The organism is Streptomyces sp. NPDC029292, from assembly GCF_055569295.1.
In genome coordinates this window covers 326,222-383,710 of sequence record NZ_JBVHXR010000001.1, presented here as the reverse complement: position 1 = coordinate 383,710, position 57,489 = coordinate 326,222, and the positions used below count along the sequence as shown (strand labels likewise).

Below are 57,489 nucleotides of genomic sequence, written 5' to 3'. Positions count from 1 at the left end.
GTCGAGAACTCCGTGCCGGGGCAGCTCCCCGTCCTCTCACCCACGGCCGAGAGCATCGTGGACCAGCCCTTTCTCGGCGGCCGGGTCACACCACTTCGCTCCGCCGTGACCATGCGCTGCCTCGACGGTGTCTGGGAGATCGACGCGGGGGCGTGCCACGGCATGATGGCCGGCACGCCCGAGGATCCCCCGCTCGTGGCCGTGCACCGGACCGATCCACCGCTGGAGGCACGGATCGTGAAGGTGCTCGCCGACCGGAGTCTGGTCGAGCCCGTCGGGTGGACACCCGTTCCCGGCAGTGTGTATCCCGTGGTCCTCACCAGCGTTCCGCTGCCCGTCGGCACCGTGGCGCTGGGAGGCGCACCGGAGGACGACGCGCGGACGACAGCCCTGGTCGAAGCCGCGCTGAGGGTCGCCGCACCGGGCGGTCGGCCGTCGCCGTACGTCCGCTCCGTCGATCTCCGTGATCCCGGGCAGCCGCCCGAATCCCGTCTGTCGGCACCGCGACCGGGGAGGGTGACGATCGGCGGAGCCGACCGCAGCCCGCTGGTGGCGGACCTGCCCTGCTCGTCGCCCGACGACGCCGCGCGTGTGGTGGCAACCCTGGAGCACATCGCCCGGTGGCGCCGGATCAAATCGCTCGACAATCCCCTGTCCACTCTGCCCAATGCGGTCGTCGTCGAGGTCGTGGGCGCTCATGACGGAGAACGGGTCGATCCGGGGGACCGGCCCGCATTGCGGCCCGGCCCCGATGGAGCCGTGCACCTCGACTACCGGTGGGGACCGGACGGCTGGATCCCGCCCCGGGTCTTCCTCCGCCTGCGGAACACGGCCGACCGGCCGTTGTACTGCACCCTGCTGGACATGACCGACCGATTCCGGATCAATCCCGGACTGTTCTCGGGACACTGGGTCGCCCCGGCGTACACCGCCTCGGCGGCCAGAGGACGGGCCGTCGCACTCGAACTGCCGCCGGACCGCCCGGTGGTGCCCGGGGCCCGCGGAACGGACTGGCTCAAAGTCCTGGTGGGTGAGAGCCCACTGAACTCGGAGGCGTTCCGGCTGGAGCGCCTCGGCGAGCCCCGGATCGAACCGAAGCGCGGCACCGGACGCGGCGTCACGGGTGTGCTCGAACGGCTCGCGCTCAACGCCCTGCACCGCGATTTCGTGGCCGCCGACCAGCCGGCGGCCGACTGGACGACGGCCATCCTGCCGGTCGTCGTCCATGTGCCGGACCAGGCCCGCTGACGGTGTCGTTCAGCGGCCGGCGTGCACGAACGCCGCCCACGCCGGGACGGCCGAGACGTCGTGAGCCGTCAGATACGCGCGCAGCTGCGGAGGCATCGAGGGCGGCGGTTGCCGGTCACCGACGGTCCACAACTGAGCGGCGCGCAAGGCGTCCACCGGCGCGAGGCCCTTCTCCCGTACGAAGTGGTGGAACATGAACATGAAGACGGACGTCGCGGCGTCGGGAACACTCCAGGCCGCACTGATCACGGAGCGCACCCCGCCCGCCAGGAACGTGGTCCCGAGGCTGAACGCCTCGTCGTAGCCCCGGCCGGAAGCGCTGCTGCTGCACGCCGCCAGCGCGGCCAGCCCGATCCGCCGGGTGGGCTCGGCGGCGAGGGTCCGCAGCAGTTCCTCGGCGGTCAGACGCGCGCCCCCATCGAGCAGCAGATAGGAACTCGCCTTGGTGTGGGCGGCCGCCGTGACGACGGCATGGCACGCCAGATGCATCACCGGACCGCCGTCGGGGGACGCGAGCCAGCTCAGCAGCTGGTCGCGGGTGCCGGCCCCTTGCGGACCGGGCTCTCCTCCCGGCTGCCTGCCGACGTAGTGGGCCTCGGGATAGAAACAGTCCCGCACCGCGAGCGCCTCGTCCCGTGCGGCGGGAAGTTCGCGGGCCTGCCCCCGGGAATCGGGGTCGCCGACCATCAGCCCGGCGCCGGTGAGCGGCACCGGGCTGCGCCACGCCGACTCGCAGAGCATCCGCGCCGACGCGGCGTAGGAGAACGCGGCACGCTCCATCGCGTACCGCTGCCGGCCGCCCTCCCGGTGACGCGCGGCGTGCCAGGGGACGCGCGCCAACTCCCGTACGGGAATGAGGACAAGTCGTCCGTGCCGATCGGTGGGCAGGGTGAGGTGACGCTCCAGCAGCGGGCCGATGGCCGCCTCCCAGGCCCAGTCGCAGACCTCGTCGAGTACGTTCGGTTCAGCGTCCGGCTCGTCGAGCGGGACCATGTCGCGCGGGCCGCGCTCGTCCTGGCTCCCGTCCGCCGTCATGCCGCGGGCCGACTCGGTCAGGAAGCGGTCGAACGCCGCTGTCGCGGCCCGGCTCAGCCCCGGTAGCCGGATCCAGCTGGGCGGTTCGTGCGCGGGAACCACGACGGCCGCGCCGGTGCCGTCGTCTCCCGGCATCAGATAGACGAGGGCGTCGGCCTCGAGCGATCCGAGGGCAGCCCGCACCTCGTGCAGGCTCGGCGGATCGAGCAGCCGTGCCGTCCCCTCGCCCAGACCGGCCGCCAGTGAACCGTCGGCCTGCAACGGCACGCCCGCGAGCGCGCTGACGACCCGACGCCGCAGTTCGGCGGGAATCTCGTCGGCGCTGTGGTTCTCCCGCGCACGCTGCCACTCCCGGGCGAGGTCGGGCTCGCCCTTGTCGGTGAGCCGCACCTCCAGGTCCCGGGTCTCCGTCGCGGCGTAGAGGATGAGGCCGCGGCCCGACTCCAGGGCGGTGACAGCGTCTTCGGGGGCGTTGTCCGTCAGGCACCAGCGGGCGGTGTCGAGGGCGTCCTCCGCCGCGTGTCGCGCCACCGCCTGCATGTCGTCGGGATCCGGCTGCAGCAGGACGCTCCACGCGTGCCCGCGCAGCCCGGCGAGCGCCGTCGTCCGGCTCAGTTCACTATGGCCCGCGTGCCGGTGGGCATGGGCCAGCGGCATCGCGATCAGGGTCCACATGGGGTGGGCGGTGGTCTCGGCCGCCTCCCGGGCCTCTTCGAGAAGGCGGACGGCGGCTGCCAGATCGTCGCGACGGCCCGACAGTTCTTTCCGGCGCAGGTGAGCCGTGCCGGCCAGGACGAGGTAATAGGTGCGGCGCGGATCGTGGTCGGCCGCCGCACCTAGGGCCTCTTCGCTGTGCCGAATGGCCTGCGCCACCGACTGCGGGGTGTCCGTGCCCAGTTCGGCCGTCGCCAGCTGGGAGAGGCGCAACGCCCGTTCGCTGCCGGAGAGTCCGGGCATGTCCGCCATCTGCTGGAACCGGCGCAGCTGTTCGTCCAGGGCGGGGTTGACGAACCGGGCGTCCGGACGGGGCGCGGCGGCGCCCGCCGGATCCGGCTCCAGCATGTCCAGGAATGGTTGCAGCGATTCCCACGCCTGTTCCACCACGGTCCGGAGGTGATCGCCGGGCGGCAGCCGTGTCGTCGCCTCGCGAATTCCCTTCATCTTCGCCACGGCACCGGGAATGTCGCCGCGCAGGGCGCAGGCGTTCGCCTCGGTGAGCAGAGACAGCAGTTCTCCGCGGTCCCGCAGAGGTGAATCCGGCCCCAGTCCGCGGAGGAACTCCCCTGCGTCGTAGGCGACTTGCCTGGCGGTGTGGACATCGCCCTCCGCCTGGCTGATGAGATGGCGCATGCCCATACGCGCCATGTCGATCAACGCGACGTAGGGCTTCGTGCCGTCGACGATCCGCGCGTAGCGCTCCACGTCCGCCATGGCGGCGCGGGCGCTGAAGCCCAGCCTGCCCTCCTGTCCCGCCACGAGCAGTTCGCCGGCCCGCAGGGCCGCGGAGGCCTTGGGCCAGTCCGGCAGCGGAGCCTGGTCGGAGTCGGCGATGTCGGCGAGCGCCACCGCGCGGGACAGCCGGTCGGAACCGATCAGCGCGCCCGAGGCCAGCAACGCGGTCGCCATCACGGCGGCGAGCTTGGCCCGGCCCGGCGCCTGCGTCGGGAGTGCGTCGAAGTCGGCGAGCGCGGCGTCGATGTCCGCGGATGTCCCGCCCGGCCCCTCGTAGCGTCCCACCAGTAACCAGCACCGGGCGAACAGCCACGGCGCGCGTTCGGCTTCCGGGACCAGGGCGATGGTGCGTGACGTGCGTTCCAGCGCGGCGACCAGCGCGTCCGCCGGTGCTTCCTGTGCCACATCCGCCTCCTGTGTATCTGCCGTCACGGCGGCTGTTCCGATCGACCGCCGTTGGGTCACTTATTGGACCAGAACGTCCCATGGTCACCGAGAGGTTTTGATGTATCCGGTTCTTCCGGCACCGAGCACCAAAGATGGGAACGCCAGTTCCCCCATTCGTCGTTCGGCATCCCCCTCGGAGGGGGGCCGGAAGCGGCGAAATGATCACTTCCTCATTCCCGTTCAAAAGGCACCGCGCCGCGTCGGCCTGTGTCATCATGATGCACTCGGAGGCGAGCGCTACTGGCTGGCGGTCGCGCACAACAAAGGGGATCAAAGCGGCATGCCGACGGCTGGAACCGGCAGTCCGTATCGGGGGGAGTCATCGGATGGGGGGATCCGGCGTTGATCAGGTGTGCCCGGTGTGTAGAACGCCCGAACAGGACGGCGAGTTCTGCGCGGTATGCCAATGGCGGCTGTACGACGATCCGGTCCTGGGAGAGCTGACCGAACAGGACGTCCAGCGGGCGAGATCGGCTCTGCAAGCGGCCGGTCACGCATGGGACGCAAGGGCGGTCGCGCTCTCGGCCGCAGGGCCGGAGGGCAGGGGCGGCCCCGGCGACGGACGGCTCGCGGCGGTGATTCGGGGCGGGCCCCCAAGGCCGGGGGAGAAGGTGCCGACCGGTCCGCCGGAGTTATCCGGGAATTGGTCGGACTCGGGGTCGGCGGAATACGAGAAAATACTCGAAGATCTGCTCGGTCACCGCATCGGCGAATTACTTTTCATTGAATTCACGCCCGACCGGGTGAGCGTGATCAAGGTGACCGTGGGGGGCGGCGGAATACCTCGCCAGGTCGATGCCGGAAGCACGGACTGGCGATCGATGGCGCCCGTGCTCGACAGCGTCCCGGAAATCCGTCGATTTCAGCTCGCCGGTGGCATCGGTACCCTGCCTCCCGTTTCCCGTGCGGAATTCGACACCACCGTTCTGCACTGGCTGAAGGCATACATTCCCCCCTCCTACGAGCGCTCCATAGTGCTGTTGAAGCCCCGCGACGGATGGGTCCTGCTGGAGCGCGCCGCGGCCACCGTGCGTAGCGCGTACGCCCCGCGGGCCGAGCTGGCCCGCGGCAGGGAGATCCCCGCGGAGGGCACCACCCCCGAGGCCGTGCGGGAGGTGCTGCGCACCGCGCCGCTGCTCGCCGACCACACCCTGCTGCTGGCCCAGGCCGACCCGCTGACCGGCGCCGTGCGGACCCACAGCCACGTGCTCTTTCCGTCCGGCACCCGGCTCGGACCCGGGGAGACGGCGAGTGCGCAGGTCACCGTGTACGGCGGAGTCGGCGACCCCGCCCCGCTGCTGCTGCCGGTACTCGCCGGCACGCCCGCGGCCGACGGCACCGGCACCGAGCCCCTCTCCGTGCACCGTGTCACCGTCCGTCCGCTGGAACAGGTGCGCCTGACGTTCGTCCTGTGCGGGCCAGGTGAAGTCGGCCTCGTCGCACCCGGAACCGGTTCCATGGACGAGCCGGCCGGGGCGGACGAAGGGAAGGCACCGAAAGAGCGGGGCGCCCTCGACGTGCCCGCCCTGATCACTCGCCTGCCCCGCCGGATCATCCGCCCGCCACGGCTGGAGCTCTTCGTCACCGTCGAACTCAGCGGCGCCAGCGAGGCGGAGACGCAGGAGCGGCTGACCTTCGTACGGGAACTACTGACCGCGCTGGCCCGGCACGACGGCTCCGGTTCCGTGCTCCGTACCGGCGCCGTCGGTCACTACGACCACGTGATCCACGAGAACGCCTACACCTCCCGGCGCACCCTGCTGATGCCACCGGTTCCGGCCGGTCCCGCGCCGACGGTCCTGCACGCCCTGGCGGCCTGGCGGCCCGAACGGCGCGAACAGGACCTGGCGTCCTCGCTGGAGGACGCGCTCAAGGCGGTGGTTCCGCTCGCCACCGGTGCGCGAGGCGGCGAGCCCGTACGGCGCGTCGTGCTGATCGTCGCGCGCCGACCGCCCGGCCTGCCCCAGCAGCACGGCATCGTCCCGACCTGTCCGCTCGGGGCCGACTGGCAGGCGGAGTTGAGCCGCCTGCGCTCCGCCGGGGTCAGGGTGATGACCAGGGCGGATCCCGCCGTCGGTCCCCCGGCACAGGACCAACCGGGCATCGCGGCACGCGGCTACGCCGACGCCGCGTGGGCCCTCCTGTCCGCCGACGGCTCCTTCCGTCCCGGCGACGACTCCGCCGCCGACGTGGCCGAGGCGCTCACCCCGCCCTGGCGGCTGGACGGCCCGCCCTGCCGCCTGGCCCTCGCCACCCCCCTGCTCTGACCCACCGCTCCGGTACGAGGAGATCGCATGTCCGCAGAGTTGTACGACCCCAACAAGAAGGTGCCCGGCGGTTCCGCCGCTCCCCAGTCCGGCGAACCCGCACCGTCCGCCGAACCGGAGCAGCCCGGCCCGCGCCGGTGGGGGCCCGTGGTGGTGCCCTCGGCCCCGGCCGCCCCACCCCCGGCCCCACCGTCCGCCCCGGTCCCGGCCCCCGGGCGTGTCGAGGCCGGGTACCCGCCCCAGCCGACCTTGCCTCCGGTACAGGACGGCAACCTCGCACCACTACGGATCCCGCAGCTGGCTCAAGCGGACGAGTCCGCCGCGGAGCACATCCGGATCGGACTGTGGGGCGCGCCGCGATCGGGCAAGACGACGTATCTGGCCGCACTGCCGATCGCGGCGATGCAGTACCAGCGGTACCAGCAGGGCAACTGGGTGATCAGCGGCATGACGCAGGAGGCCAACAACTTTCTCAGCGAGAGCGTGTCGCAGCTGGCGGTCCGGCGGAGCTTTCCCCAGGCCACCATGGGTATCCAGGGCATGAGCTGGTCGTTCCAGGGCGAGGAACCCGCGTCGGGGCTCATGCGGAACCGGTCCCGTGAATCGAGCTTCGTACTGGAGATCCAGGACGCGTCGGGCGAGGTGTTCGACCGAAGCCATCCCGAGCACGCGCGGATCGTCGACCAACTCGCCCGGGCCCAGGGGCTGATCTATCTCTTCGACCCGCTGGGCGACGCGATGGAACTGACCGAGAGTCTGACCTTCTTCTACTCGACGCTGACCGAGCTGAGCACCCGCATCCGAGACGTCGGCGGGCACTACCGGGGCCGGCTGCCGCACCATGTCTCCGTCTGCGTCGCCAAGTTCGACCACCCCCATGTCTTCCAGCCCGCCGTGGAGGCGGGATGGGTCACGCAGGACTCCGTGGGGTCGCAGTTGCCGCGCGTCCCCGAGCAGCACGGCGCGCGTTTCTTCCAGTGGATGTGCGACGAGTTCCGCGGATCCACCGCCCGGCTGGTGCGCGACGGACTGGCGAACTTCTTCCACCCCGACCGCATTTCCTACTACGCGACGTCCGCCATCGGGTTCCGGCTGAATCCGCAGCACATATTCGACTACCGCAACTACGCCAATGTGGAGACGGTCGACGGATCGCCCCGGATCTGCACCTCCCCCGAGCCGATCAACGTCCTGGAGCCGCTGACGGACCTGGAGCGCAGGATCCGTACCGGACACGGTGTGCGCAAGGGATGGCGGCGGTGAACGACGGCCTCGGTGCGGTGCGGTTGACCGCCGACTGGGCGGTCCTGGGCAAGCATCCGGGGCGGGTCATGGGATACGAGGTCCTCGACGGCAGCCTGCCGACGGACCGGGCCAAGCTCTACCTCTGGGGCGCCACCACCGGAGTCCCCGACAACCGCGACCCCGCGGAGAGCCTTCCCTGGCGTGTCTTCCTCGGCAGCGTGCGCAACGACCCCACCCCGGTCTGCGCGGCCGTCGAGACCACCTGGGACGGCAGCGCCGACGGGACCGGCGCCCCCAGTTACGCCTGGCGGCTGCTCCTGTTGGAGTGGCCCGAGGCCAGCGCCGCCGGGCTGACCTGGTCCGCGCTGGACCAGGTCCTGCCTCGCGAGCAACTGCCCGCCTCCGGGACGGGAGTGGGCCTCACGGTGCCGCGGACGCCGGCTGCCGATCTCGCCGCCACGGCCGACCTGCTGGGCTTCGAATGGACCGCCCGCGTCGCCGCCCTGCTGCTCGACAACCAGAAGGTGGCGATCACTGCGCCACCCGGCGCGGCCCTCCCCGACGTCGCCGAACGCGTACGCATCCTCGACGCGGTCTGCTCGCTCCTGCCGTACGGGTGCCGCGCCTGGCTGAGCGGCGCGACCTGGACCGGCCAGTCCGAACACACCCTGCGGCTGATCTTCGCACCCACCGCGCGGACCGGGCAGTTGGACGTCTGGCTGGGGACCGGCAGCCCGCCCGAACCCCAGGGCGCCATGGCCCGCAGCTACCTGAACGAACTGCTCAGGCTCCGGGCGAAGCGCCAGTCGACCACCGAGCTGATCGGCCATCTGCTGGCCGCCACCGCCGTCATCCCGGCCGAGAACCCCGCCGAGGCGCTCCGCGTGCTGCGCGAGGCCGACCTGCTGGACTCGGTGATCGAGGAGATCGGGCAGGGCCGCGGTGAACTGCGCGACGTGCAGCGGGTGCTGGAGCGGTATCCGGTGCACAGCCTGGGCGAGCCCCGGCTGCGGGTGCTCGTGCCCTTCCTGGCCCGGCGCGCGCTCGCACCCGGCGGCAGCCCGGCCGAGTCGGTGCTGCGGCAGCACTGGAGTCCGCTGACACCACAACTGCTGGCCCAGGACGTCGTCCTGACCGAATCGCGGCAGGACTCCTTCGCGCGCGCGAAGGGCTACCTGAGCCTGATGAACGCCGTGGAGGCAGACCATCCCGGCGCGTTCGAGGAACTGTTCACCGCCCTGGTGGGGGCCCCGGACCAGGATCCCGGCTGGACCGGAACCCTCATCTACATGGTGGAGAACGAGTTCGGCCGCAACACGGAGACGGCCGACAGCTTCCTCATCCGGTCCCGTGAGGCGGGGCTCGAATGGCTCCGCCTGCTGCTGCGGACCGACAGCCGTGACCTGGCGCCGATCGGCCGGCTGGCCTCGCGGGCGCTGCGCGTCGCGGCCGGCGGCATCACCGGCTGGCTGCGGTTCGCCGAGGTCCTCATCGGCAGGACCGCTCCGGAGCAGGCGACCGCCTACGATGCCGCGGAGTTCACCGGTGCCGGCGACGATGCCTGGCTGATCGCTCTGGACATCGCCGAGGACGCGGGCCGGCCGGCGGTGATCGGCTTGATGTGGTCCCTCCTGCGCGAGCGCGCACGGAGCCGGGAGGGGCAGACCCACCTGTTGCCCGCACTGGACAGGCTTGCTCCGCCCGGCGGACCGGGTCTCACACCCGGCACCGCCGCCGACGCCGATCTGCTGCGGGCGCTGATCCCGGACGCGAACGGATCCCGGATCCCGATGTCGATGCCACGGCTGCGGCAGATCACCGACGAGGGCGCACTCGACGCCTACGCGGCCGCCGTGATCCGCCGGATCGAGACCGACGACGAGCTGAAACGGCTCACGGTCGAGGCGCTGCTCGGCGAGACACCGGACGGGAACTCCTGGCAGGTCCTGTGCCTGCTGACGAAGCAACGGCCCAGCGCCGAGCCCCTCGTGCGCGAGGGTGTCGACCGGCGGCTCACCGACAACTACAGTCTCTGGCTCGGCCTCGCGCTCTCGGACGATCTGGTGGCGGACCTGAGCCGCCGGGAGCACCTCGGCTGGCTGCGCCCGGTCCGGGACTTCCGGAACGCGGCACGCGCAGGCGTGCGGTACGAGCAACTGGCCCGGATCATCGCGGACGCCTCTCACTACAGCGGATTCTCCCCGCAGTTGCTGGACGAGATCATCGAATGGCTGCTGGCGTTCGCCCCGGCGGACGGGTACTTTCTCGCCGCCGCTGTGGACGACCTGGTGCCCGGGCTGGGCGCGGACTTGTACGCGAGGCTCGGCCGCATCGAGCGGGCCAGGGGGATGTGCGCGTACCTGGCCCAGTACAGCCGCGCCGAAGCGGCCCGCCATCACCAGTTCCTGACAGCTCTGGGCGCCGCGCCCCGGACCCCCACCGCCGCGCGGCCGCAGCAGAGTGCTCCGCTACCGCAGCCGAGCGCTCCACTGCCTCAGCCGACCGGGCCGCCGCCGCAGTCCGCCTCGTTACCGCCACCGTCGGCCGCGCGACCTCAGGAGGAGCAGAAGAGGAAGCGGTTCGCATGGCACCCCCACAAGCCCGACTGGTGGCAGGGCTGGGGATGACGAAGGCCAACGTGATCGCCATCGACGTCGGCGCCCGCTTCACCCGTATCGCCCGGGTGGGCGCGGACGGAACACCGACCCTGGTCGGGCTGCCCGGCACGGTACCGGGGGAGGGCCTGCCCACACCGGGAGACGCGGGCCTCCACCGCGGTGCCGCGCTGCGGGCCGCGTACGCCGCGTACCGCGAGCACTGCGGCACGCCCGAACACGTGGTGCTGGTCGTCCCGCAGCGGGACCGGGCCGAGCACGCGCGCCGGGCGGCCGACGTACTGACCGCCCTCCACGGCACGGATCCGATGCCGCGGCTGCGTGCCCTGAGCACCCCGCACGCCGTCCTGGCGCTGCTGCGGCACGCCGGCACGGCGACGGCGGACCGCTACGCGGTGTGCGATCTCGGCGGCACGGCGGCCGAGGTGTCGGTGTGCGCCCTCGCCGCCGGTTCGGTGGCGGTGACCGGCTCCGCCGGGTACGCGCCCGCCGACGGCTACGGTGCCGGATTCGACGCGGCGCTGCTGGCCGGCGCCGGGCTGCCGGACGACGAGGCGGGGCTGCGGGCCCTGGCCGGGGCCAGGGCCCAGGAGGGTGCCGGACAGCGGCTCGACATCGCCCTCGAGGGCGCCGAACGCCGTCCGGGGCGGTACGAGGACACCGTGGTGCACCAAGTGGCCGGACGGGACGTCACGGTGGGCGTGGTGCGTCAGGCGCTCGCACGGCTCGTCGCCGGAATCGACCACGCGGTGGACGAGGCACGGGGCGACCAGCCGCTCCCTTCCGTGGTCTTGGTCGGCGGGCTGGCGCGGCTCGGCCCGCTGCTGCGTCATCTGACCGGCCGCCACGGAACGCCGGCCGTGCTGCCCGGCGGCGTGGACCCGGCTGTCGCGGCCGCGTTCGGCGCCGCGCTCGTCGCCGCCGGGCAGGTCGACCCCGCCGACCGCTATCCGTACGCCGTGTGCGTGGCCACCCACCGGACCGTGGCCGGCGAGCCCCGGGCGCAGGAGCTGCTCATCAGCCCCGCCGGAACGCTGGAACCGGGCGGCGCGACGGTCTTCGCGGAAACCGGCGGACAACGCGTCCGGGTACGGACCGGACCGGCCGGTGCGACGAGTGCGCGACCGGTCCGGATACAGGTGCGCGACGCCGGGGGCGGTGCGGCGACGCCGGCCGGCACCCCGGTGCTCCCCCCGAGTGCCGAGGGGGCGCGCTTCCACGTCGGCGTACGCATCGCCGTCGACGGGACGGCCAGTCTCGTTCTGCACCCGCTGGGCCCCGGGACGCCCAGTGAATACCCGCTCGGCGTCCTGCCGACCGACATCGAGGGAGCCCGTTCGTGATGCGATCCACTGGTGGTCCGATCCTGCCCCGACGCGAGGGCCCGGCCACCGGGCGCGCCCGACGCGCCGTCGTGCGCGGCTGGGCCGCTCTGGTGACCGCGGCCGTGCTGGCCGTCTCGCCGGTCGCCGCCACCGGGGCGTCCGCCGCCACGGACCCCTCCCGCGCCGAGATATACCGGGCGCTCGGGCTGAGCGACCAGCCTGCCGACTATGTCGTGCTGGTGGACACCTCGGGCTCGATGGCGGCGGACGGCAAGTACGACACCGTCCGCTCTACCCTGCGCCCGTTCCTCGGCGGCCTCTCACCCAAGGACCATGTCGCGCTCATCACCTTCGACTCCACTCCGGAGCCGCGCTACATCGGCTCGGCCGGGGACCCCGACGCGATCATGGCCCGGCTGCCCGACTCCCCCGACCCCGCGGGCGAGACCGACATCGGGGCGGCACTGGACAGCGCGGTGAGCGAGCTCGAACGCGACGACGCCTCCGAGGTGGCCTCGGTGGTGCTGCTCACCGACGGCGAACACCATCCGCCCGAGGGCTCCCGGTACCCGAAGTCGACCGGTGCCGCCTGGACCGCCCTGCACAAGCGGGCAAAGGCCGTCGCCGAGCGGACCGAACTGGCCGGATACGCACTGCCGTTGGGAAGCGGAGCGACGGGCGCCGAGCTGCTCGGGGACGTCGTCGACGACACCACCACGCTGCGTCCGGACAGCATCCAGGACTTGAGCTCGTACCTGGAGCGAGCCGGGGACCGCACCCGGGCCCGCAAGGCGCAGCTCCTGCTGGCCGGTGACATCGGGAAGGGGATCACCGCGTCCTGGTCCGACAGCCGTCGGCGTGATCTCACGGACGGCTCCGCCACGGCGTCCGTCACGTTCCGGTCGACGGCGCATCACATGCCGTTGAGCGTCGGCAAGTTGCGCGTCTCGGTCGGCGGCACGTCCGTGAAGGCCGCTGGGCTGCCGTCGCGGCTGACCCTGGATCCGGGCGAGTCCCGGTCGTTCACCGTACGGCTGAGCGGCAAGCTGTCGGCGGGCCCGCTGCCATACCGTCGGGTCAAGGACACCGACGCCGCGCTGCGGGTGTCCGGCCAAGTGACGTCGCCGTGGGAGCGGGCGCTCGCCCCGGACATACGGCTGAAGGTGCCGGGCGAGGTCCGGGTCACCGGGGCGGCGCTACCGCTGCGGGCCACGGTGGGCTCGGCCGTCTTCCTCCCCGCGCTGCTGGCCGGTGTGGCAGCGGTCCTGCTGGTCTGGTGGCTGTGGTGGCGGCGCACGCACCGCCCGCGGCTGCGGGGCGAACTCCTGCTCGTCCCGGCGTTCGGCGGGGAACTTCCCGACCGCATCGCCCTCACCGGGCGCCGGGTGACGCTGCGCCCGCGCACGGGCGGGCACGGCTCGGTCCGCGGCCGGCGCCGGTCGACGGACCGTGGGCCCGAGGTCGACCTGCTGATCCGCTACACGCCGGACGGCTCCGCTGCCCGGCAGAGCGACGCGACGTGCGGACCCGGCCGCCAAGTCGTCGTCAACGGCGTGTCGTTCACCTATCTGCCCGAGCAACGGGCCGTCGGCGCCGGACGGCCGGGATGAGCGCCGATCCCGTCGTGCTCAACGTCGCGGCCACCCAAGTCGGCACCGAGGCACTGGGACCCGGTGTGCGGTCCGCGCTGTGGGTGCAGGGATGTCCCTTCCGCTGCGTCGGCTGCATGGCGCCGGACTGGATCCCCGACCGCCCGGCCCGTCGGGCCGAGCCGGACGAGCTGGCGGCCGAACTGCTCGCCGATCCCCGGGTGACCGGTCTGACCCTCTCCGGCGGCGAGCCGATGCGGCAGGCGGCCGGGCTGGCCGAGGTCGTCCGGCTGGCCCGGCAGACCCGGGACGTCTCCGTGATCTGCTTCACCGGTTACCGCCTGGAACGGCTGCGCGCCAGGCCGCCGTCTCCTGGGGTACCGGCCCTGCTCGCCGCCGTCGACGTGCTGATCGACGGCCTGTACGTGGCCCCGCTGGACGACGGCCGAGGGCTGCGCGGCAGTTCCAACCAGCGGATCCACCATCTCACCCGGCGCCTCGCGGACTGCGGCTACGACTTCGGCCACCGCCCACGGACCGCCGAGATCGCCGTCAGCGGTCCGGAGGCCCTGCTCATCGGCGTACCGCCGAAGGGACTGCTTGCCGCCTTCGACGCCGCGGTGGACGCCGTGCGCGCCCGTACCTCCCCAGGAAGGAAAGAGCACCATGAGCGGTAAGAAGCGCATACAGGTCGACGAGTCGGAGTGGTACAGCATCCAGCGCAAGGCGCAGCAGCTGAAGGAGGTGCAGCGCAACCTCCCCCGGCTGATCGACGACGTACGGGCACAGACGCGCGCCGACATCGACCGCACCTTCGCCACCGTTCAGGAGCGGCAGCGGCGCCACGAGGAGGCGGTTCGCGGACTCAGCGACCGCACCCGGCAGTTGGAGGCCGACACCACCCGACGGCTCCAGGAGCAGGCCAGGGAGCTGCACCGCACCCTGGACGAGACCGCGGGCCGGATCCAGGAGGACACCCGCAGGCAACTGGCCGCGCAGCAGGAGGAGACACGGCGGGCGATCGCCGCCGAGCGGGCCGAGCGTCGCGCCGAGATGTCCCGGCTGTCCCAGGAGATCGACGTGATGAAGGCGGACCGGGCACGTGCCGAGGAGACGGTACGGACCTGGCTGTCGGATGCCCGCACGATGGCCGGGCTGATCGCCGAGACACTGCCGCACGAGCGGTACGCGCCCGGTGAACTGGCCCGGCTGACCAGTCGGTTGAGCACCGCGGAACAGAACGCGGCGGAGGGCCGCTTCGACGCCGCCCTCGCCGTGGCCCAGGAGACGTACCACTCGCTGAGCGAGCTGCGGATGGACACCGAGCAGCGCGAACTGGAGCGCTGCTCGGCCCAGACGGCGGCCGTCGAGGCCCTGGTGCGCGTCGACAACCTGATCAAGGGAAACGAGCAGCGGCCCGTCGTCGGCCCGGACGGCGAGGCCCTGGCGGGCTACAAACTCGACGTCGTGTACTGGTCCGAGGGCGAACTCGACGAGCTGCGCCGGGAGACCGGGGACGCGCTGTCCCGGGCCCGCGACGACGGGACGGGCACCGACGACCTGCGCGAGCTGCACGACCAGGAGGCACCACGGCTCGAACGGACCCTGGGCGGCACCGTGGAAAGGGCGGGCATGCGCCACCTCGCCTCGCAGATCCGGGTGAACCTGGCCGACGCCGTGGCCCACACGCTCACCGAGTACGCCTACTACGACCTCGTCGACGGCGAGTACGCGGACGCCGATCCGCGGGGCACGTACTACGCCAAGCTCCGTGACCACAGCAACGGCAACGAGATCGTGCTGGACATCTCGCAGGCCGAACGGGACTCGGAGCAGTGCGTGGTGCGCGTGCTGTCGTACGACCACGACGTCACGGCCGAGGCCGATCTGCGGCGCCGTGCCGAGGCGATCGAGCAGGCGCTGGCGGCGGACGGCCACCGGACGTCGGCACCTGTGAGCGAGCCGGGAACCCCGGACCCCGCCCTGAGGAACCTTCCGGCACACCGTGATCCGCAGTCCGCCCCTCAGGCCGGAGCGCAGTCGCAGCCGGAGGAGCGGCGGCAGCCGGGGACGGCCACGGGATGACGGAGGCGGCAGCGTCGTTCACCTCCGGTCCGACGATGGAACGGTTCGATCCGGCCGCTCTGCACAGCGGCGAACCGTTCACCGTCTTCTACGGCCCGGGTGTGGGAGACGTCTTCGTCGACAGCGCCTACCAAGTGTGTTTTGTCGAGCAGGCCCTGTGGCGGCTGCTGCGGGCCGAGGGCTTCGAGCGGATCGTCTTCAGCTCCTTGGAGCATCCGATCTATTTCCGGGACCACGCCTCCCGGGACCTGTCCCGCGCCCCCGGGGCCCGAGGCCGCGCCGCGCCGGACCCCCGGACGATGAGACACTCCCGGCTCCAGGGGCCGCTCGGCGGGCTGCTGGTACGCGACTTCGCTCCGCGCGCCGCCCCGGAGTCCTCCGGTGACCGGCCGGGCGGTGCGGCGGCGGGCGGCAGCGGGAGCGCGCCCGCGGCGCCGCCGGCCGGTGTCTCCGACCCGTTCGGGGTGGCGACGCTCACCGGCTATCTCCGGCAGTCCGAGCACCGTACCGCCGTGGTGTTCACGCATGCCGAGGAGATCCTGGAACACATGACGGCCGCGCGTCAGCTGGCCGGAGCCATGGTGCGCTGGGCCGACCAGGGCCACGACGGCAATCAGTGGATCCTGGTCTTCCGCAAGTCGACCCTGGACGCGGTGGCGCAGTTCGTCGAGGTGCGCGGGGGCTTCCCGTTGCTGGAGACCTTCCTGCAGGAGCAGCGCTCCACGCCGGGACGCGGCGGCACCTTCCGGATCGGCCATCCCCAGGCCGCCGAGCTGGAACGGCTGATCCACGCGGTACGACTGCGGAAGGGTCTGAGGATCGCCGACTGGCGAGAACTGGATCCGATCGTCAAGGCCATGGCCGCCCATCCCGGCAAGGCCGTCACCTGGCAGGCCCGGCTCGGTCAACTCGCCGGCCGCGGCGGCTCGTTGAGCCGCGAAACGGTGCGGCAATGGGTCGGCACGGTGACCGCCGACGCCCGCACCCCCTGGGAACGGCTCGACTCCATGCCCGGACTGGACATGCTCAAGCAGCACTTCGAACGGCTGCGGGCCGAGGTGGAGACCGCCGAGGAGCTGCGGGCCATCGGCCGGGGCACCGGCGCCGAACCACCCTCCGCGCACCTGGTGTTCACCGGCAACCCCGGGACGGGAAAGACGACAGTGGCCCGCCTGGTCGGCGAGATGTACCGCGACCTGGGCCTGCTGAGCCGCGGCCATGTCGAGGAGGTGAAGATCGAGGACCTCGTGGCCGGTTACATCGGTCAGACCGCAGGGCGGACCGAAGCGGCGGTGGACCGGGCCCTGGACGGCGTGCTGTTCATCGACGAGGCGTACGCACTCAGCGACCAGCGGGACGGGTTCGGCAACGAGGCGATCCAGACACTGCTGAAGCGCATGGAGGACGACCGGGGCCGACTGGTCGTGATCGCGGCCGGATACCCGGAGAAGATGAAGGAGTTCCTGGCGGCCAACCCGGGGCTCTCGAGCCGGTTCGCCCAGGACAACATCCTCGAGTTCCCCGACTATCCGCCGGACACCCTGCACGCGATCCTGCTGAGGCGCCTGGCCGAGCGCGGCCTGCTCCTGGCCGCGGGGACGGCGGACAGGCTGCGGGAGGCCGTCACGGAGATGCACCGGACCAGGGACGCGAACTTCGGCAACGCCCGGGACATGCGCACCCTCGCCGACGGCATCTACAAGCAGTGGGCCGGCCGCGTCCGGCGCAACGTGAAGGAACCGGTCACCCCCGAGGACATCCCCGAGAGCTACCGGGGCTATCTGCCCCAGCCCGCACCCGACCCCGCCACCCTGCTGGCCGAACTCGACGACTACGTCGGCCTGGGCCCCGTCCGGGAGGTGCTGGAGAACCTGGCCAACCGGCTGAAGATGCGTCAGGACCTGAACAAGGGGACGCTGGATCCGCCCCACCTGCTGTTCACCGGGCCGCCCGGGACCGGCAAGACCACCGTGGCCCGGCTGATCGGGAGGCTGTTCCGCGACCTCGGTCTGCTCCGCAAGGGACATGTGGTGGAGGTGACCCGCACCGACCTGGTGGCCTCCTACATAGGCCAGACCGCGCCCCTGGTGCGCAAGGCGGTGCAGGACGCGCTGGACGGTGTCCTGTTCATCGACGAGGCCTACAGCCTGGTCCGTGACACCTCGGGGCACGGAGGCTTCGGCGCCGAGGCCGTCGACACCCTGCTCCGGGAGATGGAACACCACCGGGACCGCCTTGTCGTGATCGCCGCCGGCTATCCGAAGGAGATGGAAGAACTGGTGTCCTTCAACTCGGGGATGCCGTCGCGGTTCACCGACCGGGTGTCTTTTCCGGGCTACTCCCTCAGGGATCTGGTCGAGATCCTGCGCCGGATGGCCGCCGCGGAGCGCTTCACCCTGGGCGAAGGAGTCGCCGAACGGGCCGCGCGCTGGCTGGAGGCGACCCGGCGGGCCGATCCGGTCGCCTTCGGCAACGCCCGGACGGTGCGCGGACTGCTGGGAAGCATGGAAGGCCGGATGGCCGCGCGGTACGTACCAGGGGTCACCCGACCGGAGTTCCTGCCCGAGGACGTGCCGGATCCGCCGGATCCGCCGGATCCGCCGGTCAGGCGCCGGTACGCAGGACCATGACCCGCCCCTCCGTGTCCTGCGCCGCACGCTCCTGAAGGACCCGGCCGAGAGTCTCGTCCGCCTCGCGCAGCCGCCGCTCGATGGCCTCGGCGGCGGCCTCCACCTGCGCCAGTGTGACGTGCTGCTCCTGGACGGCGGACGTGTCCCCGCCCATTGCGGCGGCGTCGCGCAGCGCCCGCGCCAGCTCGCGGTCGGCCTGTGCGTGCCGGCTCAGCGAAGCAAGTAGCGCGCCGCGCTCGGCCTGGATGCGCTCCAACCGGTCGTGGTACGAGGCGAGTTCCGCGGTGCTCGCCTGGTGCTCGCGTTCCGCGGCGGCCAGCGCGCTCTGCGCCGCCGCGGCCCGTTCGAGGGTCTGACCCGTCTGCGGCGCCAGGATCGAGAGCTGGTCCTCCGTGAGCCGGACCAGCGCGTCACTGCTCGTCCGGAGCGCCTCGTCGACCCCGGCGTCCCGACCGCGCAGTTCCGCCAGCCGTTCGCTGATGACCTCCTGCTGTTCCCGCAGCGCGTCGAGCGCGACGACCAGCCGCTCCAGCCGGCGCAGCTCGTCCACCTGCTTGCGCAGCTCTTCGTGCTCTGCCAGCCGCCGGTGCAGCGCCTCCTCCGTCGCCGCGAGTTTCTCCAGGGTCGCGCGGTCGGCGGCGACCTGGTCGGACACCTCCGTGAGCCGCCGCATCAGCTCGTCGGTGCCGCTGCCCACCCGGTCCCCGGGCCGGGCCGCCGCCAGCAGTCCCGGCAGCGCCTCGGCCAGGACCTGGCTGTCCTCCAGGGCGTCGTCCAGCGCGTACAGGGCCGCGAGCGCGTTGCTGCCGCTGGCCCCGCCGTCCACGCGGCCTATCGAGTCCGCGGCCCATTGGAAGGCACGGCCCAGTACGCGCAGGGCGGCCTGCTGGTCGGTGATGTCGGTGGCGGCCAGTACGTCCGCGATCTCTCGTCTGGTGTCGTCCACGCTGTCCTCCCCCTCGGACCGCGGACGCCCCCGGGCCCGCGCCGTCCGGCCGTCAGCGTATCGTCGCAATCCCACCCGCAGCCGGGGCTCCCGCCACTATCCTTCACGAACAATGTCGGCGGTGTCGGTTCGGGGGATTCATGGCCGAGTTGGTGCGTTTCACCGGCCCTGACGGGTCGTCACTGCTGGTCGAAGTGGAGGACGACGACCCGGGCCTGGAGCGCATCTCCCGGGACTCCGGCGGGGTGGTGCAGGCCGGCCGGCGACTCGGGGACGCCCTGGAGGCGATCCGCCCGGCCGTCCGGTCGGTCGTCGACTCGGTCCGGACCCTCGCCCCCGACGAGTACGAGGTCGAGTTCGGGATGAAGCTCAACGCGGAGTCGGGCGTCGTGATCGCGAAGACGGCCGTCGAGGGGCACTTCGCCGTCAAGCTCCACTGGAGCCGGACCGCTCAGGGCTCCGGGGAGTGAAGCGGTGTCCGCCGATCGGGAGCGCCCGCCCTGGCTGGTGAGCATCCGCCGGTCCCGGGGGGAGAACCCGGTCGGCGCGGGCCTGCTGGTCACTCCGCGGCACGTGCTGACCTGTGCCCATGTCGTGCGGCCGGGTACGGCGCTCGGTGTGCCCGCGGAGCCGGTGTTCGTCGAGTTCCAGTACGCGCAGGAGCACGGCGCGATACCCGCCACCGTCGTGCCCGACGGATGGCACCCGGGGACCGGCTCCGACACCGGTGACGTCGCGGTCCTCGAACTCGGCGCCCCGGCGCCCCCCGAGGCCGAGCCCGCGCCGCTGCGTACCACCGATCCCGGCACCTGGGACCACCGCTTCCGCGCGTACGGCTATCCGAAGGAGCATCCGCGCCAGGGGGTTCCGGTACGCGGCGAGATCATCGGTCACGCCGGCAGCGAATGGCTCCAGGTGGAGGCGAGCCCGCACAGCGGCTGGGCGCTCGAACAGGGCTTCTCCGGCTCTCCGGTGTGGGACATGAACAGCCAGGGCGTGGTCGGGATGCTGGTCGCCCGGGACTCGGTGACCAAGGTCGACCGGCGCACGGCCTACGCGATCAAGGTCGAGACACTGGCCCGGTACTGGCCCCCGCTCCTCCCGTACGTCCGGGACGCCACGACCGAGGAGCTGCGCAACCGGCTGGAGACCCTGCTGTGGATCCCGCTGACCGAGCAGGGGGAGATCCCCCGCGTCGACGACGTCGACCCGCACGACATCGGAGTCTCCCGCTCCAAGTACAGCGACCACCCGGACAACGCCCCCTACGTACCCCGGCATCCGCAGGACGCGCAGCTGGACGCCGCCCTGGCCGGCGCGCGGTTCGTGCTGCTGGCCGGGCGGTCCAAGGCCGGCAAGTCCCGCACGCTGTACGAGGCGCTGCGGCGCACGCTGCCCGGAGCCCGGCTGGTCGTGCCACGCCCGGACAGCCCGGACCACCGGGTGCTGGACGACCTCAGCCGGCTCAACCTGCCGACCGGGCAGGACCCGACCGTGCTCTGGCTGGACGACCTGCACCGCTACCTCCAGCCCGGCGGCCTTGACCTGCAGATCCTCGACCGACTGGCCCGCAGGCAACCGGCCGTCACCGTCGTCGCCACCATCCCGGCCAAACAACGGGCCGCGCTCACCGGCATGGAGAACGACGTCGGCCGCGTCGCCCGTACCGTCCTCGGCAAGGCGCGCACCCTCGAACTGCCGTCGCTCCTGGGCGCGGGGGACGTCGCCATCGCGCGGGATCTCTATCCCAGGGAGGACTTCGCCGCCCGCGGAATCGGCGAGCTCATGGTCGCCGCTCCGGCCCTGGAGCAGCGCTTCGACGACGCCGCGGAGAGCTGTCCGGCCGGCTGGGCGGCGGTGAAGGCGGCCACGGACTGGCACCGGATGGGCATGACGGATCCGGTGCCCGAGGCCGCGCTGCTGGATCTCTTCCGCGCCTACGTCGCCGCGCACCACCCGCAGTTCGACGCCGACGAGGAGCTGTACCGAACCGCCCTCGCCTGGGCCCGCGAGCCGGTGGCCGGGGGCATCGCGCTGCTCCACCGGGTCTCGGGTCCGTACGACCGGCCCGTGTACGCCGGGTCCCCCTACCTGTCCGAGTACCTGGACACCCGGGCCGACGACCCGTCCGCCGCGGTACCGCCCTTCGCCTGGGAGTACCTCGCCGAGCGGCAGCCGGCCGGGGAACTGCTCCGGAGCGCGTACGTGGCACTGGTCCGTGAGGAGTCCGGTATCGCCGAGCGGATGTTCCAGCAGGTCGCGCGGACGGCGGACGACCGGGACAGCTCGGCCTGGGCCTCGCTGATGCTGGGTGAGATACGGCTGTACCAGGGCGACTTCGAGCAGGCGGTGACGCTGCTGGACACCGCGGCCTCCTCGGCCGTCGAGGACGTGGTCCCGCTGGCCCAGGTCGATCTGGCCGGGGTGCTCATGGTCACCGGCGAGCGGACGCGGGCGCGCGGGCTGCTGGAAACCGCCGTCGGCTCCCGGGATCCGCAGGTGTCGCAGATGGCCCAGGTCGGCCTCGCCCGGGTGCTGGCGGCCCAGGGCAAGACGGAACAGGCCGAGCAACTCCTCGAGGCCGTCCTCGCAGCCGGTGACACCGAGGTGGCGACGCTGGCCCAGACGCAACTGGTCCGCGTGCTCACCGACAGCGACCCGCGCGGAGTGCGCACCGGGCGCACCTCGGGCCGTGACACCGGAAAACCCGGCGCCGGGCCGAACGCCGTCCGCAGCGGCTCGTCCGAGCCCGCGGAACAGCCGTGGGCGCTGTCCCGGGCGGTGGGCGAGTCGATCGCGGGTCAGATCACGGCGCTGGCCCGGGCGAACCTCGGCGGACTCTACGCGAACCAGGGCAAGCTGGACCGGGCCGAGGAGCTGCTGCGCTCGGCGGTGAACAGCGGGGGATACCACGCGGTGCCGCAGGCCCAGGCGGGCCTCGGCGAGCTGTTCATCCTGCAGGGCAGGTACGCCGAAGCCCAGGAGATGCTGGAGGCCGTGCTGCGGTCCGGGCATCCGCTGCTGCTCCCGGTCGCCCAGGTCACCCTCGCCATCGCGCTGCTGCAACAGGGCGACGACGAACGGGCCCTGCCCCTGTTGCGCGAGGTGGAGCAGTCGGGGCACCCCGACCAGGGACCGCGGGCGGCCTGCGTGCTCGGCGAGTGGTACAGCGCTCTGGAGGAGGCCGAGGCCGCCCGGGACTGGCTGGGCCGCGCGGTCGCCTCCGGCCACCCGGACTGGTCGGCGACGGCCCGCGTCGACCTCGCCTTCGTGCCGGTGGACGGCGAGGGCGGCCTGGACGTGGTGCGGGAGCTGCTGACCGGGGTGATGGGGTCAGGTCATCCCGAGCAGGCGCCGCGTGCCGCCGAAGCCCTGGGCGAACTCCTCGCGGCGGGCGGCGAATCGAGTGAGGCGGAGGAGGCCTATCGGGCCGCGATCGCCTTCGGGCACCGCGACTGGACACAGATCGCCCGGATCAACCTGGCTGCCGTGCTGGCGGCAGGGGAGGGCGGCTCGGCCGGGGCGCGGGAACTGCTCACGGAGGTGATGGGGTCGGGTCACCCCGAGCAGGCGCCGCGCGCCGCCGACATCCTGGGCGATCTCCTCGCCGGGGAGGGCCGGTTGCGGGAGGCCGAGGAGGCCTACCGTGTCGCGATCGACTCCGACCACGGCGAGTGGGCGCTGATCGCCCGGATCGACCTGGCCGTCATGCTCGCCGACTACGACGACCTCGCGCGCGCCGAGAGTCTGCTGCGGGTGGTCGCCGACTCCGACAACGCCACCGCGGTGGTCTGGGCGAACACGTTGCTCGGCATGGTCCTCGTGCACGACGGCCGGCGGGACGAAGGCCTGCGGTTCCTGCGCGAGGCGGGCGAGACCGGCGAACCGCCCGTGGCGCAGATGGCCCGGTTCCAGCTGGCGAAATTCCTGATCGAGGACGACGAGACCGAAGACGCCGGGGAGCTGCTGCGGTCCGTGGTCGAGGACGAGCCCTCGGACGTCACCGAGGTGGCCCGCGCCTATCTGTGCGTGCTGCTGCTGCGCCGGGGCGACCGCGACGCGGCGGAGGAACTCCTGCTGGGCGTGGAACGATCGGGGGACGCCGAGGCGATCGCCGTCGCCTACCTCGGCGCCGGCGAGTATCTGCTGGACGTCGGTGAACTGCAGGCCGCCGGAGAACTCCTGGAGGGTGCGCTCGGCGTGGGCGCACCGGAGACCGCGCCCCGGGCCGGCGCGCTGCTGGGTGTCGTACGGCGTTCCGCCAACGACTTCGAAGAAGCCCGGCGGTTGCTGACGGAAGCCCTGGCCACCGGGGACCCGGAGGTCGAACCGCTGGCGCGGCGATACCTCGGCAGTACGCTCTTCCGCCTCCGCCTGCTGGCGGAAGCCGAGGAGGCGCTGCTTCCGCTCGCCCGCTCGGAGGACGTCGAACACCGGCCGCAGGCATTGCTCCTCCTGGGGCAGGTGCTGGCGGCGGACGGCAGGGCGGAACAGGCGTATCCCTGGTTCGAGCAGGCCATCGAGTGCGGCGACCCCGACACCGAGTCCACGGCGCGCTACTTCTTCGCCGAGCTGCTGGTCAGCATGGGGCAGCGGGAGCGCGCCCGGGAGGTCTACGCTCCAGCGCTGGCCGAGGAAGACATGGACATGGATATGGCGGAAGCCCTGGACGGGGCCGGTCCCCTCCCGGGCCCGGCTGCCCCGCCCGCCGATCCCGAGCCAACGGCCCCTGATCCGCATCCCCTTCCGGCGGTCGTGCTCTCTCTGCTGGGAGACGTGGCATCGGCCGAGGGCGACGACGACGAGGCCCGTTACTGGTACGGCCTGGCCGAAGCCCGTCGCAGGTGATCGCTGCACGGTCGCCTCGACGAAAGGCCGGACCGGCTGTTGACGATCCGCCGGCTCCTGGTCGCGGCGACGAAGCGCCACAGGTGCCAGTACTGGTCGGCGTGCGTCGAGAGGGAGTTCTGACTGGAGTTCTGAAGGACCGTCAGTGTCACTGTTCTGCTGGGGACTTGGGCGCCGGGGACGGCTCGAAGTCGAAGTCCTCGGCGGAGCACCAGTACTGACGGTCCTTCGGATTCATGGGTGAAGGGGACGTGGTCCCTCAGGAGTCGAGGTCGTCGGCATAGTGCCGGTAGCCGTGCCGGTCCTGGTGGATGCTCCACAGGATGTCGGCGAGTGCCGCGGGGTCCTTCCTCGGGTGCCCGGGAGTGATCGCACCGGGAATGATGAGCTGCGCGACGTGGATGTTGTCGGCGGCGAGGGTGTCGTGCAGCAGATGACCGTAGGCACTTTCGGCGGCGAACGCGATGGAGGTGCCGGCGCGCTCGGGGTGGGGGACCGCCGCGGTGCCGCCGTTGACGAGGAGGATCGTCCCGCGCCCCAGGGAGCGCATGTCGGGCAGTACCTGCTGTACGGCGACGACCGGGCCGTAGACGGAGAATTCGATCGGGCCCGCGAGGTCGGCGGCGGTCGTCTCCAGTACGGGGCGCATGAAGTCCCGGTGCGGGACGGGGCTGTACTGCAGGATTTCGATCGGGCCGAGGGTGGCGGTCGCGGCGTCGAGGGCAGCCGTGAGGGCTTTCGGGTCGCGGACGTCGGAGGCGAAGCCGCGCGCGGTGATGCCCTCGTCGGCCAGTTCGGCGGCGAGGGCCTCGGTGCGGTCCTGGTTGCGGGAGATGAGGGCCACGTCGTGGCCCTCACGGCCGAAGCGCCGTGCGACGGCGGCTCCGAGACCGGGTCCTGCTCCGATGACGGCGATAGTGGTCATGACTCTTCCTTTGAAAGGCCCTGGGGCGGCCGGCGGGTGGCCTTGGGGTGGTCCGGCGGGTGGCCTTGTGGGGTGGTCCGGCGGGACTTCGTACGGGGCCCGGGGGCGCGCCCCGTACGGGGCGGTCTCAGGCGGCCCTGGCCGCGGTTCGGGCGAGCGTCGAGGTGTCGATCACGAAGCGGTAGCGGACGTCGGAGGCGAGGACGCGTTCGTACGCCTCGTTGATCTTGTCGGCCGGGATGACCTCGACCTCGGCGCCGATGCCGTGCTCCGCACAGAAGTCCAGCATCTCCTGAGTGGCGCGGATACCGCCGATCAGCGAACCGGTGAGGACAGCAGCAGCGCGGCGAACATGAGCGTGTAGCCGTCCACCACCCTCCCCCAGAGGGGGTACCCCCAGGAGGCCCGTGATGCCGCCGCCCAGGTCGTCCCTGATCGAGGGCAGCGCGACATTGACCACCAGGGCATCGAGCGTGATCACGAAGAAGCCGAGTACGGCGGCTGCCAGCGCCGCACGGGAACCGGGGGTGCGTTGCTCCGAGACCTCGCCTACGGGTTGCCGGGCCGGAGCGTGAGGGCCGGACATGGGGGCTCCTGCACAGGAAGGGGATCTTCAACGAGCCGCCAGACTGCTGCTTGGGCTCGCGTCCCGGCAGACCGTGCTGTGCCGGGGAGCCGCGTTCCGGGGTGTGACACGGCCCCCATGCTCCTTCCGTGCAGGTCACGGCCCTGCCGCCTCCTCGGAGGCCGACTCCCTGGCCCGTGCCTCAGGGCTGGACGAGGACCTTGAGGGCTTCCCGGTCGGCCATGGCGCGGTAGCCGTCGGGAACGCCGTCGAGGTCGACGGTGCGGTCGAAGACCCGGCCGGGTTCGATCTTCCCTTCCAGCACGTCGGGCAGGAGTTCCTCGATGTAGGCGCGGGCCGGGGCGACGCCGCCGGTGAGGGTGATGTTGGACATGAACTCCGCGAAGCCCAGGGGTACTTCGCCATACTGCGGGGCGCCGACCCGGCTGATCGTGCCGCCCGCGCGGACCACGCCGAGCGACATCTCCAGCGCGGGCAGCGTGCCGACGCACTCCAGCACGGTGTGCGTGCCGTCGCCCGCCGTCAGCTCGCGGACCCGTTCGATGCCTTCCTCGCCGCGTTCGGCGACGACGTCGGTGGCGCCGAAGTCGCGGCCGAGGTCGGTACGGTCCTCGTGACGACCCATGAGGATGATCCGCTCGGCACCCAACCGCTTCGCGGCCAGTACCGCAGACAACCCCACCGCTCCGTCGCCGACCACCGTCACGGTCGTACGGGGGGTGACCCCGGCCGTCACCGCGCAGTGATGCCCCGTGCAGAACACGTCGGACAGGGTCAGCAGGGAAGGCAGCAGGGCGGGGTCCTCGCCGACCGGGAGTTTCACCAGCGTGCCCTGCGCCTGCGGCACCCGCACGGCCTCGCCCTGACCGCCGTCCACACCCTCCGCGCCCCAGAAGCCGCCGTGCCGGCAGGAGGTGTGCAGGCCCTCCCGGCAGAAGTCGCAGATGTTGTCCGACCACACGAACGGCGCGACCACCAGGTCACCCGCCTTCAGCCCGGACACCTCCGAGCCGGTCTCCTCCACCACACCGAGGAACTCGTGCCCGATACGGTCGCCCTGCTCCGTGGCCGGCCTGGACCCGTACGGCCACAGATCGCTGCCGCAGATACATGACCGCGTCACGCGTACGACGGCGTCGGTGGGCTGCTGGATCTTCGGGTCCGGCACGTCCTCCACACGCACGTCACCGGCACCGTAAATCAGAGTTGCTCGCATGACATCTTTCCGATCAAGTCGTCCTGCGTTTGCTGAGAAAGGGGTCCGCGGGGAGATTTCCCGCAGATGCGCCAGATCCCGTGGCTGAGGTTTGGACGAACGAGGTCCGGCGCCGTCGATACCCCACCGTTGGGTACAGTCCGGAAATCCTGCTGATTCGGAAAGGCGCTGCCCCCTCGGCCTAAGGTGCTTTCCGGCCGACTGAGGGGACTTTCCGGCTGTCCGGCAAGTATCGGTCTCGCCGTCGACGCTCGCACCCGCACACGGGCCCGCAAAACGGCGGGCGCCCGCTGCGAGACTGGGTACCATGACCCGCGATGTGCACCTGAATGAGCTGGGAGAATTCCTGAAATCCCGGCGCGCCGAGCTGAGCCCCCGCACGGTGGGGCTGCCCGACAGCGGGGCGCCGCGGCGGGTGCCGGGTCTGCGCCGGGAGGAAGTGGCGCACCTGGCCGCGATCAGCACCGACTACTACACCCGCCTGGAGCAGGGCGGCATTCAGGCGTCCGCGCCGGTGCTGGCCGCCTTGGCCCGGGTGCTGCATTTGAACGACGACCAGCGGGACTATCTGTTCGAACTGGCCGGGAAGGACGACGCTCGGCCCCGTCGGCGAGCGAGGCAGCAGGTCCAGCCGCAATTGCAGCGACTCCTGGACGATCTCAGCGCGACCCCGGCCGTGGTTCTCGGCCGTGGCATGGACATTCTGGCGTGGAATTCCCTCGCTGCGGCCCTGGTCACCGATTTCGCGCAGGTCCCGGAGAAGGACCGTAACTACCTGAGGCTGGTCTTCGCCGATCCCGCGATGAAGACGCTGTACGCGGAGTGGGAGACGGTGGACGCGGCGCCCCGTTCGCTGCCGCAGGACAACGTCCACGTCGAACCTTTCCAGCCTCTGGAGTCGACGGCCGAAGCCGGTGACGCGTTCGACGTGGAACCGGACACCGGCGAGGTGTTCCGCGTCCCGCCCGGGCGCAGCATCGTCGACGTGCCGGCCGACGGCGGCATCGAGGTCGACACGTCCTGCCGTGAGGGCATCTGCGGCACCTGTGTGCTCACGGTCCTGGACGGCGTACCGGCCCACCGCGACAGCTGCCTGACCCGCAAGGAGAAGGAGGCCGGTGACCAGATCGCGGCCTGCGTGTCGCGGGCCCGCACGGCCCGGCTCGTGGTGGAGCCGTGAACGGGGCGCCGTCCTTGTCCGCGTGCGTGACGCGGGTGGCCGCGGGCGAGCTGAACGCGAGCGGCCTGATCGCCGACGCGCTGGAGCGCCTCGACCGTACGGAGCCCGACATCCGGGCGTGGGTACGGGTCGACAGGGACGGCGCGCCGCGTGCCGCCCGGGAGTCGGACACGGCGCCGGCGGGCGGCCTCCTGCGCGGCATTCCGTTCGGCGTCAAGGACATCATCGACGTCCGCGGCCTGCCCACCGAGTGCGGGTCGCCGCTGCGGCGGGGCCGGGTCGCCGAGTCGGACGCCCCGCTGGTCGCCCGGCTCCGGCAGCTCGGCGCGATCCCGCTGGGCAAGACCGTCACCACCGAGTTCGCCTACTTCTCGCCCGGTCCCACCAGGAATCCGCACAACCTCGCGCATACACCCGGTGGTTCCTCCAGCGGTTCCGCGGCTGCCGTCGCGGCGGGCGTGGTGCCCCTGGCCCTCGGCAGCCAGACCGCCGGCTCGCTGACCCGGCCGGCCGCGTACTGCGGAGTCGCGGGATTCGTCGCCCCGGCCGGGGGACCGCTGGACACCACGGGATTCATGGGCCTGTCCCACACCCTCGACGCGGTCGGGCTGCTCACCCGGACCGTCGCCGATCTCCGTCTCGCCTACCTGGCGCTGACCGGCACGGGCCGGCTCCCCGACCCCGTCGCACCACCGGCGCACCCGAAGCTGGCGGTCTGGCCGGGGGCCGAACTGGGCGAGATCGCGGGGGACATGCGAGCGGCGCTGGCGCGGACCGCCGGGCACGCGACGGCCCACGGCGCGGAACTCGTGGAGATCGACTGGCCCGCCCGAACTCCCCGGCTCGTCGACACCCACGCCATGATCATGGCGTACGAGGCGGCTCGCGCGCTCGCCGCGGAAGGCGCGCACCCGGAGCAGCTGAGCACACCACTCAACGAACTCCTGGCGGACGGCCGCGCCATCACGGCCGCGGACTACCACCGCGCGCTGTCCGTCGCGGAGCGGGAGCGCGCCGCGATGCTGACGCTGCTCACCGACGTGGACGCCGTCCTCGGACCCGCCGCCCTCGGGCCCGCGCCGGAGGGGCTGACGGCCACCGGGTCACCGGTCCTGAGCCGGCCCTGGCAACTCCTGGGCCTGCCGGCGCTGACCGTACCGGGCCACCGGGACGCGAGGGGCATGCCGCTGGGTCTCCAGCTCATCGGGCATCCGGATCGGCTGGAACGGCTCTTCGCGCTCGGGCAGGCCATCGAACAGGCCGCCCGGGCACGGCAGTAGCCAGGACGCGTCGGAGGCCGTCTCCCCACCGCTGGGAAGACGGCCTCAGTCCTGTGTGCCGCGGGCGACGGCGCGGCGGCCCGTCTCGTTCAGGACAGGCAGCCGACGTGGGCGAGGGCCTGCTTGAGAAGGACTCCCTGTCCGCCCGGCATGTCGTTCTGGACCAGCGGCGAATTGGCCTCCTGAGGGCTGAACCAGACCAGGTCGAGAGCGTCCTGCCGGGGGCGGCAGTCGCCGGTCACCGGGACGATGTACGCGAGGGACACCGCGTGCTGGCGGGGGTCGTGGAATGGCGTGATCCCCTGCGTCGGGAAGTACTCGGCGACGGTGAAGGGCTGCAACGAGGCAGGGACCCGGGGCAGAGCCACCGGGCCGAGGTCCTTCTCCAGGTGGCGCAACAGGGCGTCCCGGACCCGTTCATGGTGCAGTACCCGGCCGGAGACGAGGGTGCGGCTGACCGTCCCGTCGGGCCCGATGCGCAGCAGCAGTCCGATGCTGGTGACTTCGCCGTTGTCGTCTACTCGCACCGGCACGGCTTCGACGTACAGGATCGGCATGCGGGCACGTGCCAGTTCGAGTTCGTCGGAACTCAGCCAGCCGGGCGTGATTTCGGTCGTGTCAGACATTGGCTGATCGTACTTTCCATGCCTCCCGCTTCGCGCGCGCCGCTCCAGGTGAGACGCGGGCCGGCCCGAGGAGGCCGGGCGGACCGCCCGGCGAGGGGGCCGCGGCCTGACTGCCAGTGATGCGAACCCGTCATCAGCAGCTCGAACCAGACCAGGCCCGCGGTCTGCACCGCGTCCCAGGCGACCCCAAGACCCCTCGGGCCGAGTGATGCTGGAGTGGCTCCGTGCGGGACGTACGTCCGGTCAGCGGTCGTGGCGCCGGGTCGAGTCCCGTATGACGATGTGCGTGCCCAGGACCTGGTGTTGGCTGTCCGGGAACTCCTCGCGGTGCAGCGCCAACCGGACCGCCGTACGGCCCAGTTCCTCGGACGGCACATGGACGGTGGTCAGCGTCGGATACACGTCGATGGCGGTCGGGATGTCGTCGTAGCCCGCCACGGCGATGTCCTCGGGCACGCGCGCCCCGGCCTCCCGCAGCGCCTGCAGGGCGCCCGCGGCGACCATGTCGGTACCCGCGAAGACCGCGCTGAACTCGGCGCCGGAGGTGAGGAGTTCACGCATCCCCTGATAGCCGAAGCTGCGGGTGAAGGCGCCGTCCACGATCAGTTTGGGGTCGGGTTCGACGCCGAGCATCTCGTGCGCCCGGTTGAAGCCGCTGATGCGCTGGCTGCTGGTGGACAGGCCCGGCACCCGCCCGAGATAGGCGACCCGCCGGTGGCCCGCGCTCAGCAGGTGGGTCGTCATGGCGAAGGCGCCGCTCTCGTTGTCGTAGTCCACGACCGTGGCGGGCACACCCGGGCCGAGCGGCGGCCGCCCGACGAGGACGAGCCGCGAGCCCGCCCGGTCGAGGGCGTGCGCGAAGTGGGTCATGCGGTCCTGGTAGGCCCTGTCGTCCCAGGCGCCGCCGACCACGATCACCGCGTCGGCGCGCTGCTCGCGCATCGTCTCGACGACGGCGAGGACACGCTGCGGGTCGTTGTGCGTGGTGCACAGCATGCAGAGCCTGCCCTCGGCGGAGGCCTGCTCCTCCACTCCTCGTGCGATGTGGGCGTAGAAGGGCCCGGTGACGTCGTCGACGACGAAGGCCACGGTGTTGTTGGTGGAGCCGCCGAGGGCGCGGGCATGTGCGTTGACCACATAGTCGAGGTCGCGGATGGCCTTGAGGACCTTGGCACGGGTGGCCTTGGCCACCGGGTAGGTGCCACCGAGCACGCGCGAAACGGTGGACGCCGACACGCCCGCCCGGGCCGCGACATCCCGCACCGTCGAGGCATCGCCCTGGGCCGAGGCCGCCGCCTTCTTGTCCACCGTTCGCTTCCCTCCACCCCGCGCACCTGCGTGGACGCTCACCCTAGTAGAGCGTCCCGGGGCGGCAGCCGTACGAGTCCACCTCCCCGGCGGCAGGACGAAGAGCGGTCGCGCGGCTCGTACCGGCGGGCAGGGGAACCTCTTCCGGCGCCGTACCGCGTGTGATCAGGACTGGCGGGTGAAGCGCGCGGTGATCGTGACGAAGGTCAGCGGCTTCAGCATGTTGGCCTGGTTCCAGGTCATGCCGAACTCCTTGCGGTCCACCGGCAGTTCGGCGGTGAGGGTGACGGCGTCGGCCGAGACCTCGGAGGCTTCCGCGGTGAAGGAGAGCGGGCGGCTGACGCCGATCACGGTCAGGTCGCCGGTGATCCGGGCGGTTCCGTTGCCGACCGAGGTGACGTCGGTGGCGGTGAAGACGAGCGAGGGGTGCTTGTCGGCGTCGAAGAAGTCCGCGGAGCGCAGGTGCTTGTCGCGCTTGGCGTTCTTGGTGTCCAGGGAAGCGGCGTCGATCGTCACGCTGCCGTGCGCGCCGCCTCCGGCGAGCACCGCGCCTTCGCCGCTGACCTGGGTGAAGACGCCCTTGACGTTGACGAGGCCCCACATCGTCTTGTGCTGGACGCGGACCGACGTGCCGGCCGGGTCGAGGGTCCAGCGGCCGGCGCCGACATCCGTGAGTGAGCCGGTCCGGCCGGAGTGCGGGGTGGTGTTCGACATGGTGGTTCGTGCCTTTCGTGAGCGGTCGAGGGGGATCGGGGGGCGGGGGGATCCGGGCGCCGGAGCGACAGCCGCCGCGGCGTTGCTGGTCGCTTGAAGAATCAATACATCGCCAGCTATTACATTGCGACCTATTAGGTAGTTAGCGAGATAATAGCTGGCCGGGGTATCCTCGGCAAGCGGTGAGAACGTGGAATCGGACGACGGGAGCCAGTGCATGGGGGAGTCCCAGCAACCAGTGGGGCGGATCGAGTGCCCCGGCGCGGCCACGTGCCCCAGCGAGGAGGAGGCCGCGCTTCTCCAGCGCTGGAACGGGTTGGCGATCGGATTCCGGGAGCTCACGGACAGCCTGCTCGCCGAGGCTCAGCGCGAGGTCGGGCTGCCGCCGTCGTCGCTCGAGGTGCTGTGCTTCCTGGTCGCCTCGCCGGAGCAGGCCGCTCCGATGCGGCTGCTCTCCCAGACGCTCGGTTTCTCCACCGCCGGTACGACCGGAGTGGTCGACCGGCTGGCCGACGCCGGGCTCGTCGAGCGCCGCCCGTCGCGTTCGGACCGCCGGGTGACGTATGCCGCGCTGACGCCGCTCGGCCGCGAGACCGCCACGGCCGCGGCCAAGGTGTTCGCCGACGCGGTACGCCGACGTGTCGTGGAACCTCTCGGCGAGGAGGGCTTCGCGTCCTTCGCCGCCGCCATTGCCACGCTGGGCCTGGTGGACGAGTCCTGCGACGGAACGGAGGCATCGGGGGCCGCGTGACACGGGAGGCCGCGGGCGGCCCCATGACGTCACGGTTCGCGGTGCTGCGGGTACGGCCGGCGGGCAAGCAGGCCCTGCGGGCCGCCCAGGAAACAGGCGGCCGCCGTCCCTGGTGGGACGGAGTGCTGCCGGTGCAGACCGTGCTGGTGGAATGGCCCGCCGATGAGCAGGCCCCGACCGGCTACTGGATCTCCGACCTGCCCGCCGCCACACCGGTCGAAGACCTGGTGTGGCGGGCCAAGATGCGCCGGCGCATCGAGCACGACTACCGCGAACTCGAACACGGCCTGGGCCTGGACCACTTCGAGGGCCGCAGCTGGCGCGGCCGGCATCACCACGTCACCCTCGTCACCGCCGCCCGGGCCTTCCTCACCCTTCGGCGGCTGGACCCCAAAGTCCCCACACCGGCCTGACCCGCTACCAAGTCCTCGACACCCTCCAGGACCTCCTGCGGTGCTGGACCGGGACCCGCACCACCTGCGGCCGCCCCCTCACCAGAACCAGAACCTGACGAAGCACTACTGGGCGGCGTCGAGTTCGGCGAACTCCGCTTCCGTGAGCTTCAGGTCGGCCGCTGCCGCCGAGTCGCGGACGGTCGCGGGGCGGGACGATCCCGGGATCGGGACGACGACCGGGGACTTGGCCAACTCCCAGGCCAGGCACACCTGCTGCGGGCTGATCCCGCGCTCCTCCGCGATCCGCGCGAAGGCGGCGTGGGATGAACCCAGGCTGCCCGCCCGGGAGATACCGCCCAGCGGGCTGTACGGCAGGAAGGCGATGTTCAGCTCGGTGCACAGGCGAAGCTGCGGCTCGCTGTCGCGGCTCGCCGGCGAGAAGCTGTTCTGTACGGACACCAGCCGCTCGCCGAGAATCCCATGGGCTTCGCGCAGCTGGTCGGAGTCCACGTTCGAGATGCCGACCGCGCGGACCTTGCCCGCGTCGTACAGGTCGCGCAGCGCACCCACGGAGTCGGCGTAGGGCACATGGGGGTCCGGCACGTGCAGCTGGTAGAGCCCGATGGCGTCCCCACCCAATCGCTTGAGCGAGTCCTCGCACGCCGCCCGCAGGCTCTCGGGAGCCCCGTTGAGGGACCATGCCCCGTCGGCTTCGCGTGCTGCCCCGCCCTTGGTGGCGACCAGTACCTCGGAGGTGTCACCGCCGTACGCCGCGAGTGCTCGGGCGATCAGCGCCTCGTTGTGCCCCGTCTCGGACGAGTTCAGGCAGTACGCCATGGCCGTGTCGATGAACGAGATCCCGGCGTCGAGCGCGGCATGGATGGTCGCGATCGCGCGCTCCTCATCCGGCCGCCCTTCGATGGACAGCGGCATCCCGCCGAGCCCGATGGCGCTGACCTTGGCGCTGCCGATGCGGCGGTAGTGCATTCCATGCCCCCTGGAGTGACGCGACGCGACAGCCGTGACGTTACGCTTCTGGGCTCATGTCCACTGTCGTTCCACGGATATGGAGGGCAGTCCGTCCGCGATATGCCCCATGGGCAATGGCTCCGAGGATCCGCGCCAGTTCAAGCCTTGATCCCGACCCCGCCGTACAGGGAGACCGGCCCGTCGCCGGTCGGGGTCTCGCCCTCCGCGAATTCGGGATGCCAGTCCACCACGGACACGATCCCCGGCTCGACCAGCTCAAGTCCCTTGAAGAAGCCGCTCACTTCGGCGTGCGAGCGTCCGACGAGGGTCACGCCTCCCTTCGCGTACGTCTCGATGCCCCGTCGCACGTTCTCGGGCTCGAAATCGGCGGTCATCGCGGACAGGACCAGACAGCTGCCTGGCGCCAGCGAGTCGACCAGGGTCTCCACCAGTTCGTACGCGCCGCTCTCATCGGCTATGAAGTGCATCAGGGCGATGAGCGACAGGGCGACGGGCCGGTCGAAGTCGAGGACGCGGCCCGCCTGTTCGAGGATCTTGTGCGGCTCGCGCGCGTCGGCCTGGAGATACTCCGTCACGCCCTCCGGAGTCCCGCGCAACAGGGCCTCGGCGTGCGCGAGGACGATGGGGTCGTTGTCGACGTAGACGACCCGCGCGTCCGGAGCGGTGGTCTGCGCGATCTGGTGCAGGTTGGGTTCCGTGGGAATGCCTGTGCCGATGTCGAGGAACTGGCGGATTCCCGCCTCGCGGACGAGCCGGCGCGTGGCCCGCTGCATGAACCAGCGATTGCTGCGCGCGGCCCGCTTGGCCCCGGGATCGAGCGCCATGATGTGCTGCCCGAGTTGCTCGTCGACCGGGTAGTTGTCCTTGCCGCCGAGATACCAGTCGTACACCCGCGCCGGATGCGGCTTGCTGGTGTCGATCCGGTGGGCGGCGGGCTCGGTGCCGGTCATGCGGCAACTCCTCTGCTCGACTCGGGCTGTTCGCCGTGTCGACCTGCGTTCGGCGAGACGTGCGAGCAGTGTGCCATTCCCCGGGACTGCAGGACTCGCCTGAGGCGGTCCTCGGCCATCTGCTGGCGCGAGGGGTCCTTCCCAGGGGGCGGGGCCGCGGTCTATAGTCGAAAACTAGCAGTGCTAATTAATTGTCCGGTTCCTTTGATCCGGTCCCCTTGATCCGGCATCTGGTCCCCGGCGTCGGGCATCTGGTCTCCGGCATCGGGGATCTGGCCCCGGCATCGGGCATCGGGCATCCGGTTTCCGGTTTCTGTCAGGAGTCCTGTCGTGCGTCCCGTCCACTTCGCGGCCGCCCGCCGCACCCCCATCGGCAAGCTGCGCGGAGCCATGTCCTCCATCCGGCCCGACGACCTCGCCGCGACCGTGATCCGCGGTCTGGTCGCCGAAGTGCCCGCGCTCGACCCGGCCAGGATCGACGACGTCTACTGGGGCGCCGCCAACCAGGCGGGCGAGGACAACCGCAACGTCGCCCGGATGGCCGCGCTCCTCGCCGGACTGCCCGAGTCCGTGCCCGGCGCCACGGTCAACCGGCTGTGCGCCTCCGGCCTCGAAGCCGTCACGACGGCGGCCCGCACCATCGCCGCGGGCGAGGCCGACATCGTGCTCGCGGGCGGCTCCGAGTCCATGAGCCGCGCCCCCTTCGTCCTGCCCCGCCCCGACGAGGCCCTCCCGCACCGCATCGAGACCGTCGACACCCGGCTCGGCTGGCGTCTGGTCAACCCCGCGATGAAGGAGCTGCACGGACTCCTGTCGATGGGCGAGACCGCCGAGGAGGTCGCCGAGCGCTTCGGCATCTCGCGCGAGCGCCAGGACGCGTTCGCGCTGCGCAGTCACCAACGCGCCGCGGACGCCCTGAAGAACGGGTACTTCGACGACGAACTGCTCCCCGTGAAGCGCCCGGACGGCGTCGTCGTCGACAGCGACGAGTGCGTACGAGAGGACACCTCGCTCGACAAGCTGTCCCGCCTCAAGCCCGTGTTCCGCGCGGGCGGCACGGTCACCGCGGGCAACGCCTCGCCGATGAACGACGGCGCCGCCGGCGTGCTGCTGGTCAGCGAAGAGGCCCTGAACGAGCTGGGACTGGAGTCCTTCGGGCGGTATGTCGCCGGGGCCTCGGCGGGTGTTCACCCGGACGTCATGGGCATCGGTCCCGTGCCCGCCACGCAGAAGGCACTGGCGCGCGTCGGCTGGGGCGTCGGTGACATCGAGGAGGCCGAGTTCAACGAGGCGTTCGCGGCCCAGGCCCTCGCCTGTGTGGACCGCCTCGGTATCGACCCGGACCGGGTCAACCCGACCGGCGGCGCCATCGCCCTCGGCCACCCGCTCGGCTGCTCGGGCGCCCGCATCCTCACCACGCTGCTCCACCGCATGCGCCGCACGGGCGCCGCGCGCGGTCTCGCCACCATGTGCGTCGGCGTGGGACAGGGCAGCGCGGTGCTGGTGGAGCGCGACTGACGTCTGCTCGGCGAGAGCGCGACTGCACAGGCCGACGCAGGGGTCACCTGGCGAGACGGTCCTTACGCGGCCAGATGCGTGGGCATAGCATCGGTCCCCGCATGAACACAATGACGCTCTGGCACATATCCGTCTGGGAGTTCGCCGCTCTCGCCGCCGCGGCCCTGCTCGTCGGCTTCTCGAAGACCGCCGTCAGCGGGGCCAACACGGTCAGCCTGGCGATCTTCGCCGCCGTCCTGCCCGCCCGTGCCTCGACCGGTGTGCTCCTGCCCGTCCTCATCGTCGGGGACGTGCTGGCCGTGCTCACCTACCGGCGGCACGCCCACTGGCCCACGCTGTGGCGGCTGTTCCCGGCGGTCGCCGCGGGCGTCGTCCTCGGCACGCTCTTCCTGGTGTGGGCCGACGACGGGATCGTACGGACCTCGATCGGCGCGATCCTGCTGCTGATGGCGGCGGTCACGGTATGGCGCCGCAGGGTCGCCGCCCAGGACGACCAACCCGACTCGGTGGTGACGCGCGGGGGGCGGATCAAGGCCCGTTCGTACGGCGTGCTCGGCGGCTTCACCACGATGGTCGCCAACGCGGGCGGCCCGGTGATGTCGATGTATCTCCTGTCGGCGGGCTTCAGGAAGCTGGGCTTCCTCGGCACCTCCGCCTTCTTCTTCCTGATCGTCAACGTTTCCAAGGTGCCCTTCAGCGTCGGACTGGGCCTGATCGACGGGCACTCGCTGCTGCTGGACGCGGCGCTGGCGGTCTTCGTCGTGCCGGGGGCGTTCATCGGCAAATGGGCCGTGAACCGGATCAACCAGCAGCTCTTCGAGCGGCTGGTCATCGCGGCGACGGTGCTGGGCGGGGCGCAGCTCCTGCTGCGCTGACCGCTGCTGGTACCGCTGCCCCTACTTCCTCCTCTACCTCTATCCCTTCCTCTACTGGAGAGCGCCGGAGTTCAGCAGGTCGGGGAGATCCGCCACGGAGTCCAGGACGTGGTCGGGCCTGCCGCTCGCCGCCTGATGGGTCTCGGGCAGATACTTGCCGGTCTTGACGAGGACGCCGCTGATTCCCGTGCGCTGCGCCGCGAGCACGTCCGACTCGATGTCGTCGCCCACCATGAGCGCCTCGCCCGGACCGACGCCGAGACGCGCCAGCGCCGTCTCGAAGAACGCGGGCGACGGCTTGCCGGTGATCTCGGCCCGGACTCGGGACGCCTGCTCGAGCCCGACCAGGAACGCACCGGTGTCCAGTTGCAGTCCTCGGTCGGTACGCCAGTAGAGGTTGCGGTGCATGGCGATCAGCCGGGCGCCCCGCTGGAGGTGGCCGAAGGCCCGGTTGAGCGCGGCGTAGTCGAACTCGGGACCGGCCCCGCCCACGACGACGACATCCGGGACGGTGTTCATGTCGGCGTCCATGTCGGCGTCCTCGAGCAGCGTGACGCCCGCGAGGTCCTCCTGGATGTCCCCGCTGTTCAGCAGGGAGCACCGGGCGCCGGGATGGCGGTCGGCGAGATACGCCGCCGTGACGGCCGGCGCGGTGAGGATGTCCTCGGCGTCCACGGGGAAGCCTGCCCCGGCCAGGGTCGCGGCGATCGACGCGCGCGTCCGGGACGTCGTGTTGGTGACCAGGGCGACACCGAGGCCCGACGCGCGGATCTGCCGCAGCGCCTCGACCGCGCCGGGCAGTGGCTCCCACGAGACCGTGAGTACACCGTCGATGTCGATCAGGACCGCGCGGACCGATGCCATGTCTGGACAATACCGACACGCACGTGCGTCGCGCATGCGTGACGACGCCCCCGGAGCGCCGCGGCCCCCAGAGTGTCCCGACGCCCTCGGAGTGCCCCGGCGCCCCCGGCGCCGCAAGCCACCTGCCCGCCGTCCCACTGAACCTCGGGCCGGCCGCACTGAACCCCGGGTCCGGACCCGGAGCCCCGTAGCCCACCCCGACCACGTACGCTCGCCCCCATGTCCCCCCACGTCCTGGTCCTCGGCGGCACCACCGAGGCGCGTCAGCTCGCCGCCGAGCTGGCGGTACGTCCCGGCGTGCGCGTGACGACATCTCTCGCGGGGCGTGTGTCCCGGCCCGGGGCACTCGAAGGGGACGTACGGATCGGGGGATTCGGCGGGGCGAAAGGGCTGGCGGAGTGGCTGCGCGAGCACGGCGTGGCGGCCGTGGTGGACGCGACGCACCCGTTCGCCTCCGGCATCACGGTGAACGCCGCGCGGGCCGCGGCGGCGACCGGAATCCCGGCCGTGGTGCTGCGCCGCCCCGGCTGGCGCCCCGGTCCCGGCGACCGCTGGCACCCGGCGGCCTCCCTCGCCGAAGCCGCCGCGCTGCTCCCCGCGTTGGGCCGCCGCGTCTTCCTCACCACCGGCCGCCTGGGCCTCGCGGCCTTCGCGGATCTCGCCGCACTCCACTTCCTCGTACGGTCGGTGGAGGCACCCGAGCCGCCGCTGCCACCGCATACCGAAGTACTGCTCGCGCGCGGCCCGTTCACCGTGGACGGCGAGGAGGCGCTGCTGCGCGAGCACCGCATCGACGTCCTGGTGACGAAGGACAGCGGGGGAGACGCCACGGCGGCCAAACTCACGGCCGCACGTGAACTCGGGCTCCCCGTGGTCGTCGTACGCCGCCCCCCGCTTCCTGAGCACGTGACCGCGGTATCGGACGTCGCCTCGGCCCTCGCCCGGCTGGACCTCGGCGGCCGATAACCTGGCACCCGGACGCGCTCGACTCCCGGCTGGCCAGCCGGTCACTCGCCCCCTGCGCGCGCTACCCCCGTGGGTGTCTGCGCAGCAGATACGTGTCCATGATCCAGCCCTTGCGCTCCCGGGCCTCGGCACGCAGCTGCTCGATACGGGGGGCCGCCTCGGCTATGGGGCCGGAGGCGAGGATCTCGTCGGGTGTGCCGATGTAGGCGCCCCAGTAGATGTCGATGTCCTCCCCGGCGTACTGCCGGAACGTCTGGTGGGCGTCGAGCATGACGACCACGTCGTCGACACCCTCGGGGAAGCCCTCCGCGAGGCGGCGGCCCGTGGTGATCTGGACGGGCCGGGCCACCCGGTTCAGCCCCGTGCGGTGCCGGGCGACGAGCGCGGAGACGCTGCTGATGCCGGGCACGACGTCGTACGTGAACGCCACCGCGCCCCGCTCCAGGATCTCCTCCAGGATCCCGAGCGTGCTGTCGTACAGCGAGGGGTCGCCCCAGACCAGGAACGCGCCGCTCTCGTCCTCGCCCAGCTCCTCGGCGATCAGCTGCTCGTAGATGTCCGCTCGGGCACTGCGCCAGTCCCCGACGGCCGGCGAGTACGCCGCGCCCCCCGCGGTCCGGTCGCGGTCCGGGTCGCGCGCCTCGACCAGCCGGTACGCCCCCTGCGGTAGGTGCGCGTCGAGGATGTCACGGCGCAGCTGGACGAGGTCCGACTTCACCTCGCCCTTGTCCAGGATGAAGAACACGTCCGTGCTCCTCAGCGCTTTGACCGCCTGCAGGGTGAGCTGATCGGGGTCGCCCGCCCCAATCCCGATGACCTGAATCTTTCGCACACCCAGAGTCTGCCGCACGCCACTGACAGTGGACGCACCGCACCCGGGTCAGCGCTCACGCCCCGGCCGGACCGACGCGGGGGTGAGCGGGTCAGGCCCGACGGCCACGCAGCCGCGGTGCCCGCGCCGCCGCACCGACCGCCGTACCCTCCTTCTCCACGACGCCCGCCAAGTCGCGCGCCCAGGCGCTCAGTTCCGCGAGGTCCATACCGTACGGGCGCGGCTGACCGGACCTCGACGCCCACTCCTCGATTGCCCCGGCCCCGCGCCGCAGCAGCCGGGCGCCGCCCGTCGTGTTCCCCCGGGCCGCGTGCGTGAGCCCCACGGCGAGCTGGGCCAGCCCCTTCCACAGCGCGCGCTCGTCCTCGGGCCCGGACTTCCAGGCGTCCTCGAAGACCTCGTGCGCGTGGAACGGTCTCCCCGCGTCCAGCAGCGCCTGCGCCGCGGCGACCGTCTCCTCGGGGCTGCGTACGACGCCTTCCGGCTGCCGTTCCACCCCGTCCGCGCCGTACGGCAGGGGCCGCCCGAGCCCGTCGCGCGGCCGGGCGTTCCGCGCCCGCCCCGCCGTGTCCCGATCGCGCCCGCCGCCCCGCCGAGCTCCAGATGTCCCACTCATACGCCGATTGTCGCGCGCCCCGCGCCCGCTACGGAGCAGCCCCCGACGTGGGGTAAAGTTCTGTTCGCACGATCACGCGGGTCACCGCGGGTGAAACGCATCGGGACGTGGCGCAGCTTGGTAGCGCACTTGACTGGGGGTCAAGGGGTCGCAGGTTCAAATCCTGTCGTCCCGACTTTTGAAGTCGCAGGTCAGAGGCTGTATCGGAATCTTCCGATACAGCCTCTTGATCGTTCTTGGGGACCGGTTGGGGTTACTGGAAGCCGTAATTGGGCGCGCGTGGCTGTCGCCGGCGCTCGTCATGCGGAGGAGTCGGATCCTCCGCCACTTCCCACTGCCCCACCCAGCGCTCGCTCAAGCCCCCGCGCCTTATCGGACAGGCGCAGGGTGATGGGTCGTCCGGGAAGCCGAGTTCGGCGAGGCGGTTGTGGAGCAGTGTCAATGCCTGGACAACATCACGTACTTGGAGGTCCGGCGGCTGGTCGTCGGGGTCCTCAGCCGGCTGCCGAGTCTCCCACCAGGAAGCGCGTTCCCGTCACCGACCCCGTTCCCAGTGCGACCCGACCGAGACCGGCTGGGGCACGGCAGTTGAGGGCGGGGCGGAAGCAGGGGTGACATGCAGCTCGTGTTCCAGTCAAGGGCCGCTGCAGCCGGCTACCGTTTCGCCGAGTTTGCGGATGGCCGAGCGTCATCGCACCGGTTCGGCACGCCGGTGCAAGGGGCTCCGGCATCGCGGACACGCGCGGTGGTCACCCGTGCCAGCGGCTCCTGCCCTGCGAGCGGCAAGGACCCTGCCCATCGCCCTCGCCATCGTGGCTTTCGCCCCGGCCGGGTTCTCCAGGGCGCTCAGCCTGTTCGTTCCCTCGTCCCACTGGTGTGGCCGGGGGTCACGCACGGGCGATGAGGTCGTACCGCTCGTCGCTCACCGCCTCGCCCCACAGGAGCGCCGTCTGATTCTGTGAAGCGCCGTAAGGCACAGGAACAGCGCGACTGGTGCCGCCTCTTTCATGGGTGACGCGGCGGGGCCGAACGTTCCAGCGGCCACCACGCAATGTAAAGGAGATCGCGGACAGAGGTGGCACATCGAAATGCCAGAAGGCTGTTGCTGGTGCGGACAGAGCATGGACGAGCGAGGCCCGGATAACGGCTGGTTCGGTGATGGCCAGTGCGCGGCCCGTGTCAGGCGCCACGCTGATCAGCCAGTTGGCGGTGCGACGGCAGAGCTGGCGTACGGACTCGCCTCCGGGCGGCGCGGCATCCGGGTCTGTAAGCCAGGCGGCGTACGTGTAGGGGGCGTCCGAGGCGACTTCGCCGACTGTGTGACCGCGCCACATGCCGTAGTCGAAGTCGCGTAGTGCGGGCTCGAGTGTGGTCTCCAGGCCGAGAGCGTCGGCGGTCTGCGCGCAGCGGGTCGACGGTGCCCGGATGCCCCACGAGTACGGGGGGAGTGTTACGCGGGCGGTGCGTGCCTCACGCAGGCCGCGCTCATTGAGGAGACCGTCACCGAAGACTGCATCCCTGGTGGTGTCCCCGGCTGGCGCGCATATGAATGTCAGGCGGACCGACATCGGCTTACCTCCTTCCTGGCCCGGCATGACGCCGGATGGCGATGGTGTGAGACCGTCGAAAACCGTGGGTGCCGCGGAATCGTCGGTGGAGGTTGTGTCTCCAAAGGTTGTGGTCGTCCACCGCCGGTCAGTTGATCAGGCGGGCGGGTGTGGTGGCGGCGTGCAGCATGTATTCCAGTGGTCCTCGTCGGAAGGCCCGGGTCCAGGCGAGGGCCAGCAGCATGGCAGCCGCGGCGAAACCGACCAGGGCCGGCAGGGCAGCGGAGGCCGGCAGGTCGTCGATGCCCAGGGCCTTGATGGCGATGATGTGGCAGACGTAGGCGGTCAGGGAGACCGAGCCGACCGCGATGACGGGCGCGGCAAGCCGCCGCAGGCGCGCCGACCGGTCCACGGCGATGAGGCAGGCGGCGAGGACCACGAGGCCGACGCCGGTGTTGCCCAGGATCGACCATGTCGTCTGGCTGTGCGGCGCGGCCACCAGCAGCCAGTCCGGGGTACTGGTGGTGGGGTCGCCCACGGCGTCGGACCACCAGGCCGATGCGGCCGACCCGCCATCCGTCGTCGCGCTCACGACGGCCTGCGCGCCCGGGACCAGGTGCAGGGCCAGCCAAGAGCCGCCGTAGCCGAGTACGGCCAGCGCGCCGCCGAGGAGGGCGACCTTGGCGCGTACGCCGGGCAGGGTGAGGTCGAGCCGGGCCACCGCCATTCCGGCGATGACGAAGGAGAGCCAGGTCAGTACCGGGTACTCGCCGGTGATGAACAATTCGACGATCCCGTCCGTACCGCTGATCCGGGCCAGCGGATCGTGGGCGATGACGGCATCGGCCCAGCTTCCGCCCTGGACCGCAGCCCGAAGCAGATACAAGACCTGGGGCAATACGAACGCGGTCGCCGCGGCGATGAGGGCCAGGGCGAGAGCCGGCAGCCGGTACAGCGGAAGAGCGAGGACGAAGACCATTCCATAAGCCGCAAGGATCACGTCGACCTGGGTGTCCAGGGAGGTCAGGGCATATCCCATGGCAATGAGGACGGCGGAGCGGATCAGTACCCTGCCCATGGCCTGCCGCCCCGCGCGCCCGGTCCGCGGCTGCGGCCGACCGGTGAGAAGGACCAGGGTGAACCCGGCAAGCAGAGCAAACAGGGCAGAGGACCGGCCACGTGACACCTCCATCAGCCAGCCCAGCGGGCCGCCCACCGAGGGGTCGGGACCGATGTGGGCTGCGTACATGCCGAAGACCGCCAGGCCGCGGGCCAGGTCGAGGCCGATCAGCCGTCCTGTTGACGACGTACTGAAGGGGGAGGGGCCTGCCCCCGCAGCGGATGCCGCCTCGGATGACGCGGCCTCTGATACGAGGTGCCTCATGTGATCCAGGGTCGGAGACACTGCCAGTCAAAACCATCCGGCAGGTGTCCGGAACCGCCCCCGCCGACTGGCTGGCGCAGCCCCCGCCACCCGGCCGGATTCGGTGTCGGAAGCCCGCAGGGTGCCCCTCGGCGTGGTACGAATCGGACAGTGGTCCGATAGCGAGTGGAGCACGCGTGATCCGGGTATTGGTGGTCGACGACGAGGCCCTGATTCGTACGGGTTTCCAGCACATCCTCGACACGGCGGACGACATCGAGGTCGTGGCGGCGGTTCCCGGCGGCCAGGCGCTTCAGACGACGCAGGAGATACGTCCTGACGTCGTGCTGCTGGACATCCGGATGCCGGACGTCGACGGCCTCACCGTCCTGGCGGGCCTCCGTCGGCTGCCCCACCCTCCGGTGGTGGCCATGCTCACGACGTTCGACATGGACGAATACGTGGCGAGGGCACTTCGCTCGGGCGCCGCCGGCTTCCTGCTCAAGGACACCGACCCCGAGGAGCTGCCGTTCCTGGTGCGGGCCCTGGCCGACGGCGGCACCGTACTGTCGTCCAAGGTCACCCGGACGGTCGTGGACGGCTACCTGAACGCCGGCTCTCAGGAACCCGCTGCCCGCAGCCTCGAGCAGCTCACCGACCGCGAGCGCGCCGTACTCGTCCTCATCGCCGAGGGACTGTCCAACACCGACATCGGCACACGGATGCACCTGAGCACCGGCACGGTCAAGGACCATGTGAGCGCCATCCTCACCAAACTGGAGGTGGACGGCCGCGTCCAGGCCGCCCTGCTCGCCGAACGGGCCGGCCTTCTCACACCGTCGCGGGACCAGGAGCGGGGATGATCCCCCGCCGCCTGCAAGCCCCGCTGCTGGACGCCGCCCTCGTTGGAGCCTCGCTGCTCGATGTCTGGGTCAATGTCCCCATTGACGAGCCGCTACGCCTGGCTTGCGCCCTGGCCGCCGTCTTCTCTCTTCTGTTGCGCCGTCGCCTGCCGCTGCTCACCTTCCTGCTCACCCTGCCCGCCGTCCTGTTCTCCGACGCAGTCTTCGCAGCGCTGGCCGCGCTGTACACACTCGCCTCACTCACCCGCCACCGCACCCTGCTGGCCGTATGCGCCGCGGCGTTCACGATCAGCGACTTCACGTCATGGCCGTCACCGAACTTCGACTTCGCGGCCGCCTCGACCCTCATCACTCTGGGCTACACCGCGGCGACGGCGGCCGCTCCTGTCTTCCTGGGCCAACTCGTCCAGGCCCGACGTGATCTGTCGCTCCGGCTCGCCGAGATCTCCGAGGCACGCGACCACGGTCGGCTGCTGACCGCCGAGACCGTGCTGGCCAAGGAACGCGCGCAGCTCGCCCGGGAGATGCATGACGTGGTCTCGCACCAGGTCAGCCTGATTGCGGTGCGGGCCGGAGCACTCCAGGTCGGCACCCGGGACGCCGAAGTCAAAGAAGCCGCCGCCACCATCCGGCGGCTGAGCGTGCAGACCCTGGACGAACTGCGGTACATGGTCAGCGTCCTGCGCGCCTCCGGGGGCCGCCCCACGGAGCTGACACCGCAGCCGTCCCTGGCCGACCTTGAGCGGCTGGTCACCAACAGCGGCATCGAGGCCGAGCTGCAGGCAGACATGTCTGGCGACCTTCCGCCCACCGTCCAGCGCGCCATCTACCGCACCGTCCAAGAAGCACTGACCAACACACGCAAGCACGCCCCCGGCACCACCGCGACGGTTCGCATCCGCCACGAGGACGGCGCCGTCCGTGCCACGGTCACCAATACCGCACCGACCCGGCCCCCTCTCCCCCTGCCCAGTGCGCACCACGGGCTGGTCGGCCTGCGTCAGCGAGCCGCACTCCTCGGTGGCACCGTCACCTCCGGCCCAACGGCCGACGGCGGCTACGAACTGTGCCTGGAGCTCCCCTTGGAGGGCACGTCGTGACGGGCTGCCGGCCGCCGCCACGACCGAAGCAGCCGAGCAGTCTCTGAGTTCGACACCGTTCAGTCCATCGAAATCCCTCACGGAATGGGTACACCGGACTCGGATGAGGGGCTGCGCGCTCACCGCTCGTTGTGTGCGGTGAGCCACTCGCTGTCGGACCTGACGGGGTCCTGCGGGATCCGGCCCGCGTAGCCCGCGTCCTCCTTGAGTCGTGCGCGGACACTCGTGTGCACATGGGCGCGCCGTGGAAGCCGGCGGCGCCGGTAGGTGAGCAGGGCCCAGACCCAGCCCATCCGGTGCACCTTCCCGAAGGCGTCATCGGATACGAAGGGTCACCTCGCGCGCGTACGCGCCTGGCTTCAGCCGGAGATGCTCTTCGATCGCGCCGTCGGTGATCCACTTGAGGGTGATGGTGGGAAGCCGGGGATCGTCATCGAAGGTCCCGCCGACGTCGGAGTGCACCCCGGCGAACCACACCTGCTCGACCGAGGCGGGCACGGGCCGTTTCTGGTCGCCGGAGGTGACCAGGTACTCGCGGTAGGGGCGGCGCTTCTCGTCGATGGAGAGCGCGTGGCGGACGCGGCCGACGTTGGGGAGCTGACGGGTGTACGGCCACCGCAGGTTCCAGCGCAGGACCCCGGCCGCTTTCACCGAGTCCCAGATTCCGAGGTAGGCGACGGGAATACCCACGCGCCCGGCCACCGCGTTGCTGAAGGCCCCGCGAAATGGTGGAGTTGGTCCCAGTCCTGGCGGGTCCAGTCCTTGTTCTTGGCGTAGACGGACACGGCGTACGGGACGAGGTTCTCCATGCCCGGCCGCATCAGGCCGACCGCTTTGAGCATGCCCATCGGCGACGCGAAGGAGATCGTCTTCAACTATCGTGACCGCGCGACGTAGGGGACGTCACCGCTCTGAAGAACCGCTTCGGCTATACGGTGCCGGCTCCGGAGCACGACGCGGAGGACGGGTTCGTCAGCTTCGAACTATGACCGACACGGTTGCGGGGACATGCCTGGCAGGATGAACCGCGTGACCAGGGGAGTGCGATGGCCAGCGAATCAACCGATTTCACGACCGACATCACCGACGCTGTCGTGGACAGCCTTCGATGCGCGGCCGACCCACGGCTGAGGGAGCTGCTGAGCGCGCTCACCCGCCACCTCCACGACTTCGTCCGCGAGACGGAGCCGACGATGGAGGAATGGGAGCGCGCCATCGGCTTCCTGACGGCGACCGGGCAGAAGTGCACCGACACCCGGCAGGAGTTCATCCTCCTGTCGGACGTGCTCGGCGTCTCGATGCTCGTGGAGACCCTGGGCGGTCACCGTGATCCGGCCGCCACCGAGTCGACCGTCCTGGGTCCCTTCCACATGACCGAGTCGCCGGTGCGTGAACTGGGCGCGACCATCGATCTGGTGGGCAGCGGCGAGCCGTGCGTGGTCGGCGGGCGGGTGCTGTCCCGGGACGGCACCCCGCTGCCGGGCGCGGTCCTCGACGTGTGGCAGGCCGACGCCGAGGGCTACTACGACGTGCAGCGGCCGGACGTCCGGCCTGCCGGCAACGGACGAGGGCTCTTCACGGCGGACGCGGAGGGCCGCTTCTGGTTCCGCAGCTGCGTGCCGAGCCCGTACCCGATCCCCACCGACGGCCCCGTCGGAGAGCTGCTCCGTGCCACGGCCCGGCACCCCTACCGCCCCGCCCACATCCACTTCATCGCCTCGGCCGGGGGACACACCCCCGTCACCACGCACATCTTCGTCGCGGGCAGCGACCATCTCGACTCCGACGCGGTGTTCGCTGTGAAGAAGAGCCTGGTCCAGGACTTCACCGAGACCGACGACCCGTCCCTGGCACGGGAGTTCGGCGTTCCGAACCCCTTCCGGCACGCACGCTTCGACCTCGTACTGGAGCCGGAATGAGCGACCCCTTCGACTTCTCGTACGAGACCCGGCCCGCGCGGGTCGTCTTCCGGCCCGGCGCCTCGGTGTCGGCGACGCCGGGCGAGGTCGCGCGGCTCGGTCTGCGCCGGGTGCTGGTGGTCTGCGGCAGCCGGGGCGAGGCCACCGCCCGGGCGGTCGCGGACGCGCTGGGCGACGCCTGCGCGGGGCTGCACGCCGGGGCCCGTATGCACGTACCCGTCGAGGTCGCCGACCGGGCCGTCGAGGTGGCGCGCGCGGCGGGCGCCGACGGGTGTGTCGCGGTCGGCGGCGGCTCCGCGATCGGCCTCGGCAAGGCCATCGCACTGCGCACCGGCCTGCCGCTGATCGCCGTACCGTCCACCTACTCGGGCTCCGAGATGACCTCCGTCTGGGGCCTGACGGAGCACGGCGCCAAGCGCACCGGACGCGACGCCGCCGTCCAGCCCCGCTGCGTCGTGTACGACCCCGAGCTGACTCTCGCGCTCCCCGTTCCGCTCTCCGTGACGAGCGGCATCAACGCGCTCGCGCACGCCGTGGAAGCACTGTACGCGCCCGACGCCTCGCCCCTGGTGTCGCTCATGGCCGAGGAAGGCGTACGGGCGATGAGCGGAGCCCTTCCCCTGGTGGCCGCCGCGCCCGGCGACCTCGACGCACGCGGCCGTGCCCTGTACGGCGCCTGGCTCTGCGGTTCCTGTCTGGGCGCCACCACCATGGGCCTGCACCACAAACTGTGCCATGTGCTCGGCGGCACCTTCGGACTGCCGCACGCCGAGACACACACGGTGGTCCTGCCGTACGCCATCGCTTACAACGCGACCGCCGCACCCCGGGCCATCGCCGCCCTGTCCCGCGCCCTGGAGACCGATGACGTCCCGCACGCCCTTCGCGCGCTGGCCGTGGGCCTCGGCGCACCCCGTTCCCTCGCCGAACTCGGTCTGAAAGAAGCCGACTTGACGGTCGCCGCCGCCCAGGCCGCCACCGAGGCGTATCCCAACCCCCGCGAGGTGACCGTGAACGGTGTACTCGGCCTGCTGACGGCGGCGTACGAAGGACGGGAACCGCGAGTCGAGGCGGAATGAATCCTGACGGATCATCAATTAGGGCGTGATCGTGGAGAGTTGACCGCCTTTCGGTCGCTCGTGGTGCGCGGCCGTGGCGCACATCACCCTCGGGGAAAGCCGAAATGTGAAGCAGGGCTTCACAGGTTCATGACAGGCTCGCATCTGGTTACCCGCTGGTAATCCCTCGTCACCCCCCACCCCCCTCAGGACTGACCTTGCGTATCCGCAAGCGGCCCTTGCGCGCCGTCATGCCCGCGCTCGCCGCATCCGCACTCCTGCTCGCCACCGGTTGCTCCGCAGCCGCCGACCCGCACGCCTCCTCCGCCGCCGAACACGCCCAGGACGCCGACGCCTCCGCCGCCGCGACCGCCCGGACCGACGACCAGCCGCTCGCCGTCGCCACCGCCCCCGAAGCGGCGGCCACCTCGACCGCCGTGGCGCGGCCGGGTGCGGCGGGCGGCAAGGCCCGCAAGACCGCGCTCAAGGTGACCACGTACGACAGCCGAACCCGACGGGCCGTCATATCGCCTGTGCGTAAAGGGACTTCATCTCCCACACCCACCTCCTCGGGCCCGACCCGGCCGGACGGAACCGCCGTCGGCGACGTCATCGCGAGCGCCGCCGCGCCCGGTGCCCCGGACGGGCTCCTCGCCGAGGTCACCAAGGTGATCGGCGAGACCGGTGACGGCACCGAGGTACAGACCGCACCGACGACGCTGGACACGCTGCTCGGCGACGACGAGGCGAAGGGTTCCGTCGCTGTCGATCCGGCGTCCTTCGACGTCGAACGACTGCTGCCCGACGTGAAGGTCTCCTGGGCGAAGACGGGAGACGTCCACTCCGGACCCGAGGGCACGAAGGTCCCGCTCGGCAGCCTGCGGGTCGATGTCGCGGCGAAGGTCGACACGGCCGAGGGGGCGCCGGCCTCGGCGGCGGCATCCGTGTCCGGGTTCGTCCAGGTCGCACCCGAGGTCGACTTCTCCTACGGCGGCGACTCCGCCGGATCGGGACCGAGCTCGGCGCACCTCGGTGTCTCCGGCGACTGGACCTCGCGGTGGGCGGTCAAGGGGCGCGCCGCCGCCTCCGCCCAGCCCGTGCGTCTGCCGTTCGCGAAGCTGCACGCCGACCCCGTTCTCCAGGTCGGCCCGATTCCCGTCGTCGTGAACCTCGATCTGACCTGCTACTTCCAGATCGGCGCCGACGGCAGCGCCACCGTCGACATCGAGCAGGACCTCAAGGGCGACTTCAAGGCGGGCGGCACCTTCGAACCGGCCAAGGGCTGGACACCGGTCAACGAGTCGCACATGACGAGCACGCCGGTGCGCACCTCCGTCACCACGGCCGGAAGCGTGAAGGCGTCCCTCGGCGCGGAGGCCACCGTCGGGCTGTACGGCACGGTGGGCGTCACCGCCGACCTGGCCCCGTATCTCCGCGGCGAGGCCACGGGCTCGGTCGACGCCACGTCCGGGAACGGCGCCACGGCGAAGACCGGCGTCGGCACGGCCGCTTCCTGGGGTGTCTACGGCGGCGTCGACCTCACCGGCACCCTGCGGATCCAGCTGTCCATCTTCGGTACGCCCGTCTTCCAGCACGCCATCCCCCTGGGCGTGTTGCACCGGGAGTGGAAGCTCGCCGACGGCACGGCGTAGCCGCACGGCTGCCGAGCCCGGTGGCAACCAGGCCACCGGGCTCGGGAGTTCAGTGACGATCACCATCCTTGGCGCCCAACGGGCAACCGCACGCTCCCCATTGGTTGGTCCTTCATCGGTCCGACACCTCCAGACGCTGGCGCTTTCCACGACCGCCCGGAAAGCTGAGCTGGGCATGCCAACACGACCGCCTGGTCTGCCCTGCCCCCACGCCGCGGTCGATCTGGAGGACGCAGTGAAGAGAAGCTCGCGGATCCGTAAGGTCTCGCTCATCCTCGGCAGCGCCGTCGCGCTGGTCGTCGCCTTCCCCGGCAGCGCTCTCGCCGACCCGCCGAAGGCCCTGCCCGCGAACGCGGACGGACTGGAGCAGACGTTCCAACCGGCCTACGACTACGACACGGACGGCTGCTACCCGACTCCCGCCATCGGCCCCGACGGGACCATCAATGGCGGCCTCAATCCCTCCGGGGCCCTCAACGGCCAGTGCCACGACTCCTGGGACCTCGACAACACCAACGGCTACTCGCGCGAGAAGTGCAACAACGGCTGGTGCGCCATCATGTACGGCCTCTACTTCGAGAAGGACCAGGCCGTGGCCGGCAGCGGCCTCGGCGGGCACCGCAACGACTGGGAACACGTCGTGGTGTGGGTGCAGGACAACGAGGCCAAGTACGTGTCCACCTCCGCCCACGGCAACTTCAACATCTACGGCCGCGACCAGATCCGCTGGGACGGGACCCACCCCAAGGTCGTCTACCACAAGGACGGCATCAGCACGCACTGCTTCCGCCCGGCCAACTCCAACGACGAACCGCCGGAGAACGACTACCACACCTGGCAGTTCCCCAGCCTGGTCGGCTGGAACGGCTACCCGGCGGGTCTGCGCGACAAGCTGAGCGCGTACGACTTCGGCAGTGCCGTCTTCGGCCTCAAGGACGGCAACTTCAACTACCACCTCGAGAAGGCCAAGCCGGCCGGCATCGCGTTCGACCCCAACGCCTGACCGGCGGACCGGGGTGGGTGGCCCGCGAGCCGCCACCCACCCCCGGCTACTCGCCGAGCAGTTGTTCCTGTCGGCCGGGCGGCGTTCCCTCGTGCCAGGGCACCACCTCCCCGAAGCGGACGAGTTCGCCGTACGTCGCCGGGTCGACCTTCTCGGAGAGCGCGAGGTCGAGCACGGCGACCGCGGCCCGCGCCGGGGTCTGCGCCCCGCTGAAGTCGGAGAACCACGGCCGGGACAGCGGTGTGTCCACGAGCCCGGGGCAGACCGCCGCGACCAGGGTTTGTGGGCCAGGTCGGTGGCGTGGCGCTCGGTCGCCACCGCCCGCACCGCGGCGACTTGGGCCACCTTGGACGGCACATTGATCCAGCGCGGCCAGCCGAGCTCCTCCGACGTGCCGTCGTGGATGGCCGCGCGCCAGGACTCGACGGCCTCCTCGACCTCCTCGAGTGAGGCGCCGTCGAAGAGCGGCTGAAGCCGAGGTTCGAGATGACCGAGCGTGCCCAGGGAACTGGCCACGACGATCAGCCGTCCCCCAGGGCGCAGCAGCGGGCCGAACGACCGCAGTACCGCGTGCGCGCCCCCGTTGGCGACATCGATGAATTCATCGGCCTGCTCGGCCTGCGACCGGTCGGGGGTGAGCATCGCGCTCGCGTTGGACACCACGATGTCCACCCCGCCGTACTGCCCGCCGAGTTCGGCGGCCAGCCGGTCCACGGCCGCCGCGTCGGTGACGTCGAGTACCCGGCCCTCCACCCGACTCCTGGTGCCGGAGTCCTGGGTGACGCGTGAGACGGCGTCCGCGACCCGCTGGGCGTTGCGGCCCGTGAGCAGGACCAGGTCGCCGGGCTCCGTCCGGGCGGCGAGCCCCTCGACGAGCGCGAGTCCGAGGCCCTGGTTGGCGCCGGTGACGAGAGCGATGCGTTGAACTGTCATGCCCTCCACGCTAGGAACACCTTGGCCATGCGTCCAACGAAAGTTGCTCACCTCTGGTATGCGTAAATGTCATGGACTTCACGGATGTCTCTCTGGTGGCGCTCCGCGTCTTCCGCGAGGTGGCCGAGCGGGGCACGCTCACCTCGGCGGCCACGGCGCTGGGCTACACCCAGTCCGCGGTGTCCCGGCAGATCGCCTCCCTCGAACGGGCGGCCCACGCACCGCTGTTGGAGCGGCGCCGGGACGGGGTACGGCTGACCGCCGCCGGGCATGTCGTGCTGCGCCGGGCCGTCACGGTGCTCGACCAGATCGACGCCACGGCGCGCGAACTCGCCGGGCTGCCCGCCGAGGCCGGGACGGTGCGCCTGGGCTGGTTCGCCAGCGCCGGCGCCCTCCTGCTGCCCCGGGCCATCGCCGCACTGCGCCGGAGCCACCCCGCGATCACGGTCAGCACCCGGGAGGGCAGCACACCCGCCCTGGTCCGCGCGCTGCGGGCCGGCACCCTGGATCTGGCGCTCCTCGCCTCGATGCCGCCCTTCCGCCCCTTCGACACCGAGTCGCCCCCGCTGACCCTGCGGACGCTCAGCGAACGCAGCCTGTGCCTCGCGGTGCCCGCCACCCATCCGCTCGCCGCGAGCGACTCCGTCGGCATCGCCGACCTGCGCGGACAGCGCTGGATTGCCGGACCCTCGGCCGGCGAGGAGAAGCTGATGGGCGTCTGGCCCGGCCTGGACGAGCGCCCCGAGATCGCGCACACCGCCCGTGACTGGCTCGCCAAGCTGCACCTCGTCGCCGCCGGCTGCGGCCTGACCACCGTCCCCGCCGCCCTTGTCCCCGCCGCACCCCCCGGCGTACGGATCCTGTCGGTGCACGGCGGCCCCCAGGAACAGCGCCGCCTCGTCCTGGCCCGCCTCCCGCACCCTCTGCCGGAGCCCGCCGCCCGCCTGGCCGACGCGCTCCGCACCGTGGCCGCCGACTTGAGCACGTCGGTGTGACCACTTCCGCCGAACGCCGGGACGGTGACCGCGCGTGCGAGGCCATCCACCCGCGTGCGGTAGGGTTTACCTGCACGATCACGCGGGTCACCGCGGTGAGACGCATCGGGACGTGGCGCAGCTTGGTAGCGCACTTGACTGGGGGTCAAGGGGTCGCAGGTTCAAATCCTGTCGTCCCGACGGTGCGAAGGGTCTTCGCGGGCGAGAGCCTGCGGGGGCCCTTTTTGTATGGGGCGGTTCCGGTCTTCGGGGTTGAGCATGCCGTTCATAGGCGCCTTTACTCGGAGGCCGGCGAAGACGCCGTTGCCGGATGTACAGCCCCGTCACCGGCCTTGGCAGCCCGCTCGCACCCCCCATGCGCGTCACGCCGGCCGACGGCGGCGTGGTGGGAACCTGCGTCCTCGGCATCGCCCACGAAGGCCGCCCGGCTACGGACACGGAGGCATGAGCGCCATGCTCCTGGACGAGCTGATGGGGTGGGCCTGCGCCGCCGGGACGCCCGGGATGACCATCTCCCTCCAGATGCGCTACCACCGTCCCGTTCCCCTGCGGACACCCCTGCGCGTGTACGCCCAGGTCACGGGAGCCGAGGACCGCAAGATATCCGTGACCGGCTCCATCGCCACCGAAGAGGACCTCTCCACGGTGCTGGTGGCAGCGGACGGCGTCTTCGTCGCACCGGACCCCGACCGCGCCCGCGCGCTGTTCCCCAGCCTGCGGGGCACTTGACACCGGGCGTGGGCCGATCACGGCTGGGCCGGCCTGCGCCGGGAGACCGCCCAGACCGCGCGCGGTCTGGGCGGGATCGGCCTGGGATGTGGCGACCCATGCTCATCATGGCGCAGGCCTCGCCCGACCGTCTGGTGGCGGATCTCGCGGTGGTCCATCTCGGGGTGATCTCGTGCACCGTCTACCAGACGCCCAGCCCCGACCAGATCGTCCACATCGCCCGGCACGGCGGTGCGGGAGTGATCGTGCTCGGAGGTGTCGAGGAAGAGAAGCAGGCCGAGGTGCCGGACGAACACCAGATACAGCACGCGCAACTTCAAGCCGCCCGAGCCGGCCGTGATCGCCACATCCGGCGAAGTGCTGTTGACAGGCCGCACGCGACTCTCGGAACCACACCTGTCCGGCAGGGATCGCGCATGTGTGCGGCGTGATGATGGCTGAGAAAACGCTTGGACTCCGCGGGCGGCGTCGCGGGACACTGCGATTCCTGGCCTGCCCGTACTCGCACGTCGGCGTCGCCGCGAGAGGCGCGGGGGCTCCACCGTCGTGCCCCGCCTGTCGGAGGACGACGAGAGCGAGGGCACTGACTCGAACCGAAGCTGCGCACGGTCATTGAGGCAACGGCATCTCCCAGGAGAAGCACGTGGCGGGCTGCCGAACGACAACACGGGGTGGGGATGGGATTGCATGAATCGCGCGAGGTTCTGCCGGGCAAGGGCTCGGTGTTCCTCGCACTTCGTTATTACGGACGGGAGTTAGCCCGGCTCCGGCGGCTGACGGCGCCCGCGATGCTGCTGCCGGCGCTGGGCAACATCGGCATCAACTACATCGCGCCGCTGGTCGTCGCGAAGCTCGTCGGCCGAATCGCCGGGGATGCCGGGATCACCATCGGGTCGACGCTGCCGTACGTCCTCGGCTTCGCCGGCGTCCTGCTGCTCGCGGAGGTGCTGTGGCGCATCGGCCTGCACTTCCTGAACCGCCTTGCCGCCCTCGGCGTCGAGCACCTGTACGTGATCGGCCTGGACGAGTTGTTCGCCAAGGACGCCGCGTTCTTCCACGACAACTTCGCCGGGGCGCTGACCAAACGGGTCCTGAGCTTCGCCTCCCGCTTCGAGGACTGCGTCGACACGCTGACGTTCCAGGTCGTGGGCAGTCTCGTGCCGCTGGTGTTCGGGTCGGTGGTGCTGTGGCGCTACGAACCGCTGCTCGTTGTCGGGCTCTTGGCGATGATCGCGCTGACGGCGCTGTGTGTGATGCCCCTCATCCGTCGCCGTCAGGCGCTCGTCGGCCAGCGCGAGGAGGCCATCGCGCGGGTGTCGGGCCACGTCGCCGACAGCCTGATGAACATGGACACGGTCCGGGCGTTCGCGGCCGAGGAACGCGAGGCCGCCGAGCACCGCTCCCGCGTCGCGGAGTCGCGGCGGCTCTCGCTGAGGTCGTGGGACTACGGCAACCTGCGCATCGACACGCTCGTCGCGCCGATGTCGGTGCTGACCAACGCGCTTGGCCTGCTGCTCGCGGTCGGGCTCGTCGGGGGCGGGCACGGCGTCGAGGCGGTCGTGGTCGCGTTCACGTACTACACCAACGCGACACGGATCATGTTCGACTTCAATCAGATCTATCGCCGCCTGGAGAGGTCGATGACGGAGGCCGCGCAGTTCACCGAACTGCTGCTGAAGCCGCCGACCGTGCTCGACCCGGCGTCGCCGGAGCCGCTGCTGTCCCGGGCCGCCGACGTCCGCTTCGAGCAGGTGACCTTCGCGCACGCGGGCGCGGAGCCGCTCTTCGAGGGCCTCGACCTGGCTGTGCCCAGCGGGACGAAGATCGGTCTCGTCGGCCGGTCCGGCGGGGGCAAGACCACGCTCAGCCGGCTGCTGCTGCGGATGACGGACATCGACACCGGCCGGATCCTGATCGGGGGTCAGGACATCAGCATGCTGCGCCAGGCAGACCTGCGCAGCCAGATCGCCTACGTGCCGCAGGACCCGGCGATGTTCCACCGCACGCTGAGGGACAACATCGCGTTCGCCCGGCCGGACGCCACCGACGCCGAGATCCGCCGCGCGGCCGAGGCGGCGCACGTCACGGAGTTCGCCGACGCGCTGACGGACGGCTTCGACACCATGGTGGGCGAGCGCGGTGTCAAGCTGTCCGGCGGACAGCGCCAGCGGGTCGCCCTCGCCAGGGCGATCCTGCGCGACGCGCCGATCCTGCTGCTCGACGAGGCGACCAGCGCCCTGGACTCCGAGAGCGAGATCCTCGTCCAGGAGGCGCTCTGGCGGCTGATGGAGGGGCGGACAGCGCTCGTGGTGGCGCACCGACTGAGCACGGTCGCCACCATGGACCAGCTCGTCGTCCTCGACCGTGGACGGATCGTCGAGCAGGGCACGCACCAGGAGCTGCTCGCGTCGGAGGGCGCCTACGCGAAGCTGTGGCAGCACCAGTCGGGCGGCTTCCTCGAGGACAGCCCCGCGCGGGCCGACCTGCACTGATCGAGGACCTGGCCTGCAAGAGGCGGCCGCCAGGGGTGAGTTCGGGCGCCCATCGCTCAACGGCCGCACGGACAGGCGAACCTCGCCTGCGGGACGCGATCCGCCATGGCGGGCCGCGTTCGGCAGGCGAGGTGTCTCCTAGGCGCGGAGCCTCAGGGTTCTCAGGGTGAGACCTCCTCCAGCGGCTTGTTCGAGGTCTCCTCGGCGAACAGGGCGGCCACCGTCGCACCGGCCAGGGCCACAATGCCCAGGAGGGTGAAGGCGCTGGTGAGGTCGCTGCCGCCCGCGTACACCGCGCCGACGGCTATCGGGCCGAGGATGATGCCGAGCCGGTTGACGGCACCTCCGGCGCTGCAGCCGATGGCGCGCATGCGGGTCGGGTACAGCTCGGGCGTGTAGATGTACAGGCTGATGTTGGCGGCGAAGAAGAACACCGCCGACAGTGAGGTCCACAGCAGCACCTGGGTCGCGCTGTGGCCGCCCAGCGCGGCGAGGACGATCAGCATGGCGGCCGAGGCTCCGAGGCCGAACGCGATGACCTTTCGGCGGCCGAGTCGGTCGATGGTGAACGCGGCGACCGCGCAGCCGACGAGTCCGGCGACCGACGTCACGGTGGAGTAGCGCAGGGCTTCACCGAGGGTGAGCCGGTACTCGCTCTTGTAGATCGTGGGCAGCCAGCTGGTGATGCCGTAGTTCACGAAGTATCCGCAGAACCACAGCGTCCAGATGACCTGGGTACGGCGCAGATAGCGGCCGGTGAACAGGCCCGTGAAGCCGCTCGCGGTCTGCTCCTGCGTGGTGCCGGCCCGGAGCGCGTCGTTCGCCGCGGCGGTGACCGGGGCCGCGGTGACCGGAGGAAGGGGCCGGCCGGTGGCGCGTTCGACCTTGCCCTCGATGCTCGTCATGATGCGTTCGGCCTCGTCGAGGCGGCCCTGGGCGGCAAGCCAGCGCGGCGACTCGGGCACCGTACGCAGCACCAGGACGGACAGGAGGCCCGGCAGCGCGGCGACGGCGTACATCCAGCGCCAGCCGGCGGTGGGGACGAGCCAGGCCGCGACCAGGGCGCCGATGGTGAGACCCGCCGGGAAGACGAGCTCGTAGAGCAGGACGAAGCGGCCTCGGTTGAAGCTGCGGGTGATCTCGGCGATGAAGGCGGCGGCGACGGGGACCTCGCCACCGATGGCCAGGCCCTGGACCAGCCGTACGGCCATGAACTGCCCGCTCGACTGGGTGGCCGCCAGCGCGAGGCCGGTCAGTCCGGTCACGGCGATGCAGACCGCGATCACCTTGACCCTGCCGAACCGGTCGGCGGCGCGGCCCGAGAGGAGGGCGCCGATCAGCATGCCGATGGAGCCGACGGTGAGGACGAGGGTGCCGTCGGCCTTGGTCAGGCCCCATTCCTGACTGAGCGCGGGGAGCATGTAGGCGATCAGCAGCTGGTCGAAGGCCTCGAAGAAGGTGACCATGCCGATCACCACGCGGACCGTGACGTGCCAGCGTGAGAGCGGGAG

General features: G+C 71.4%; 44 protein-coding genes, 2 tRNA genes and 3 pseudogenes (2 of these 49 only partly in view). 30 read left to right on the top strand and 19 right to left on the bottom strand.

All coding sequences use genetic code 11. From position 1 onward, the window contains the following. Positions 1-1,248, top strand: partial view of a caspase family protein gene (locus ACZ4WS_RS01780; RefSeq protein WP_467976211.1) — the 3' portion only. The gene continues 786 nt to the left of window position 1, outside the view; the window shows 1,248 of its 2,034 coding nt (coding positions 787-2,034); its start codon lies off the left edge, out of view; its stop codon occupies positions 1,246-1,248. Positions 1,249-1,257: 9 nt separating this feature from the next. On the opposite strand, the gene ACZ4WS_RS01775 is transcribed toward ACZ4WS_RS01780, so the two are convergent. Beyond that, entirely contained in the window at positions 1,258-4,140 is a 2,883-nt protein-coding gene (locus tag ACZ4WS_RS01775) for a CHAT domain-containing protein (RefSeq protein ID WP_467976210.1), read from the bottom strand. Positions 4,141-4,925: 785 nt separating this feature from the next. On the opposite strand from ACZ4WS_RS01775, the gene ACZ4WS_RS01770 reads away from it, so the two are divergent. Genes ACZ4WS_RS01770 through ACZ4WS_RS01735 form a run of 8 tightly spaced genes read left to right on the top strand, consistent with a single transcriptional unit; the run spans position 4,926 to position 17,938 of the window. After that, entirely contained in the window at positions 4,926-6,449 is a 1,524-nt protein-coding gene (locus ACZ4WS_RS01770; protein WP_467976208.1) for a hypothetical protein, read from the top strand. A gap of 27 nt (positions 6,450-6,476) precedes the next feature. Continuing rightward, a complete protein-coding gene (locus ACZ4WS_RS01765; protein WP_467976207.1) occupies positions 6,477-7,712 on the top strand; it encodes a hypothetical protein in 1,236 nt (411 codons plus the stop codon). Further along, positions 7,709-10,321, top strand: coding sequence for a hypothetical protein (locus ACZ4WS_RS01760; RefSeq protein ID WP_467976206.1), 2,613 nt, complete (start codon positions 7,709-7,711; stop codon positions 10,319-10,321). Before ACZ4WS_RS01765 ends, ACZ4WS_RS01760 begins: the two co-directional genes overlap by 4 nt. Beyond that, on the top strand, positions 10,279-11,652 hold the full coding sequence (locus ACZ4WS_RS01755) for a hypothetical protein (RefSeq protein ID WP_467976205.1): 1,374 nt from the start codon (positions 10,279-10,281) through the stop codon (positions 11,650-11,652). Before ACZ4WS_RS01760 ends, ACZ4WS_RS01755 begins: the two co-directional genes overlap by 43 nt. Then, positions 11,652-13,244: a vWA domain-containing protein gene (locus tag ACZ4WS_RS01750; RefSeq protein ID WP_467977130.1), complete on the top strand. Its 1,593-nt coding sequence runs from the start codon at positions 11,652-11,654 to the stop codon at positions 13,242-13,244. The genes ACZ4WS_RS01755 and ACZ4WS_RS01750 overlap by 1 nt, the downstream gene beginning before the upstream one ends. After that, positions 13,241-13,900, top strand: coding sequence for a 4Fe-4S single cluster domain-containing protein (locus tag ACZ4WS_RS01745; protein ID WP_467976203.1), 660 nt, complete (start codon positions 13,241-13,243; stop codon positions 13,898-13,900). Before ACZ4WS_RS01750 ends, ACZ4WS_RS01745 begins: the two co-directional genes overlap by 4 nt. Next, positions 13,890-15,308, top strand: a complete 1,419-nt coding sequence (locus ACZ4WS_RS01740; protein ID WP_467976202.1) for a hypothetical protein — start codon at positions 13,890-13,892, stop codon at positions 15,306-15,308. Before ACZ4WS_RS01745 ends, ACZ4WS_RS01740 begins: the two co-directional genes overlap by 11 nt. Then, positions 15,305-17,938: an AAA family ATPase gene (locus ACZ4WS_RS01735; protein WP_467976200.1), complete on the top strand. Its 2,634-nt coding sequence runs from the start codon at positions 15,305-15,307 to the stop codon at positions 17,936-17,938. Before ACZ4WS_RS01740 ends, ACZ4WS_RS01735 begins: the two co-directional genes overlap by 4 nt. Here the strand turns inward: ACZ4WS_RS01735 and ACZ4WS_RS01730 are convergent. After that, positions 17,913-18,884: a hypothetical protein gene (locus ACZ4WS_RS01730; protein ID WP_467976199.1), complete on the bottom strand. Its 972-nt coding sequence runs from the start codon at positions 18,882-18,884 to the stop codon at positions 17,913-17,915. The two genes, ACZ4WS_RS01735 and ACZ4WS_RS01730, sit on opposite strands and share 26 nt — an antisense overlap. Positions 18,885-19,024: 140 nt before the next feature. On the opposite strand from ACZ4WS_RS01730, the gene ACZ4WS_RS01725 reads away from it, so the two are divergent. After that, complete coding sequence (locus ACZ4WS_RS01725; RefSeq protein WP_467976198.1) at positions 19,025-19,354, top strand: CU044_2847 family protein; 330 nt, start codon at positions 19,025-19,027, stop codon at positions 19,352-19,354. A gap of 4 nt (positions 19,355-19,358) precedes the next feature. Further along, a complete protein-coding gene (locus ACZ4WS_RS01720; protein WP_467976196.1) occupies positions 19,359-23,732 on the top strand; it encodes a tetratricopeptide repeat protein in 4,374 nt (1,457 codons plus the stop codon). A gap of 259 nt (positions 23,733-23,991) precedes the next feature. Here ACZ4WS_RS01720 and ACZ4WS_RS01715 read toward each other — a convergent pair whose 3' ends face one another. The 3 genes and pseudogenes from ACZ4WS_RS01715 to ACZ4WS_RS01705 all read right to left on the bottom strand — a co-directional run bounded on the left by ACZ4WS_RS01715 (position 23,992) and on the right by ACZ4WS_RS01705 (position 26,459). Next, entirely contained in the window at positions 23,992-24,657 is a 666-nt protein-coding gene (locus ACZ4WS_RS01715) for an SDR family NAD(P)-dependent oxidoreductase (RefSeq protein WP_467976195.1), read from the bottom strand. A 127-nt stretch (positions 24,658-24,784) separates the two neighbouring features. Next, a pseudogene (locus ACZ4WS_RS01710) lies at positions 24,785-24,988 on the bottom strand (hypothetical protein); the annotation flags it as partial. A 436-nt stretch (positions 24,989-25,424) separates the two neighbouring features. Then, positions 25,425-26,459 (bottom strand): zinc-dependent alcohol dehydrogenase family protein, encoded by a 1,035-nt coding sequence (locus ACZ4WS_RS01705; RefSeq protein WP_467976194.1) that lies wholly within the window; start codon positions 26,457-26,459, stop codon positions 25,425-25,427. 307 nt (positions 26,460-26,766) lie between these two features. On the opposite strand from ACZ4WS_RS01705, the gene ACZ4WS_RS01700 reads away from it, so the two are divergent. Both ACZ4WS_RS01700 and ACZ4WS_RS01695 read left to right on the top strand, forming a co-directional pair. Beyond that, positions 26,767-27,639, top strand: a complete 873-nt coding sequence (locus ACZ4WS_RS01700; RefSeq protein ID WP_467976193.1) for an MmyB family transcriptional regulator — start codon at positions 26,767-26,769, stop codon at positions 27,637-27,639. After that, on the top strand, positions 27,636-28,919 hold the full coding sequence (locus ACZ4WS_RS01695; RefSeq protein WP_467976192.1) for an amidase: 1,284 nt from the start codon (positions 27,636-27,638) through the stop codon (positions 28,917-28,919). The genes ACZ4WS_RS01700 and ACZ4WS_RS01695 overlap by 4 nt, the downstream gene beginning before the upstream one ends. An 89-nt stretch (positions 28,920-29,008) precedes the next feature. Here ACZ4WS_RS01695 and ACZ4WS_RS01690 read toward each other — a convergent pair whose 3' ends face one another. From ACZ4WS_RS01690 to ACZ4WS_RS01680, 3 genes are all read right to left on the bottom strand, one after another. After that, on the bottom strand, positions 29,009-29,545 hold the full coding sequence (locus ACZ4WS_RS01690; protein ID WP_467976190.1) for an NUDIX hydrolase family protein: 537 nt from the start codon (positions 29,543-29,545) through the stop codon (positions 29,009-29,011). Between the two features lie 243 nt (positions 29,546-29,788). Next, entirely contained in the window at positions 29,789-30,853 is a 1,065-nt protein-coding gene (locus ACZ4WS_RS01685; RefSeq protein WP_467976189.1) for a LacI family DNA-binding transcriptional regulator, read from the bottom strand. A gap of 165 nt (positions 30,854-31,018) precedes the next feature. Then, positions 31,019-31,567 (bottom strand): YceI family protein, encoded by a 549-nt coding sequence (locus ACZ4WS_RS01680; RefSeq protein ID WP_467976187.1) that lies wholly within the window; start codon positions 31,565-31,567, stop codon positions 31,019-31,021. 217 nt (positions 31,568-31,784) lie between these two features. Here ACZ4WS_RS01680 and ACZ4WS_RS01675 point away from each other — a divergent pair, with 217 nt between their 5' ends. Together ACZ4WS_RS01675 and ACZ4WS_RS01670 are read left to right on the top strand one after the other, a co-directional pair. Continuing rightward, positions 31,785-32,318 carry a MarR family winged helix-turn-helix transcriptional regulator gene (locus ACZ4WS_RS01675; protein WP_467976185.1) on the top strand — a complete coding sequence of 178 codons (534 nt, stop codon included), beginning with the start codon at positions 31,785-31,787 and terminating at the stop codon, positions 32,316-32,318. Positions 32,319-32,320: 2 nt separating this feature from the next. Beyond that, positions 32,321-32,731 (top strand): annotated as a pseudogene (locus ACZ4WS_RS01670) (IS701 family transposase); the annotation flags it as partial. 105 nt (positions 32,732-32,836) lie between these two features. Here ACZ4WS_RS01670 and ACZ4WS_RS01665 read toward each other — a convergent pair. Further along, a complete protein-coding gene (locus ACZ4WS_RS01665; protein ID WP_467976183.1) occupies positions 32,837-33,700 on the bottom strand; it encodes an aldo/keto reductase in 864 nt (287 codons plus the stop codon). A 140-nt stretch (positions 33,701-33,840) separates the two neighbouring features. Beyond that, positions 33,841-34,653: an SAM-dependent methyltransferase gene (locus ACZ4WS_RS01660; protein WP_467976181.1), complete on the bottom strand. Its 813-nt coding sequence runs from the start codon at positions 34,651-34,653 to the stop codon at positions 33,841-33,843. A gap of 330 nt (positions 34,654-34,983) precedes the next feature. On the opposite strand from ACZ4WS_RS01660, the gene ACZ4WS_RS01655 reads away from it, so the two are divergent. Continuing rightward, on the top strand, positions 34,984-36,171 hold the full coding sequence (locus ACZ4WS_RS01655) for a thiolase family protein (RefSeq protein ID WP_467976180.1): 1,188 nt from the start codon (positions 34,984-34,986) through the stop codon (positions 36,169-36,171). Between the two features lie 101 nt (positions 36,172-36,272). Continuing rightward, on the top strand, positions 36,273-37,046 hold the full coding sequence (locus tag ACZ4WS_RS01650; RefSeq protein WP_467976179.1) for a sulfite exporter TauE/SafE family protein: 774 nt from the start codon (positions 36,273-36,275) through the stop codon (positions 37,044-37,046). A gap of 51 nt (positions 37,047-37,097) precedes the next feature. Here ACZ4WS_RS01650 and ACZ4WS_RS01645 read toward each other — a convergent pair whose 3' ends face one another. Further along, on the bottom strand, positions 37,098-37,910 hold the full coding sequence (locus ACZ4WS_RS01645; protein WP_467976178.1) for an HAD-IIA family hydrolase: 813 nt from the start codon (positions 37,908-37,910) through the stop codon (positions 37,098-37,100). 219 nt (positions 37,911-38,129) lie between these two features. On the opposite strand from ACZ4WS_RS01645, the gene ACZ4WS_RS01640 reads away from it, so the two are divergent. After that, positions 38,130-38,876, top strand: a complete 747-nt coding sequence (locus ACZ4WS_RS01640) for a cobalt-precorrin-6A reductase (RefSeq protein ID WP_467976176.1) — start codon at positions 38,130-38,132, stop codon at positions 38,874-38,876. Positions 38,877-38,937: 61 nt separating this feature from the next. Here ACZ4WS_RS01640 and cobF read toward each other — a convergent pair whose 3' ends face one another. Together cobF and ACZ4WS_RS01630 are read right to left on the bottom strand one after the other, a co-directional pair. Next, the gene (gene cobF / locus ACZ4WS_RS01635; protein ID WP_467976174.1) at positions 38,938-39,708 is read right to left on the bottom strand and encodes a precorrin-6A synthase (deacetylating); all 771 of its coding nucleotides are present in this window, start codon (positions 39,706-39,708) and stop codon (positions 38,938-38,940) included. A 91-nt stretch (positions 39,709-39,799) separates the two neighbouring features. Beyond that, positions 39,800-40,324, bottom strand: coding sequence for a DUF309 domain-containing protein (locus ACZ4WS_RS01630; RefSeq protein WP_467976173.1), 525 nt, complete (start codon positions 40,322-40,324; stop codon positions 39,800-39,802). Between the two features lie 101 nt (positions 40,325-40,425). On the opposite strand from ACZ4WS_RS01630, the gene ACZ4WS_RS01625 reads away from it, so the two are divergent. Further along, positions 40,426-40,499: transfer RNA gene (locus ACZ4WS_RS01625), tRNA-Pro, on the top strand. Positions 40,500-41,211: 712 nt separating this feature from the next. Here ACZ4WS_RS01625 and ACZ4WS_RS01620 read toward each other — a convergent pair. Further along, positions 41,212-41,892, bottom strand: a complete 681-nt coding sequence (locus tag ACZ4WS_RS01620; RefSeq protein ID WP_467976172.1) for a histidine phosphatase family protein — start codon at positions 41,890-41,892, stop codon at positions 41,212-41,214. A gap of 127 nt (positions 41,893-42,019) precedes the next feature. Beyond that, the gene (locus tag ACZ4WS_RS01615; protein ID WP_467976170.1) at positions 42,020-43,255 is read right to left on the bottom strand and encodes a DUF418 domain-containing protein; all 1,236 of its coding nucleotides are present in this window, start codon (positions 43,253-43,255) and stop codon (positions 42,020-42,022) included. A gap of 176 nt (positions 43,256-43,431) precedes the next feature. Between ACZ4WS_RS01615 and ACZ4WS_RS01610 the strand changes: the two genes are divergently transcribed. Both ACZ4WS_RS01610 and ACZ4WS_RS01605 read left to right on the top strand, forming a co-directional pair. Continuing rightward, a complete protein-coding gene (locus tag ACZ4WS_RS01610; protein WP_467976169.1) occupies positions 43,432-44,097 on the top strand; it encodes a response regulator in 666 nt (221 codons plus the stop codon). Next, positions 44,094-45,197: a sensor histidine kinase gene (locus tag ACZ4WS_RS01605; protein WP_467976168.1), complete on the top strand. Its 1,104-nt coding sequence runs from the start codon at positions 44,094-44,096 to the stop codon at positions 45,195-45,197. Before ACZ4WS_RS01610 ends, ACZ4WS_RS01605 begins: the two co-directional genes overlap by 4 nt. A gap of 119 nt (positions 45,198-45,316) precedes the next feature. Here the strand turns inward: ACZ4WS_RS01605 and ACZ4WS_RS01600 are convergent, their stop codons facing one another. Further along, entirely contained in the window at positions 45,317-45,490 is a 174-nt protein-coding gene (locus tag ACZ4WS_RS01600; RefSeq protein ID WP_467976166.1) for a hypothetical protein, read from the bottom strand. Positions 45,491-45,512: 22 nt separating this feature from the next. Then, on the bottom strand, positions 45,513-45,887 hold the full coding sequence (locus tag ACZ4WS_RS01595) for a phospholipase effector Tle1 domain-containing protein (RefSeq protein WP_467976164.1): 375 nt from the start codon (positions 45,885-45,887) through the stop codon (positions 45,513-45,515). 356 nt (positions 45,888-46,243) lie between these two features. Here ACZ4WS_RS01595 and ACZ4WS_RS01590 point away from each other — a divergent pair, with 356 nt between their 5' ends. The 4 genes from ACZ4WS_RS01590 to ACZ4WS_RS01575 all read left to right on the top strand — a co-directional run bounded on the left by ACZ4WS_RS01590 (position 46,244) and on the right by ACZ4WS_RS01575 (position 50,829). Next, complete coding sequence (locus ACZ4WS_RS01590) at positions 46,244-47,116, top strand: dioxygenase family protein (protein ID WP_467976162.1); 873 nt, start codon at positions 46,244-46,246, stop codon at positions 47,114-47,116. Beyond that, positions 47,113-48,195 (top strand): maleylacetate reductase, encoded by a 1,083-nt coding sequence (locus ACZ4WS_RS01585; RefSeq protein ID WP_467976161.1) that lies wholly within the window; start codon positions 47,113-47,115, stop codon positions 48,193-48,195. Before ACZ4WS_RS01590 ends, ACZ4WS_RS01585 begins: the two co-directional genes overlap by 4 nt. Positions 48,196-48,398: 203 nt before the next feature. After that, a complete protein-coding gene (locus ACZ4WS_RS01580) occupies positions 48,399-49,826 on the top strand; it encodes a hypothetical protein (protein ID WP_467977128.1) in 1,428 nt (475 codons plus the stop codon). A 235-nt stretch (positions 49,827-50,061) separates the two neighbouring features. After that, on the top strand, positions 50,062-50,829 hold the full coding sequence (locus ACZ4WS_RS01575) for an NPP1 family protein (protein ID WP_467976159.1): 768 nt from the start codon (positions 50,062-50,064) through the stop codon (positions 50,827-50,829). Between the two features lie 46 nt (positions 50,830-50,875). Here ACZ4WS_RS01575 and ACZ4WS_RS01570 read toward each other — a convergent pair. Then, positions 50,876-51,762, bottom strand: a pseudogene (locus ACZ4WS_RS01570) (SDR family NAD(P)-dependent oxidoreductase). A 71-nt stretch (positions 51,763-51,833) separates the two neighbouring features. Between ACZ4WS_RS01570 and ACZ4WS_RS01565 the strand changes: the two are divergent. The 5 genes from ACZ4WS_RS01565 (at position 51,834) to ACZ4WS_RS01545 (ending at position 55,978) form a co-directional block, all read left to right on the top strand. After that, the gene (locus ACZ4WS_RS01565) at positions 51,834-52,757 is read left to right on the top strand and encodes a LysR family transcriptional regulator (RefSeq protein WP_467976158.1); all 924 of its coding nucleotides are present in this window, start codon (positions 51,834-51,836) and stop codon (positions 52,755-52,757) included. Between the two features lie 106 nt (positions 52,758-52,863). Continuing rightward, a tRNA-Pro gene (locus ACZ4WS_RS01560) sits at positions 52,864-52,937 on the top strand. 264 nt (positions 52,938-53,201) lie between these two features. After that, positions 53,202-53,486 carry a PaaI family thioesterase gene (locus ACZ4WS_RS01555; RefSeq protein WP_467976157.1) on the top strand — a complete coding sequence of 95 codons (285 nt, stop codon included), beginning with the start codon at positions 53,202-53,204 and terminating at the stop codon, positions 53,484-53,486. A 98-nt stretch (positions 53,487-53,584) separates the two neighbouring features. Then, positions 53,585-53,917, top strand: a complete 333-nt coding sequence (locus tag ACZ4WS_RS01550; RefSeq protein ID WP_467976155.1) for a hypothetical protein — start codon at positions 53,585-53,587, stop codon at positions 53,915-53,917. Positions 53,918-54,163: 246 nt separating this feature from the next. Next, positions 54,164-55,978: an ABC transporter ATP-binding protein gene (locus tag ACZ4WS_RS01545; RefSeq protein ID WP_467976153.1), complete on the top strand. Its 1,815-nt coding sequence runs from the start codon at positions 54,164-54,166 to the stop codon at positions 55,976-55,978. Positions 55,979-56,139: 161 nt separating this feature from the next. On the opposite strand, the gene ACZ4WS_RS01540 is transcribed toward ACZ4WS_RS01545, so the two are convergent. Next, positions 56,140-57,489, bottom strand: partial view of an MFS transporter gene (locus tag ACZ4WS_RS01540; protein WP_467976151.1) — the 3' portion only. The gene runs 63 nt beyond the window's last position; 1,350 of the gene's 1,413 nt are visible here — the last part of the coding sequence; its start codon lies beyond the right edge, outside the window; its stop codon occupies positions 56,140-56,142.

What these genes read in the sequence shown, in the direction of transcription:
- ACZ4WS_RS01765 (WP_467976207.1), top strand. Translation starts at nt 6,477, where the DNA reads ATGTCCGCAGAGTTGTACGACCCCAACAAGAAGGTGCCCGGCGGTTCC.
- ACZ4WS_RS01755 (WP_467976205.1), top strand. Translation starts at nt 10,279, where the DNA reads ATGGCACCCCCACAAGCCCGACTGGTGGCAGGGCTGGGGATGACGAAG.
- ACZ4WS_RS01750 (WP_467977130.1), top strand. Translation starts at nt 11,652, where the DNA reads ATGCGATCCACTGGTGGTCCGATCCTGCCCCGACGCGAGGGCCCGGCC.
- ACZ4WS_RS01745 (WP_467976203.1), top strand. Translation starts at nt 13,241, where the DNA reads ATGAGCGCCGATCCCGTCGTGCTCAACGTCGCGGCCACCCAAGTCGGC.
- ACZ4WS_RS01740 (WP_467976202.1), top strand. Translation starts at nt 13,890, where the DNA reads ATGAGCGGTAAGAAGCGCATACAGGTCGACGAGTCGGAGTGGTACAGC.
- ACZ4WS_RS01735 (WP_467976200.1), top strand. Translation starts at nt 15,305, where the DNA reads ATGACGGAGGCGGCAGCGTCGTTCACCTCCGGTCCGACGATGGAACGG.
- ACZ4WS_RS01725 (WP_467976198.1), top strand. Translation starts at nt 19,025, where the DNA reads ATGGCCGAGTTGGTGCGTTTCACCGGCCCTGACGGGTCGTCACTGCTG.
- ACZ4WS_RS01715 (WP_467976195.1), bottom strand. Translation starts at nt 24,657, where the DNA reads ATGACCACTATCGCCGTCATCGGAGCAGGACCCGGTCTCGGAGCCGCC.
- ACZ4WS_RS01705 (WP_467976194.1), bottom strand. Translation starts at nt 26,459, where the DNA reads ATGCGAGCAACTCTGATTTACGGTGCCGGTGACGTGCGTGTGGAGGAC.
- ACZ4WS_RS01700 (WP_467976193.1), top strand. Translation starts at nt 26,767, where the DNA reads ATGACCCGCGATGTGCACCTGAATGAGCTGGGAGAATTCCTGAAATCC.
- ACZ4WS_RS01690 (WP_467976190.1), bottom strand. Translation starts at nt 29,545, where the DNA reads ATGTCTGACACGACCGAAATCACGCCCGGCTGGCTGAGTTCCGACGAA.
- ACZ4WS_RS01680 (WP_467976187.1), bottom strand. Translation starts at nt 31,567, where the DNA reads ATGTCGAACACCACCCCGCACTCCGGCCGGACCGGCTCACTCACGGAT.
- ACZ4WS_RS01675 (WP_467976185.1), top strand. Translation starts at nt 31,785, where the DNA reads ATGGGGGAGTCCCAGCAACCAGTGGGGCGGATCGAGTGCCCCGGCGCG.
- ACZ4WS_RS01665 (WP_467976183.1), bottom strand. Translation starts at nt 33,700, where the DNA reads ATGCACTACCGCCGCATCGGCAGCGCCAAGGTCAGCGCCATCGGGCTC.
- ACZ4WS_RS01660 (WP_467976181.1), bottom strand. Translation starts at nt 34,653, where the DNA reads ATGACCGGCACCGAGCCCGCCGCCCACCGGATCGACACCAGCAAGCCG.
- ACZ4WS_RS01650 (WP_467976179.1), top strand. Translation starts at nt 36,273, where the DNA reads ATGAACACAATGACGCTCTGGCACATATCCGTCTGGGAGTTCGCCGCT.
- ACZ4WS_RS01645 (WP_467976178.1), bottom strand. Translation starts at nt 37,910, where the DNA reads ATGGCATCGGTCCGCGCGGTCCTGATCGACATCGACGGTGTACTCACG.
- ACZ4WS_RS01640 (WP_467976176.1), top strand. Translation starts at nt 38,130, where the DNA reads ATGTCCCCCCACGTCCTGGTCCTCGGCGGCACCACCGAGGCGCGTCAG.
- ACZ4WS_RS01630 (WP_467976173.1), bottom strand. Translation starts at nt 40,324, where the DNA reads ATGAGTGGGACATCTGGAGCTCGGCGGGGCGGCGGGCGCGATCGGGAC.
- ACZ4WS_RS01620 (WP_467976172.1), bottom strand. Translation starts at nt 41,892, where the DNA reads ATGTCGGTCCGCCTGACATTCATATGCGCGCCAGCCGGGGACACCACC.
- ACZ4WS_RS01615 (WP_467976170.1), bottom strand. Translation starts at nt 43,255, where the DNA reads ATGAGGCACCTCGTATCAGAGGCCGCGTCATCCGAGGCGGCATCCGCT.
- ACZ4WS_RS01605 (WP_467976168.1), top strand. Translation starts at nt 44,094, where the DNA reads ATGATCCCCCGCCGCCTGCAAGCCCCGCTGCTGGACGCCGCCCTCGTT.
- ACZ4WS_RS01600 (WP_467976166.1), bottom strand. Translation starts at nt 45,490, where the DNA reads ATGGGCTGGGTCTGGGCCCTGCTCACCTACCGGCGCCGCCGGCTTCCA.
- ACZ4WS_RS01590 (WP_467976162.1), top strand. Translation starts at nt 46,244, where the DNA reads ATGGCCAGCGAATCAACCGATTTCACGACCGACATCACCGACGCTGTC.
- ACZ4WS_RS01585 (WP_467976161.1), top strand. Translation starts at nt 47,113, where the DNA reads ATGAGCGACCCCTTCGACTTCTCGTACGAGACCCGGCCCGCGCGGGTC.
- ACZ4WS_RS01565 (WP_467976158.1), top strand. Translation starts at nt 51,834, where the DNA reads ATGGACTTCACGGATGTCTCTCTGGTGGCGCTCCGCGTCTTCCGCGAG.
- ACZ4WS_RS01555 (WP_467976157.1), top strand. Translation starts at nt 53,202, where the DNA reads ATGAGCGCCATGCTCCTGGACGAGCTGATGGGGTGGGCCTGCGCCGCC.
- ACZ4WS_RS01550 (WP_467976155.1), top strand. Translation starts at nt 53,585, where the DNA reads ATGCTCATCATGGCGCAGGCCTCGCCCGACCGTCTGGTGGCGGATCTC.
- ACZ4WS_RS01545 (WP_467976153.1), top strand. Translation starts at nt 54,164, where the DNA reads ATGGGATTGCATGAATCGCGCGAGGTTCTGCCGGGCAAGGGCTCGGTG.